This is a genomic window from Pseudomonas sp. AL03 (assembly GCF_029960815.1).
Classification (GTDB): Bacteria; Pseudomonadota; Gammaproteobacteria; order Pseudomonadales; family Pseudomonadaceae; genus Aquipseudomonas.
Genome location: NZ_JASBRE010000018.1, coordinates 1 through 56,273 on the forward strand (window position 1 = coordinate 1; position 56,273 = coordinate 56,273).

Genomic DNA, 56,273 nt, shown 5'->3' on the forward strand with positions numbered 1-56,273 from the left:
AAGAACTGCAAGCGACGATGATCTACGTGACCCACGACCAGGTCGAAGCCATGACCATGGCCGACAAGGTGGTCGTACTCAATGGCGGCAAAGTCGAACAAGTCGGCTCGCCGCTGGACCTGTATCACCAGCCCGCCAACCTGTTTGTCGCCGGTTTCCTTGGTACGCCGAAAATGGGCTTCCTCAAGGGCAACGTCACCCGCGTCGAAAGCCAGAGCTGCGAGGTACTGCTGGACGCCGGCACCCGCGTCACGTTGCCGTTGAGCGGTGCCAACCTGAGCGTCGGTGGCGCGGTCACCCTGGGCATTCGCCCGGAACATCTGAACCTCGCGCAAACCGGCGACTGCACCTTGCAGGTCACGGCGGACGTCAGCGAACGGCTGGGCAGCGACACCTTCTGCCACGTGGTGACCTCGTCCGACGAAGCCTTGACCATGCGCGTTCGCGGCGATCTGGCCAGCCGTTATGGCGAGACGCTGAGCCTGCACCTGGACGCCGAACACTGCCATTTATTCGATGCCGACGGCGTGGCGCTGACCCGCCCGTTGCGCGTTGCCGCCTGATTGTCGCGGCCTGATTTCAGAGAGCATGTGATGAAACTCAATAAACAGAACCTCAACCGCCTCGACCCTGAGGTAGCCCTGCCCGCCTACGCCCTGAGCGACACCCGCCAAGGCATCGCGCACATCGGCGTCGGCGGTTTCCACCGGGCGCATCAGGCGTATTACACCGATGCGTTGATGAATACCGGCGAAGGCCTGGACTGGGCCATCTGCGGTGTCGGCCTGCGCGCCGAAGACCGCCGCGCCCAAAGCGATCTCAAAGAACAGGATTACCTCTTCACCCTGTTCGAGCTGGGCGATACCGACGACACAGAAGTCCGGGTGATCGGCGCGATTCGCGACATGCTGCTGGCCGAAGACGGCGCGGCAGCGCTGATCGACAAACTCGCCAGCCCCGAGATCCGTATCGTTTCGCTGACCATCACCGAGGGCGGCTACTGCATCGACGACAGCAACGGCGAGTTCATGGCCCAGCTGCCGCAGATCCAGCACGACCTGGCACACCCGGACGCACCGAAAACCGTGTTCGGTTTTCTCTGCGCCGCGTTGGCCAAACGCCGAGCAGACGGCACGCCTGCGTTCACCTTGATGTCCTGCGATAACCTGCCGCACAACGGCGCAGTCACCCGTAAAGCGTTGCTTGCGTTTGCCGCCCTGCGCGATGCCGATCTGCGGGACTGGATCGCCAGCAATGTCAGTTTTCCGAACGCGATGGTCGACCGCATCACGCCGATGACCAGCACCGAACATCGCCTGCAACTGGCCGACAAACATGCGCTCGACGATGCCTGGCCGGTGGTCTGCGAACCCTTCGTGCAATGGGTGCTGGAAGACAAGTTCGTCAACGGCCGTCCGGCCTGGGAAAAGGTCGGCGTGCAGTTCACCGACGACGTCACGCCTTACGAAGAGATGAAGATCAAACTGCTTAACGGCAGTCACTTGGCACTCACTTATCTGGGTTTTTTGAAGGGTTACCGCTTCGTTCACGAAACCATGAACGACCCGCTGTTCGTGCGCTACATGCGTGCCTACATGGACCTGGACGTGACCCCACAACTGTCACCCGTGCCGGGGATTGACCTGACCGAGTACAAGAACACCCTGGTGGCGCGTTTCTCCAATCAGGCGATTGCCGATCAGCTGGAGCGTGTGTGTTCGGACGGTTCGTCGAAGTTTCCGAAGTTCACCGTGCCGACGATCAATCGATTGATTGTTGATGGGCAGGAGACCAAACGTGCGGCCTTGGTGGTAGCGGCTTGGGCCCTGTATTTGAAGGGCGTGGACGAGAATGGCGATACCTACGCGATTCCTGATCCGCGCGCGGCGTTTTGTCAGGCGCTGGTGGCGGATGACGCGTTGATCACTCAGCGGATGCTGGAAGTCGAGGAGATCTTTGGCACGGCGATTCCTCATTCACCCGAGTTTGTGGCGGCGTTTGAGTGGTGCTGTAACAGCTTGCGGGATGTGGGTGTGACGCGGACGTTGGAAAAAATCCTCGCCGCTTGATCGTTCCCACGCTCTGCGTGGGAATGCAGCCCGGGACGCTCCGCGTCCCATTCAGAAACGGACGCAGAGCGTCCATTGCGGCATTCCCACGCAGAGCGTGGGAACGATCTGTGCGGGGCACACATGACAAACCAACAACTATTCCTCGGCATCGACTGCGGCACCCAAGGCACCAAAGCCATCGTCCTCGACGCCATCAGCGGTCAGGTGCTGGGCCAGGGTGCCGCCGCCCATACCTTGATCACCGGCGCCAACGGCCGCCGCGAGCAAGACACTTCCCAATGGCTGGAAGCCTTCGCGCTTGCCACGCGCCGTGCATTGCTCGCGGCGAAGGTCGACGGCCAGGACATCCTCGGCCTCGGCGTCTCCGGCCAGCAACATGGGCTGGTGCTGCTCGACGACCAAGGCCAGGTGCTGCGTCCGGCCAAGCTTTGGTGTGACACCGAATCCACCCCGGAAAACGACCGTCTGCTTGCCCATCTGGGTGGCGAAAAAGGTTCGCTGGAACGCCTCGGCGTGGTCATCGCGCCGGGCTACACCGTGTCCAAACTGCTCTGGACCAAAGAACAGCACCCGCAGATTTTCGCTCGCATCGCGCGCACCCTGCTGCCCCATGACTACCTCAACTATTGGCTCACCGGCCGCAGTTGCAGTGAGTACGGCGACGCCTCGGGCACCGGGTATTTCAACGTACGCACCCGCCAGTGGGACTTGCAACTGCTGCGCGACATTGATTCCACCGGGCGTCTGCAAGCCGCGCTGCCGGAGTTGATCGATGCCCATCAAGCGCTCGGTACGATCCTGCCCAGCATCGCTGAACACCTGGGCATCAACCCGCAGGCGCTGGTCTCCAGCGGCGGTGGCGACAACATGATGGGCGCCATCGGCACGGGCAACATCAAACCCGGCGCAATCACCATGAGCCTCGGTTCTTCGGGGACGGTGTACGCCTATGCTGATCAACCGACCGTCAGTCCGGACGCTTCAGTCGCAACGTTCTGCTCCTCCAGTGGTGGCTGGCTGCCGCTGATCTGCACCATGAACCTGACCAATGCCACCGGTGTGATTCGCGAGTTGTTCGAGCTGGATATCGCGCCGTTCAACGCCCTCGTTGAGCAAGCGCCAATCGGTGCCGAAGGCGTGTGCATGCAGCCGTTCCTCAACGGCGAGCGTGTCCCCGCCCTGCCCCATGCCACCGGTAGCTTACTGGGATTGACGATGACCAACCTGACCCAGGCCAACCTGTGCCGCGCTGTGGTGGAAGGCACCACCTTCGGGTTGCGTTATGGACTGGACCTGCTGCGCCAGAATGGCTTACAAAGCCTGCGCATCTGCCTGATTGGCGGCGGCTCGAAAAGCCCGGTGTGGCGGCAGATCGTCGCTGACATCATGAACACTCCGGTGATCTGCACCGAACAAAGCGAAGCCGCAGCCCTCGGCGCGGCGATTCAGGCGGCGTGGTGCACGTCCTGGGCAAACGGGCATGAACACAGCCTGGCGGATCTTTGCGAGCGTTGCGTGAAGCTCGATCCGGCCAGCGAAACCTTGCCGATCGCCGACAATGTGGCGACCTGTCAGCAGGCCTACGAACGCTATCAACAGCATGTCGCAACCCTTTAAAGAGTGAATAACTATGTACCTGGTGTGTGGCGAAGCGCTGTTCGATTTCTTCAGTGAAGACGACGCCAGCGGCCTGGCTTCAAAGGTGAATTTCAAGGCGATTGCCGGTGGTTCGCCGTTCAACGTGGCGGTCGGTTTGCGCCGTTTGGGGGTGGAGGCTGCGCTGTTTGCCGGCCTGTCCACCGACTACCTCGGCCGGCGCTTGCAGCAGGTGTTGCAGGATGAAGGTGTGCGCCCGGATTACCTGGTGGATTTCGCTGCGCCTACGACCCTGGCGATGGTTGCCGTCGGTGCCAATGGTTCACCTCATTACAGCTTCCGGGGCGAAGGCTGCGCTGATCGTCAGCTAAAAACCGAGCATCTACCGGAACTGGGACCTGACGTGCGCGGCCTGCACATTGGCTCGTTTTCGCTGGTTGTTCAGCCGATTGCTGACACGCTGCTGGCACTGGTACGCCGGGAAAGCGGCAAACGTTTGATCAGTCTTGATCCGAACGTACGGCTCAACCCTGAGCCGAATATCGACCTGTGGCGTTCGCGTGTTGCCACCTTGGTTGAGCTGGCTGACCTGATCAAAGTCAGCGATGAGGATTTGAGCCTGTTGTACCCCGAGCAGGATCCGCAACGGGTGATTGAAGGCTGGCTGCGGCATCGCTGTCAGTTGGTGTTTCTGACCCGTGGTGGCGAGGGGGCGACGGTGTTCAGCAAGGGCCATGGTTCGTGGTCGGTGTCGGCGTGTTCGGTGAAGATTGCCGATACCGTGGGGGCTGGCGATACGTTTCAGGCGGCGCTGATTACCTGGCTGACCGAGCAGCAGCTGGACTCGGTTGAGGGCGTGCAATCGCTCGGCCGCGAGCAGATCGACGGGATGCTGAAGTTTGCAGTGCAGGCCGCGGCGCTGACCTGCAGCAAGACCGGGCCGGATTTGCCGTATCGTCATCAGCTAATCTGACTGATCATTCCCCTCCCAGACAAGCCGGCTCCACAGGAGCCTGGCTTGTTCGTTGAGGTATAGCGTCAGACCGGCGCCTTCCACCCCATCATCCGCTGCTGAGCAACCTTCAGCAAATCGCACCCATCCTGCGTCAGCAGATAAAGCGCATGCGTAATGTGCGGAATGTCTTGAACATCACCGTTCCTGAAACACTGGCAATGGAGCGTTTCAAGTAACTGGCTGGAGGCTCGGATGCGCTGTAAAGCGGCTTCGAGTATGTCTTGGGGATCGGCCTCTGTATCGATGACCATTGGGTTTGAGTCGGTAACGCTGCTTTTGATTGAGCGATAGCGATCGGGAAACGGATTTAGCGTTGGCATAGTAATTACTCGAGTATTAATTAGTAATCGCCAGCACCGTGACCAAACGATGGAGGCGGCTGTGTACAGGCTTGGTCAACCGCTAACACTCAAAACGGCTCGCCCGAAAGCGTCCTGCACACAGCCACCATTGCAACGCACTACGAGACGTAGAAGTCCGCAGCGCGAATGATGGCACATATATGTGCAGTGTTAATCAGGTGACCAAACCTGTTCGCTGATTTTGCAGCGACGCCAAACAGTAAACGCTGGTGGCTTGCCGGCGAAAGACGACAAAGCGCCCGAGCGTGTAGGACCGGGCCGAAGCTCCCTCAGTTTTTTTACCTGTATGAATTCTCTGTCAGAAACATCATCGCGACAGACGGCATTCAGCGGGGTTAACCATCGCTTAACCCCGCGGTCCAAACCTTTACTGGACCGCACGCCTTCAGACTCTTCTGACGCCCAGTGCGGCAGGTTCGGCGCCTCACACGCCGAGCTGACTTTACGCCTGCACCGGAGACCCTTCATGAACATGCACACTTTGCTGATGACCACCGCCCTCGCCTGCACCGCGTTCGCCGGACTGGCTCAGGCCAATGACACTTCAACTTCCCAGGCCGTGCCCTATCACTATGGCATGCCGCTTCACGTGGGTAAGGTCGTTGCCATGACTGAACCGAATACGCTGGAGTGCAAAGTGATAACGGCGGAGATGAAGTACATCGACACCTCGGGCAAACCTGCAGAAATCACCTACCTGAAGTTTTCCGACGCTTGCAGTTATCAAAACTGACTGAAAGGTCTGATTCAACACGTTGCGGTATTCCTTTAAGGGGTTCTGGCGCTATGCTCTGCGCCTACCCCCACTGCCGCAAGGATTCGCCATGCAGTTATCGTTTCGTACCTTGTCGACCTTCACGTCCTTTCTGTGTTTTTTGCTGGCCCTGGTCTGGGGTTTGATACCAGACGGGTTGCTGTCAACCTGGAGCATCGAATACTCGTTGGCGGTGGGCGTAGTCGCGCGGCGCAGCGCGGTGCTGTTCGCGGCGTTGGGCGTGATGTTTTATCTGGTTCGAAACGAGCCGCCTTCGATTACCCGCCATGCGTTGAGCAATGGCTTCATGGTCGGCTGTTGGGGGTTGGCAGTACTGGGCTTCGGCGAATGGCTCAATGGCCATGCCGGTCCGGGCATATTGCTTGCAGTGGTGGTCGAGCTGGCGCTGGGCCTGGCGTTTTTCCAGGCCAAGCGCGTGTCGGTAGAACTCGAAACCGTGGGTTAAAGCGCTTTCCTGTCTGGATGCAGGGGCCGGGCATCGGCCTGACGCTGCATGTCAGAACGCAGTCCAGCAATCAGGTCATTGATTTCTCGACAACCATTTAGCTGTTTGGCATTTATTCCTGTCTTCATTAGATCGAGGTGATCGGTTTCACGATCGGAATACACCTTAACGGTCATCGACAGGTCCGGCGACAGCGTGCATTGACAACGTTTCGGCAGAAAACTGCTTTCAATGATATTGCGAAGTTCCAAGGCAGAAAGAAACATGGCGACCCTCTCCTTAATGTGAGACTGCCAATCAACTATCGACACTGACTCAATGAAATCCCCGGTCAGCTCAAGACCAACTACAGCATAAAACATGCCCAGGATTTCGCCCTGCAGCTCATCGGTAAATCAAAGATTTAGCGAAACCACCGCTAAATGGCCTCATGCAGTCTGCAAGAAAGGCCGGTTGTGCCCCTGCAATTTGCACACATCTCTGAGTTTGCATTCGCAGCTGACGGCAGTAAGAATGCGGCCAGACATTCAGTATCCGCCGCCCCCACACACACGCAAGGAGGCACGATGGGTTCGTTGACCTTAATCACTACCGTTGGGCTGATTGTTGCTGAACTATCGACCCGATGAGCACGCTGCTGGCCTGCCCGGAGGGCACGAGCAAAAAGAACTTCGTGCCCGTGGTCGGTGACGGGTTCATGCTCCGCTACAACAGCAAACTGCCGATCGTGCTCTACGTGCCTAAAGACGTCGAAGTCCGCTACCCGATAGGGTCGGCGTCGAGCAAGGTCGAGAAAGCATCCAGGAATAACTCGCCACAGGAGCACTATTTTGATTACCTGCCACGTCAAATATGTGATCGACCCGTATCAACTCAGTGAATTCGAAGCCTACGCCAAGGCCTGGCTCGGCATCGTCGAGCGGTTGGGCGGTACGCACCACGGGTACTTCCTGCCTTCGGAGGGCGCGAGCAATATCGCCTACTGCCTGTTCAGTTTTCCTTCGCTGGCGGACTACGAAAGCTACCGGCATATCGCGATGACTGACGCCGAAAGCACCGCGCTCGTGGCTTCGCTGGTCGATAAACAGTTTATCGTCAGTTATGAGCGGACCTTCCTGCGCCCACTGCTGGCCTGACATCCCTTATACCGGGGCGCCGCTCAATGCGGCGCGTTCGGCCACATGCCGCAAACTATCAAAATTGATGTTCGCCCCCGAGTCGATGGCGACCAGGGTCTGACCTCGGCTACCGGTTTGCGCCACATATTTTTTGATTCCGGCCACGGCCAATGCACCAGAAGGTTCGGTGATCGAGCGGGTATCGTCGTAGATGTTCTTGATGGCGGCGCAGAGTTCATCGTTGCTCACTGTGATCACTTCATCGACGCAGAACCGGCAGACTTCGTAGCCATAAGCGCCGATCTGCGCCACTGCCACGCCATCGGCGAACGTTCCTACACTCGGCAGGACAACTCGCTCTCTGGCCTGCAATGCGGCATACAGACAGGCGGAATGTTCTGACTCGACGCCGATAATGCGGACTTCAGGTCGCAGGTATTTGACGTACGCCGCAACGCCAGCGATCAGGCCACCCCCCCCCACCGGGACGAAGATCGCATCCAGCGGCCCTTGATGCTGACGCAGGATTTCCATGGCAACGGTGCCCTGCCCGGCGATCACGTCCGGGTCGTCGAAGGGCGAGACAAAGGTGCGACCGGTTTGCCGCGCCAGGCTCAGCGCATATTCCAGCGCAAACGGAAAACTTTCGCCGTACAGCACCGCATCGGCGCCCCGACTGCGCACACCGAGCACCTTCAATTCCGGCGTCGTGCACGGCATCACAATCGTTGCGGCGATCCCCAATTCACGCGCCGCCAGCGCCACGCCCTGGGCATGATTGCCTGCCGAAGCCGTGACCACCCCGCGCGCCTTTTGCTCATCGCTCAGTTGCACCAGTTTGTTGTAGGCACCGCGGATCTTGAAGGAAAAGGTCGGCTGCAAGTCTTCGCGCTTGAGCAGGATCTGATTGCCGAGCGCCTCGGACAGTGCTGGCGCCGATTGCAACGGCGTACGCACCGCGAGTTCATACACTGGCGCGGCAAGGATCTTTTTCACGTAATGCTCAAGCAAGGCCTGCTGGGCGGGGATGCTGCTCATGGTTGTCTCCTGACTTTGATCGGAGCCCAAGAGACAGAAAGTAAAAACCCGCCTCTAGGGCGGGTTGGGTGCTGCAATCGTGAGCTAGCCCGCCAAATAAGGAATGGCGGTAATAATGCTTGGCTGGCAGCGCAATACGGTGGAAGTCATGGCTGGAAATTAGCCGGGCGCTGATGGCAAGTCAATGGCCAATTTTCCTCGGCCGCTGTAGGCTGACGATTCTGCTCATCGTCCCAAGGAAGGAAACCATGAAGTCTGTCGCCCTGCCCCTCATTGCCCTTATTGCCTTCGCGGGTTACACCGTTTCGGTGATGCTCCAGGCCGAGCAGTCGTTAATCGATTTCGGCATCAGCCTGATGTTGCGACCTGATACTGCGCAGGTGGTGATTGATTTGTACCTGCTGGCGACATTAGCCGGCGTGTGGATGTACAAGGATGCACGCAAGCGTGGGCAGTCAGCGTTGTCGGTGATGCCCTACTGGCTGATCACGGCGATTTTTGTGTCCGTTGGGCCGTTGTTGTACCTCGTCGTCCGTGGCTTGCAGGATCGGAGAAAGGCCGTCACTTTGCCAACCGCCTGAGCCCGAGCACCATCACTCCAGCTCCAATCATCATCGCGGTCAGAAACAGCGGATATGAAACCCACCACGGCACGCCCGCCGTCATCATGCTGAACTCGGACATGCCGCCAATACTTGCAATCAGGTTCAGCGGCAGAAACACCACATTGATCAACGTCAGTTTGCGCAGCAGATTGTTCATGCTGTTGTTCATCAGGTTGCCCCGGGCGTCGATGAGGCCAGAGAACACCGTGGAGTAAATTTCCGCCTGTTTGTAGCACTGGTTGTTTTCGATGATCAGGTCGTCGATCAGCCCAATGGCTTCGGCGCTGAAATGTTCCTTTGCGGCGTGATTGCGCAACCGGGTCAGGACTGCGCCGTTGCTGTGAATCGCGTTGATGTAATAAATCAGGCTTTCGCTGAGGTTGAACATCTGGATCAGGTGCTGGTTCTGCATCGACGCGTTGAACTTCTGCTGCAATTCCCGGGCAACCAGCTTGATCACCTTCAGGTGGCCCAAATAGTGATGGATGTTGTTGAACAGCAGGTCGAGCAACACATCCAGCGGCGTATTCAGAGGCTGGCGCATGCCGAGGCCACTGAGCGGCGAGTCGTCGGTGGCGATCACCAGCAAACGATGCTCGGAAAACAGCAAACCGCAGGACGACACTTCGAAGGCCAGGCTACCGGCACCGGAATAGTTTTCCGGGCGTTTCCAGATCAGGAACAGGTTGTCGGGGTGAAACTCGATGCGTGACACCTCGTCGGGGTCCAGGGCCGAGGCCAGGGCGTGTTCATCGACTTTGAAATGGCTGTGCAGCAAGTCCCGCTCGGCCGCATCGGGGTTGTTGAACAGCATCACTTCGGCGTCCAGCCGTTCGACCGCTTTCAGGGCGCCGTGAATCAGTTGAAAGCTCTTGATCATCCGCCGCTCACCACGTCTGGCCGCGGCGCTTGAGTTCCAGGCGACGAACGAACTCTTCCAACACCAGCGAATACAGATCGTCCTGCAAGTAAGCGTCTTCGATGCCGGCGTCCATGTTCGGGTTGTCGTTGACCTCGATCACCACCACTTTGTCGCCGGACTGCTTGAGATCGACACCGTAGAGGCCATCGCCGATCAGGTTCGCAGTCTTCACCGCCAGTTCCACCACCGCCCGCGGGGCTTCGTGAACGGCCAGGGTGCGGCATTCGCCGTTGATGTCCTGGCCCTTGGCCTTGTGGTTGTAGATCTGCCAATGGCCCTTGGACATAAAGTACTGGCAGGCAAAGATCGGTTTTCGGTTGAGTACGCCGATGCGCCAGTCGTATTCGGTGTAGAAGAACTCCTGGGCCAGCAACAGCACGGAATGTTCAAACAGTTCGGCCGTGGCTTCGAGCAAGGCTTGCTGGCTTTCGACCTTGATCACACCTCGTGAGAAACAGCCGTCGGGAATCTTCAATACCAACGGGAAACCGAGGCGCTCGCCCACCCGCTCAAAGTCTTCCGGTCGCTCTTTGTAGAGAATCTCGGTGGCGGGCATGCCCAGTTGATGGCTCTTGAGCAGATCGGTCAGGTACACCTTGTTGGTGCAACGCAAAATTGACGCCGGGTCGTCCATCACCACCAGCCCTTCGCTCTCTGCTTTCTTGGCAAAGCGGTAGGTGTGGTTGTCGACGCTTGTCGTCTCGCGGATCAGCAGCCCGTCGTATTCGGCGATACGCGCGTAGTCCTTGCGCTCAATCAGCTCGACGTCGATGCCCAACGTCTTGCCAACCCTGACGAAGTTGTCCAGCGCCTTGGCATTTGAAGGCGGCAACGCTTCCTGGGGATCGTGGAGGATTGCCAGGTCATAACGGGCCAAACGCCGGGAACGCGGTACGCGCCAGATCTTGCGGCTGAAACTGTCGAGTGCGTTAGCGAACTGGTCTTCCTGATCTTCGCGCAACTTATGTAAGGCGCCGGACTTTATGCCTTCGATGTGCCAACCATTCGTTCGACGAAACTCAACTAACAATATCGGGCACGGAAAGACCTCGAACAACTGTCGCGCCAGATCCTGCAACGGCTCGATATTAGTCTTGCCAAAGTACAGTGTCAGGGTAAAGCCTTCTGTATCGCTGTAAAGATGATGACTGAGGGCTTTTTCCAGGGTTTTATCCAGATCATCCAGGGCCAGGCCGTACAAGGATTTTCGAGTCAGTTCGCTGATGGTACGCACCGACGGAATCACCTTGTGCCCACGGGCTTCGGCCAGCAGCGAACAGTAGTAACCGTGCCCCAGGTACTTGTAGCTGCGGCACAGATTAATCACCTGGACCCGTTTGCCCTGCTCATTGGCGCGGGTTTGTTCGAGGTACTCCTGGGCGCTGACGATGTCTTCACTGGGGAAGTAGGAGGTCCAGTCTTCCTTGCGTTCGACGATGATAATCAATTGGCTGGAAGTTCTAACTCCATCATTTAAATACGTTGCTGCCGGCAAAGTTTGCTCGGATACTTCGCGCCAATGACCTTGTACCGCTGACATAGTGATTGATCCGTTGGAGAACAAGACCTTTCCTATTAAGCACGAACTTTTTAGAAAGTCGCGTTTCGTTACGCAACTTTTACGGTGGTCATATGAATCTGGTTTTTCGCTTGGCGGTCGTTGAAGACTTGCCCGCATTGCTGGAACTTGAACAGCAATGCTTCACCACGGATCGGCTCAACAGCCGCAGTTTTTTATGGATGATCACTCGAGCGCACGGGCAATTGCTGGTAGCCCAGCGTGGCGAGCATCTGGTGGGTTACGCGGTCGTGCTGTTTCACCGCGGCACCTCGTTGGCTCGGCTTTATTCAATTGCAATCGCGACCGAGGCGCGCGGCAGCGGGCTGGGCAGGCGATTGCTCGAACGCATCGAGGCCAGCGCCCTCGAGCACGACTGCGCCTACCTGCGGCTGGAAGTGCGCATCGACAATCCAGCGGCGATTGCCCTGTATGAGCGCAATGGTTACCGACGCTTTGCACTGATTCACGACTATTACCAGGACCATGCCGACGCGCTGCGGCTGGAAAAGCGCATCCTTGAGCATCGCGACTCACGCAATATCAAGGTGCCTTATTACCCGCAGACCACCGATTTCACCTGTGGCCCGGCCTGCCTGCTGATGGCTATGGGTGCACTGCAACAGGATCGAGTGCTGGAGCGCCGCGAAGAGTTGCAGATCTGGCGCGAGGCGACCACCGTGTTCATGACCTCCGGTCACGGTGGCTGCAGCCCTCAAGGCCTTGCATTGGCGGCATCACGACGGGGGTTTCGGGTGGGCCTGCAACTGAGCATGGCCGGGCCGTTGTTTCTCGATGGCGTGCGCGATGAGCATAAAAAAGACGTAATGCGTCTGGTGCACGAGGAGTTTACGCAGCAGTTGCAAGCCACTAACGTCGAACGGGTGATTGGGGGGCCACTGGATCTGCGCCGGCTGCTGGACACTGGCGGCCAGCCGTTGGTGCTGATCAGCTGTTATAGACTCACCCGCTCGAAGTCACCACATTGGGTGATCGTCACCGATTGCGATGAAGAGTTCGTGTACCTGCACGACCCGGATGTCGACCACAGCCAGCATCGTCAGCCCATGGACTGCCAGCATTTGCCGGTCAGTCATGGGGAGTTCGACAAGATGTGCAGCTTCGGCCGGGGCAAGCTTCGGGCTGCGGTCATCCTCTATGCCCGATCATGAGTTTCACAATCCCTGTAGCAGCTGGCGAAGCCTGCGTCCGGCTGCGAAGCGGCCGTAAATCAGCCAGCGCGGGTATTGAGCTGTACCGAGTTGACAGAATTGACGCCTCGGCTTGGGCGAGTCCATCCAATTACAGGGTATGGGTTTATTTGAGGCCGATCTTGTACAGTGCCCCGTCGTCTTCATCGGTCAACACATACAAATACCCGTCCGGCCCTTGCCGCACATCGCGAATGCGCTTGTTGAGTTCGCCGAGCAAACGCTCTTCGTGCACCACTTTGTCGCCGTCAAACTGCAAGCGGATCAACTCCTGACTCACCAGCGCGCCGATAAACACGTTGTGCTGCCAGGCCTTGAAGCGGTCAGCATCGTAGAACACCATGCCGCTGAGGCCGGGGGACTTTTCCCAGACATGGTGCGGTGCAACGGCGCCTTCGGCGGATTTGCCCTTGGCTTCCGGAATCGGCTGGCCGGAATAGTTGATACCGTGGGTTGCCATCGGCCAGCCGTAGTTCTTGCCACGCTCGATGATATTGATTTCGTCGCCACCCAGGGGACCGTGCTCGTTTTCCCAGAGGGTGCCGGTCCAGGGATTGAGCGCCGCGCCTTGCGGATTGCGCTGGCCGTAGGACCAGATTTCCGGGCGTACGCCGGCCTGACCGACAAAGGGGTTGTCATCTGGCACCTTGCCGTCCGGATAAATCCGCACGATCTTGCCTTGCAGCTTGTCGAGGTCCTGAGCAGTCGGCCGGTCGTTGTTCTCGCCAAGGGTGATGAACAGATAGCCGTCGCGGTCGAACACCAGGCGCGAACCAAAGTGGTTACCGACCGAAAGCTTGGGCTCCTGGCGAAAGATCACTTTGAAATCCTTGATGGCCGTCAGGTCGTCAGACAAACGTCCGCGACCGACCGCCGTCCCGGCCTTGTCGCCCTCACCGCCACCTTCGGCATAAGACAGATAGACCGTGCGGTCTTGCTTGAAGTCAGGCGACAACACCACATCCAGCAGACCGCCCTGCCCCTTGGCCCACACCGTTGGTACGCCACTGAGAGGAGTGGAAAGTTTACCGTCGGCGCTGACCACCCGCAGGTTGCCGGGCCGTTCGGTCACCAGCATCCCTTGACGATCGGGCAGAAACGCCAACGCCCAGGGATGTTCGAGCCCCTTGGTAATCGGCGTCACCTCAAGGGTGCCCTGTTCGCTTTTAAAATTCTGGGTCGGCGCCGCGAAAACGGGTGCCGTGGCGGTGATCAGTGCGCTGGCACACAGCGTGGCCAGAAAGGTCTTACGCAACATGCACGATTCCTTTTGTCGTTCGAATGGCTTGAAAGAACGCTGTCCTGTTGTTCAACGGTTGCTGGTGTCTGCGTCTCGATGAGGTGGATTGGGGATGAATGTCGGTGGGGTGGCGGGAGGCGGCCGGTCTTGGGGATATCGGTTGCCGACGCCACCATTGTCAAGCGTCGGGGGGCGTGGCACAGGCACTGTGTTCGGCCCACGGTTGGCCGGCGCGCTGGGTTGCGTGCCTTGCATGCTGTTGGGATTGGCCCGGCGGATCGGGCTGTTGTAAGGATTGCTGGTGTTGCCCGTCGGGCTCTGGGCCAACAGCAATGAAGAAGGTGGCGCTGCGGTGTCAGCCTGGGCCACATTGCTCAGCACGCCACTCAACGCCAACGCGGTGCAGCCGAGCACAAATCTGTTCATGGGGAGCCTCTCGACATCAGCGTGGATAGGGTCTTCGCTAGCACGCTACGCCCGAGGCTCGGATTTGTTAACTAAAACCTCCTTCACAAGATGTAACACGAGTTGACCCCACCGCCAATCCGCCCCCAGGACCGGGCCGCCACCCGCTGAAACTTTTGCACAGCGTCACCGGTCACCTGAACATCACTCGCGAGAAGACGACAATGGCACGGGCAATCTGGAAAGGCGCAATCAGTTTCGGTCTGGTGCATATCCCTGTCGCGCTGGTCTCGGCGACGTCTTCTCAAGGGGTGGATTTCGACTGGCTCGACAGCCGCAGCATGGATCCGGTGGGCTATAAGCGCGTCAACAAGGTCACCGGCAAGGAAGTCACCAAGGAACACATCGTTAAAGGTGTGCAGTACGAAAAGGGTCGGTATGTGGTCCTCAGCGAAGAGGAAATCAAGTCGGCGCACCCACTGTCCACTCAGACCATCGACATCTTTTCCTTTGTCGACAGCGAACAGATCCCACTGCAAAACATCGATACGCCGTATTACCTGGCGCCGGATAAACGCGGTGGCAAGGTGTATGCGTTGTTGCGCGAAACCCTCAGCAAAACCAATAAGGTCGCCCTCGCCCACGTGGTCTTGCATACCCGCCAGCATCTGGCGGCGCTGATGCCACTGGAGTCGGCGATGGTGCTGGTGATGCTGCGCTGGCCTGCCGAAGTGCGAAGTCTGGATACGCTAGAGTTGGGCAGTGAAGTCACCAAGCCCGAACTGGCCAAGGGCGAACTGGACATGGCCAAACGACTGGTTGAAGACATGAGAGCCGACTGGAAGCCCGAGGATTATCGCGACAGTTTTGAAGACAAGATCATGGCGCTGGTTGAGAGGAAGGCTAATGAAGGCAAGATCGAGGATGTGGAAACGGCGACGGGCGAAGAGGAGCGTAAAACTGCGGATGTTATTGATTTGACCGAGCTGCTTAAACGCAGCCTCGGTGGCAAGAGTGCGGGCAAAACCCCGAGTAAGCCGGCAGCCAAAGCAACAACAGCGAAGAAGGCTACCAAACGGTCTAGCGGTTGATTGAAGAGTTGCGGTGAGTTTTATGGCCTCTTCGCGGGCAAGCCATGCTCCTACGGGTTTTGTGTTGTTCACAACAAACGCTGTTGATCACACGCCCCCTGTAGGAGCATGGCTTGCCAGCGAAGGCGTCTTCAGATCAGAACGATAATCGCCAACAGGCCACCGAAAATCGCCCACTTCTCCAGGTAATAGAGCTTGCGGTTGCGCTTCTTCAGCGCCTTGCCGCGCAGGCGAATCTTGTAGATTTTGGCAAACAATCGGTTGATACCGCCAGTCTTGTCACCCACATCGTTAGGCGCGCCTGCCGCCGACATCACGTTTCGGCTGAACCAGCCATTGAACACCGCCGCCCAGCGATACTTCATCGGACGCTCAACGTCACAGAACAGAATAATGCGGTTCTGCTGGGTGGCGTTTTCGGCGTAATGAATGAAGGTCTCGTCGAACATGACCGCTTCACCGTCGCGCCAGTGGTAGTTCTCGCCATCGACGTTGATGTAGCAACCGGCATCGTTCGGTGTTTCCAGGCCCAGGTGATAACGGTAGGAACCGGCATAAGGATCGCGGTGACGGACCAGTTTCGAACCCGGTGGCAACTCGGCGAACATCGCGGCTTTGATCGAGCCGATGCTTTGCACCAGTTCGGTGGTACGCGGGCAGAGTTTCAGGGCCGAAGGATGGCTGTCGCCGTACCACTTCAGGTAGAAACGTTTCCAGCCAGTCTTGAAGAACGAGTTGAAGCCGACGTCGTCGTATTGATTCGAGCGCTTGATCTCTCCGGCCTTGAGCAGGTCCTGGCCCTCGGCGCGAATTTCTTCCCAATGGTCCTGCAGCGGACTCAAATCAGGGAAGTCGGCCGGGTTGAGATAAGGCTTGTTGGGGATTTTCGAGAACAGATAAAGGAAGCAGTTGATCGGCGCCAGAAACGTCGAGTGGTCGCTCAGTTGGCGGCCCAGCTTGTGGCGCACGCGTCCGCGCAAGTGGACGTACGCAATGGATACGACGTAAATAGCGGCAATGATCAGTTTCACAGAATTCGTCACACGTCAGAACGTCCCTTGCCGACCCATCGGCCCAAGGGCCTGCATTCTAGCCACAGTTTGTAACCAATAGTTAACCTTCAACGGTAAAAATCTGTCCGCTGATGCTGCCAAAGCGGCCGTGCGGCCCTAACACCCTATCGTTTAAAGAGCCAGACCAGTACAATCGCCGCCAAACATTACGCGCCCCCCTTGGTTGATGACGGGAATGAACCCCGTCTCAGCGCACGTCGACTCGGGCCAAGCGCTCCATATGCTGCTGTCCACTTATTGCCAGATGGACCTTCCGCTTCTGACCGGGATGCAATTCCTGTGGTTCGAATACCGGAAACGGGTACTGAATCGGTACTGCCGCAACCCTAGCTACTCTGAATGCTTCGCAGGAAAAACCTTTGATCTCTACAGCTAACATAACGATGCAGTTCGGCGCCAAGCCGCTATTCGAAAACGTTTCGGTCAAATTCGGCGCGGGCAACCGCTACGGTCTGATCGGCGCCAACGGTTGCGGCAAGTCGACCTTCATGAAAATCCTCGGCGGCGACCTCGAGCCATCCGGCGGCCAGGTCATGCTGGAGCCGAATGTACGCCTGGGTAAACTGCGCCAGGACCAGTTCGCCTACGAAGAATTCACCGTGCTCGACACCGTGATCATGGGCCACGAAGAGCTGTGGAAGGTCAAGGCCGAGCGCGACCGCATCTACTCGCTGCCGGAAATGACCGAAGAAGACGGCATGGCCGTGGCAGAACTGGAAACCGAGTTCGCTGAAATGGACGGCTACACCGCCGAATCCCGTGCTGGCGAACTGTTGCTGGGCCTGGGTATCGGCATCGAGCAGCACTTCGGCCCGATGAGCGAAGTGTCCCCAGGCTGGAAACTGCGCGTATTGCTGGCGCAGGCGCTGTTCTCCGATCCTGAAGTGCTGTTGCTCGACGAACCGACCAACCACCTGGACATCAACACCATCCGCTGGCTGGAAAACATTCTGACCCAGCGCTCCAGCCTGATGATCATCATCTCTCACGACCGTCACTTCCTGAACAGCGTGTGCACCCACATGGCTGACCTGGATTACGGCGAACTGCGCCTGTTCCCGGGCAACTACGACGAATACATGACCGTGGCGACCCAATCCCGCGAGCAACTGCTGTCGGACAACGCCAAGAAGAAAGCGCAGATCTCGGAACTGCAATCGTTCGTCAGCCGTTTCTCGGCCAACGCCTCGAAAGCCAAGCAGGCCACTTCCCGCGCCAAGGCGATTGACAAGATCCAGCTGGCCGAGGTCAAGCCTTCGAGCCGTGTGAGCCCGTTCATCCGTTTCGAACAAACCAAGAAGCTGCACCGCCAGGCGGTCATCGTCGAGCGCATGGCCAAAGGCTTCGACGGCAAGCCGCTGTTCAAGGACTTCAGCTTCCAGGTTGAAGCTGGTGAGCGCGTGGCGATCATCGGCCCGAACGGTATCGGCAAAACCACCCTGCTGCGCACCCTGGTCAACGAACTGACCCCGGATGCCGGCACCGTGAAGTGGACCGACGCCGCGGAACTGGGCTACTACGCCCAGGACCACGCGCACGACTTCGAAGACGACTGCAACCTGTTCGACTGGATGGGCCAATGGACCCTGGGCGGCGAGCAACTGGTTCGCGGCACCCTCGGCCGGATGCTGTTCTCCAACGACGAGATTCTCAAGTCGGTCAAGGTCATCTCCGGTGGTGAGCAAGGTCGCATGCTGTTCGGCAAGCTGATCCTGCAAAAGCCGAACGTGCTGATCATGGACGAACCGACCAACCACTTGGATATGGAATCCATCGAAGCGTTGAACCTGGCGCTGGAGAACTACCCGGGCACGCTGATCTTCGTCAGCCACGACCGTGAGTTCGTATCGTCCCTGGCCACCCGCATCATCGAGTTGAGCGCCAGCGGCGTGATCGACTTCAGCGGCACCTATGACGACTACCTGCGTAGCCAAGGCGTTGTTTTCTAAGCGTCTGCTGCAACTGAAAAGCCCTGTCCTGGTGACGGGGCTTTTTTATGCGCGGATCGACCTTGAGAAAGTAGTTAGCCTGCTTCCTTTTATTTGCAGCCCCCGCCATGATGCAGTTCTCCCACCGCCGCCCGCGAACGAGCCCTCATGTCTGCGCAGCAACTGCCACCACAAAGCTCCACGGCGATCACCCTGCAGATCGTCTCCATCGTCTTCTATACCTTTATTGCCTTCCTCTGCATCGGCCTGCCGATTGCGGTGTTGCCGGGGTATGTCCACGAACAGCTGGGTTTCAGCGCAATCATCGCGGGGCTGACCATCGGCTCGCAATACCTGGCCACCCTGCTCAGCCGCCCGATGGCCGGGCGTATGTCGGACAGCATCGGCACCAAGCGAGCGATTGTTTACGGGTTATCGGGGATTGTGTTGAGCGGCGTGCTGACGTTGATTTCAACGCTGCTGCAAAGCGTTCCATTGCTGAGCCTGTTGATCCTGATCGCTGGCCGCTTGTTGCTGGGGATTGCTCAAGGTTTGATCGGGGTCGGCACCATCAGTTGGTGCATGGGTCAGGTGGGCGCTGAACATACCGCGCGATCAATCTCCTGGAACGGCATCGCCTCCTACGGCGCCATCGCCATTGGTGCGCCGCTGGGGGTGGTGATGGTGGGTGAGCTGGGATTCGCCAGTCTTGGGATCGCGCTGTCGGTGCTGGCGCTGGCGGCGTTGTTGCTGATCCGCAACAAGCCTTCGGTGCCGGTGATACGCGGCGAGCGCCTGCCGTTCTGGGCAGTGTTCGGGCGTATTGCACCGTTCGGCGCGAGCCTGAGCCTCGCGTCCATTGGCTACGGCACCTTGACCACCTTCATTACCCTGTATTACGTCAGCCGCGGCTGGGTCGGCGCGGCCTATTGCCTGACGGTGTTCGGCGTCTGTTTCATTCTGGCGCGGCTGTTGTTCATCTCCAGCATCAGCCGTTTCGGTGGATTTACCTCAGCCATTGCCTGCATGAGCATTGAAACAGTGGGCTTGGTGCTGCTGTGGCTCGCGCCTTCGACCGGTTATGCGCTGATCGGCGCAGGCCTGACCGGGTTCGGTCTGTCGCTGGTCTATCCGGCGTTGGGGGTCGAAGCGATCAAGCAAGTGCCCAACTCCAGTCGCGGGGCGGGACTGAGTGCTTACGCGGTGTTTTTCGATCTGGCGCTGGCGATTGCCGGGCCGTTGATGGGCGCGGTGGCGTTGAACCTGGGGTATACGTGGATTTTCTTCAGCGCGGCGTTGCTGTCGGTAGCAGGATTGGGCCTGACACTGTTGTTGAAACGCCGTGCGATGAGCGCCTGATTACTGATCAGCAGTCTGCATCCCGGCCCTGCTCGGTTTGCCCAGAGCGTGGGAGAAGAAACGTCCGGCTTCGGACACCAGGGTGCGGTGAATGTCTTTGCGGTCGACGCCATCGGCATCGGTGCACAGCGCCGGCATGGCAATGATCTGCTCTTCGTTGCAAGGCGCCATGAACACGAAGTGCCCTGCCCCGGCCAGCAACTTGAAGTCCGGTGCTATCGGCAGTTTGCGCGCCAGGGCGGCGGCATTCTTGTCGAACGCCACCAGTTTGTCGCCGTCGCCGCTGTATAGCAGCACCGGCACATGTACGTCGGCCAGGGTATGGCGGCCAAACTTCAGGCTCAGCGGCGCCATTAGCAGCAAGGCGCGAACCCGAGGGTCAGCCACCGGTTGCAAGTCATCACGGTCGACAATCAATTCACCTTGGGTGTTGCAGGCATCGCGGTCGTCCGGGCGCTCCTGGCAATAGCGGCGCAGGCGGTCCAGGTCTGGCGTCGCGCCGGACAGAATCAGCGCCGTCTCCCCACCCGCCGAATAGCCGATCACACCGACCTGATTGGCATTGACGAAGGGCGCGAGCATACGATCGCCGAGCGTCGCGGTAATGGCTTCAGAAATCTGGATGGGCCGACCGTAAAGGTTACTCAAAGTACCGAGGCGGCTGTGGTCTTTGGAGTTGTCACCGGGGTGGATCACCGCCACCACCACAAAACCTTTGCGGGCCAGCGACGTGGCGAGGTCGTGCAAGGCCAGCGGGGTTCCTGTGTTGCCGTGGGACAGCATCAGCAGCGGGAAACGGCCGATGGCGACTGGGGTGTCCTCGCCTGCTTCGACCGTGTAGCCCTCTATTTTGCTGGAGTGCTCCTTGTCGATGGAGGGATAGAAGGCGATGGCGCGCATCGGCTGCAAGTCCAGAGGGTCGAGAAAGCTCATCTCATGGAAGCCGGCGCTCCAGTGAGGATGCGGCGCAGGCGCGGCGTGCACTGAATTCAAGCTGCTGAGCAGGCAAATCAGTAACGTTGCACAAAGACGCGCCATGGGATGCCCCACCTTGTTACTTGACCGGAGACGGTAACCCTCGACTGCATAACCCGGGCCAGGAGATGAAACAGCCAGAAACAAAAACTCCGCTTCTGGCACTTGCGTGATCAGAATACAGAGTTTTCTGGGTATTGCCCGAGCTGTTTGATTTTCTTTACATCAGCCTTACGCCGCGGCGAACAACTGCTCGCTGATTTGCGTGTGAGCGTCGCTCATGGCTTTGGTGCGGACATCGTCACCGTAAGCAAGGCCATGGGCACGGACGAACTCGATGTCCGTGATACCGAGGAAGCCGAACAGCAGTTTCAAGTAATCTTCGTGAGCAACACCCGTCGCTTGACCGGCATGCAGACCACCGGCAGTCGATACGATCACGACTTTCTTGCCGCCGCACAGGCCTTCAGGGCCGGCTTCGGTGTAACGGAAGGTCTGACCGGCAACGGCGATGCGGTCGATCCAGGCTTTGAGTTGTGTCGGGATAGTGAAGTTGTACATCGGGGCTGCAATCACCACGGCATCGGCGGCGAGGAATTCGGCCAGCGTCGAGGCGCTCAGCTCGGCTTCGTGCTGCTGGGCGGCGTTGCGCAATTCAGCGGTAGTACCGGCGGCAACCAGGGTGGTGGCGGAAAAATGGCTGATCGCATCGGCGGCCAGGTCGCGGTAGGTCACCACGGCAGCCGGCGCGGCCGTTTGCCAGGCTTTAACGACTTCGCTGCTCAGCTGACGGGAAGCCGAGTTGTCACCAAGAATGCTCGAATCGATATGCAGCAGTTTCATGTGGGATCTCCAGGTAAGGATCGCTACGCGGCGATCTGATGGAGTGAATCCTACAGGCGAAACCAATAGATGATTAGACCGCAACAATGCGATAGTTCGTCCCACTGATAGAACAATCGAGTTCAACTATGCAAGACCTCAATGATCTTTACTACTTCGCCAAGGTGGTTGAAGCCGGTGGCTTCGCTGCGGCCGGACGTTTGCTCGGGATTCCCAAGTCGCGATTATCACGGCGCATCGCCGAGCTGGAAGAACGTCTGGGTGCGCGCCTGCTGCAACGCACCACTCGACAACTGAAGCTGACTGCCGTGGGTGAACGTTATCTGCGGCACTGTCAGGCGATGCTGCTGGAAGCCGAGATGGCGGATGAAGCCGTTGCCAGCATGTCCAGCGAACCTCGCGGGCGTTTGCGGGTGTCCTGCCCCGTCGGGCTGGCCCACCAAATTCTGCGGACAGTGATTAGCGATTTCCTTGAAAAGTTTCCTCAGGTTCAACTGGAAGTCATGCTGCTCAATCGCCGCGTCGACCTGGTGACCGAGGGCGTCGATGTCGCGCTGCGGGTGCGTGAGTTGGGCGATGAGGATCCGCTGCTGGTCACTCGACGTTTGCGCCAGGCACAGATGGCGATGGTCGCCAGCCCCGCGTTCTTGCACGGACGTGAAATCAACCACCCCGAAGACCTGAAAAACCTGCCCGTGCTCGGCGCCCTGGAAGCCGACCGCATGGTGCATATACGCATGCTCAACCAACAGGGTAAAAGCTTTGAGTTGAGCCTCGAAGCGCGATTGGGCATCGATGACTTTATCGTGCGCAAGGCCTGCACCCTCGCCGGCCAGGGTTTTACCATGCTGCCGATGATGTATTGCGAGCAGGAACTGGAAAACGGCTCGCTGGTGCAGTTGCTGCCCGATTGGTCGTTGCCTGGCGGCTGGCTGCAAGCGGTCTACCCTCATCGGCGCGGGGTGATGCCGGCCGTACGCGCCTGGCTCGACCATTTGATCGAATCATTCAATGCCTGTGGGGACCAACTGATATGAAGGCTGGACGTATGAGCGAAGAGGACGTCGTGCAATTCTGTCTCGCACTGCCGGGTGCGCGGGAAGATTACAAGTGGGGTGGCGTGCGGGTGTTTTCGATTGCGGGGAACAAGATGTTCGCCTTGCAGAATCTGCGGGGCGACTCCCTGGCCTTCAAGGTCGACAAGGACGTGTTTCTCGGTCATTGCGACCGCCCGGGAATCCGCCCGGCGCCGTATCTGGCGCGAGCTCAGTGGATCATCATGGAAACGCCCTACCCGTTGGGCCCTGAAGAGCTGCAAGGCTTGTTGCAGCGTTCCCATCAATTGGTGGTGAGCAAGTTGCCCAAGCGTACCCAGGTCGGACTGCTGCTTTAAAACAGCGCCAGCAGATTGGCCCCCAGGAACAATTGATCGATCCAGAACACTTGGTGCAGCAGCACGATCACCCAGAAGATCAGCTGAAACGACACTTTGCGCGTCTTGTGCCGAAACAGCTGCTGTGCCAGCAAGGCGCCCGGCCAGCCGCCGGCGAGTTCCACCGCATGCAGCACGTTTTCCGGCGTGCGCCAATGGTCGGCACGCGCCTTGCGCTTGTCGCTCCAGTACAGAAAGAACGCCAGCACGCTGACGATCCCGTACGCCGCCAGGGGAATTACCGAAACCCCGCGCAGCCACAACGACATCGCGCCGAACAGCGGCAGCGCGCACAGCACCGCGAACACCAGCAGTTTCAGCCGTGGTTGCTGGATCTCTCCTCCAGGCTTGCGTCCGGGCTTGTTGCGCGAGCTGCCATCATTCATGGCTTAACCGCGGTCCAGTCGATCCAGCCGAACTGCCAGGTGGCCAGGATGACCAGGCCGAACGCGATGCGATACCAGGCAAACGCCGCATAGCTGTGGCTGCCGATGAACACGAGCAAGGCTCTGACGGCAATCATCGCGAAGATGAACGCCGTCACGAAACCGATCGCGAACACCGGAAAATCAGCCGGAACGAACAGGTCGCGATACTTGTAGCCTGAGTACACCGCCGCGCCGACCATGGTCGGCATCGCCAGGAAGAAAGAAAACTCGGTGGCGGTCTTGCGCGACAAGCCGAACAGCAAACCGCCAATGATCGTCGAGCCGGAGCGCGAGGTCCCGGGAATCATTGCCAGGCACTGGGCAAAACCAACTTTCAGCGCGTCTTTCCAGGTGATTTCGTCGACGGTGTGGGCATGCACTTCATGCTGACGCTTCTCAGCCCACAGCATGACGATACCGCCCACGACCAACGCCGTGGCCACGGTGATCGGGTTGAACAGATACTCGTGGATCAGATCAGCGAAAATCACCCCCAATACCACGGCTGGCAGGAAGGCGATCAGCAGGTTCGCGGTAAAGCGTCGAGCGCTCGGCTGCGTCGGCAAACCGATAACCACATCGAATATCTTGCGGCGAAACTCCCACACCACCGCCAGAATCGCCCCCAGCTGAATAATGATGTTGAACGCAATGGCCCTCTCGCCACCGAAGTTGAGCAAGTCCGCCACGATGATTTGGTGACCGGTACTGGAAATGGGCAAAAACTCCGTCAGCCCTTCTACAACGCCTAAAATCAATGCCTGCAAGGCGGTCCAAAGATCCATCAATCCCCCAAAGGCGATGCGCAAAAGCATGCCCCGTTAATAGGTGTCAGAGCGTTAACTGCGATCAGCGTAGCTGAAGTGCCGCGCGCGCAGGATCCAGACAAAACCGTAAAAATTCCGTGAAAAATCAACTTGGATTCAGGTTTTTCCGTGCGGGGCCGAAATCCTATCAGACAAGTCTGATTAACGCTGCCGCGTTATTGGACTTGGGTCGGATATGACCGATAGGCAAAGTGTGGTTGGATGCTGGCGATCATTTATTACAAGAAAAAAAACCGGAGTGGCAGCGTTATGAACAGCTTGCGCAGTATGTCGATCAGCCGACGTTTGTGGCTCATCTTGATCGTGGCCGTGATGATGCTAATGACGTTGGGCGTTTTGATGCTCAAGCAGATTCACGATGACCTGTACCACGCCAAGGCTCAGAAAACCCAGCATGTGGTGCAAACCGCCAGTGGCATTCTGACCTATTACCACGACCTCGAAACCGCCGGCACGCTCACCCGCGATGCTGCGCAGAAGCAGGCACTGACAGCCGTTCGCGGTCTGCGCTATGACCAGAATGACTACTTCTGGATCAATGACCTGACGCCGGTGATGATCATGCACCCGGCCAACCCGAAGCTCGATGGCCAGAACCTCTCGGCAATCCGCGACCCGGATGGTTTTGCTTTGTTTAACGAAATGGTCGCCGTCGCCAAGAGCAAGGGTGCCGGCACGATCGACTATCGCTGGCCTAAACCGGGGGCCAGTGCGCCGGTAGAAAAAACGTCCTACGTCAAACTGTTCGAGCCTTGGGGTTGGGTGATCGGTTCGGGCGTGTACATCGATGACATGCAAGCCGAATTCTATGCCCAGGTCTGGAAGGCCTCGTTCGTGGGGCTGGTGATTGCCCTGATCATGGCGCTGCTGGTGATCCTGATTGCCCGCAGCATCGTGCGTCCACTGCAGGAAACCGTGAACGCCATGGCTAACATCGCCAGCGGCGAGAGCGACCTGACCCGCAGCCTCGACACCCATGGCCAGGATGAAGTCACGCAACTGGCACGGCACTTCAACGCCTTCACCGCCAAGCTGCGACTGGTGATCAAAGAACTGCAAGTGTCCGCCAGTGCCCTGGGCCAGTCGTCCAGCGAACTGGGCAACGACGCTGCCCAGGCCCAGCAACGCAGCCAGCAACAGTCCCAGCAAATGGAACTGGTGGCCACTGCCATCAATGAAGTGACGTATGGCGTGCACGATGTTGCGAAAAACGCCGAGCACGCCGCCAGCGAAATGCGCGATGCCGAGTCTCAGGCGCAGCAAGGTCAGGTCAATATCGATGGCAGTCTGCAACAGATCGACAAATTGTCGTCCACCATCGATCAGGCGGTGGAAGTGATTCGTACCCTGGCCGCCGAAAGCACGCAGATTGGCAGCGTCCTCGAAGTGATCCGCTCCATCGCCGAGCAAACCAACCTGCTGGCCCTCAACGCGGCCATCGAAGCCGCCCGGGCTGGCGAGCAAGGTCGCGGTTTTGCGGTGGTGGCCGATGAAGTGCGACTGCTGGCCCAGCGCACCCAGAAATCCACAGCGGAGATCCAGTCGATGATCGAGCGCCTGCAAAGTCATTCCGAAGCGGCGGTCAAAGTGATCGGCGACAGCAGCCGTGCATCACAGTTGACCATCGAGCAGGCCGGTCTGGCCGGTGCAAGCCTGAATGCCATTGGCCAGGCGTTGCGCAACCTCAACGGGCTGAACGCCTCCATCGCCAGCGCGACCTTGCAACAGGCGCATGTGGTCGAGGACATCAACCAGAACGTCACCCAGGCAGCCGGTTTGTCCCACAGCACGGCGCTGGCGGCCGAACAGTCGAGCGTGGCCAGCGTTCACCTGAAGGAATTGAGTGAGCAGTTGAACGGTCTGCTCAAGCAGTTCCGGGTGTAACCGCCTTTGTGGCAGTTGCCTAGCTCGGCAGCTGCTACAAAGGACAGCGCACGCCGGTTCTACTCGGTAGCGTCTGCCGTTACAATCCGCCCCCCCTCTTAAACTTCCCCCAAGGAACCGCCATGTCCGGGCTTGAACTGTTTGCCGCCACCCTCGGTGTCATTGCCGTTTGGTTGACGGTCAAACAGAACCCCTGGTGCTGGCCGATCGGCCTGGTCATGGTGCTGCTTTATAGCTGGATCTTTTTTGAGGTGAAGCTGTACTCGGACATGCTGCTGCAGGTGATTTACGCCGCGTTGCAGCTCTATGGCTGGTGGCAGTGGACGCGTGCGGGGGATGCGCAGCAGGGTCGGCAAGTCAGCCTGCTCGACGGTAAATCGGTCGCTTTCGGCCTGGTCATTGGAGCGGTCGGCAGTTTGTTGTTGGGTGCTGCTATGGCGAACTGGACCGATGCCGCCCAACCCTGGCTCGATGCCGCGCTGACGGGGTTCAGCCTGGTGGCGCAATTATGGATGGCGCAAAAACGCGTGCAGTGCTGGCCGCTGTGGATCGTCCTGGACTGTATTTTCGTCGGCCTGTTCCTGTACAAGGGAATGTACCTGACTGCTGCCCTGTATGGTCTGTTCACCCTGCTGGCCATTAAAGGCTGGCGCACATGGCGCAGCGATCCGCTGCTGTGCCCATGAAGGTGTTGGTGCTGGCAGGGCCGGAATCCAGCGGCAAAAGCTGGCTTTCAAGCGAGATTTACGGCAATTTTGGCGGCATATTGGTCGGTGAGTACGTTCGGCATTTCATCGAAAGTGAAGCCCGCGTAACCTGCTATGAAGACATTACATCCATAGCGCATGGCCAACTGAATTGGGAAGATGAAGCACGCGCCAAACAACCGTCACTGTTGATTCTCGATACGCACCTCTTAAGCAATATCCTTTGGAGTCGCACTTTGTTTGGCGCTTGCCCGACGTGGATCGAGCAAGCATTGCTGGCACGGCACTACGACCTGCATTTGCTGCTGAGCCCTGAAACCGTGGCCTGGCATGACGACGGGCAGCGTTGCCAACCGCAACTGGCAGAACGCCAGGCGTTTTTCCAGGCCAGCCGCCAATGGCTTGACCTGCACCGCCAGCCTTGCCAGGTGCTGCAAGGTGATTGGAAACAGCGCAAGGACGTGGCCTTCGAAGCTGTGACGCGCTTGCTCAAGGCCTGACAGGGGTACCCCGCCCTGCCGCAAATGTCCATTCCTGAAACACCCTCCCCTGCGAAAACCCGCGAGCTAAAGCGGCCCGAGCACTCCAGCAAAAAAATGTTAAGCCACTGATACAACCTGCCTTCAACGCCCCTAGCGAGCAATGCCGCCAGCATGGACGACGGTTTTGCGCGGCTCTGTATCAGTGGCGTTACAAAAATTTTTTGACTACCTCGACAATTAACGCCAATCAACTGTTTTTAAAAGAAAAACAAAAACCGGCACACCTTCTGCTCTCTTCCTCGTAACGCTGATAAGGGCCAGCGTTCCACTTACAGAAGGAATTGCCGCTGTGGGGAAATTTGATAAAAAAATCTATAGCCTCCTGCTGATCGGATGCGCACTGGGCTCAAGTGTTTGCCTGCCTGTACAGGCTGATAACGGCATTATCATTATCAAACGTGATGTCCAACCGCGCATGGCAACCCGTCCGCCGGTAATGCCCGACCCTAACCCCACGACCGCCAATGCCAACCCGTCCAAACACATCCTCAGCCAAACGAACGAGTTGAGCGACGGTGACTTTGCCAACGTCGCCAGTGGTGCAGGCATCTCCCGCCTGGTCGCTCAAGGTTCCAACAACCTGGGCGGCAATATCACCAACCAGACCCAGCTTTCCAACCTCCCCGCTGGACGTTCGGGAAATTCGGGTAACGGTATTGCCAACATGGTCAATTCAAACATCCAGCAAGGCCTGGGTGCTCTGAAAGTCATAACGGGAGACCGTTAAGATGAATCGTACGCTGCTGATTATCGCCATGTTTTGCAGTGCAACGACCTTTGCCCAACCTCCCGTCATCAATAACGCCGAAATCGACAGTTCGGGCATGCAGTACCACGGCAACCTCACGGTCAACCAGGCTGCGGGCGATCAACAGCAACAGGCCAACGCCCGGGCCATCGCCATTGGCCATGGAGCCAGCGCGACCACACAGATTCGCCAACGGTTGCGGACGCGGGTCGACCCCAGGATCGATGCCCATTCCAGCATTCAAGGCGATTCCTTCAGCCACGGCAACGGCGTACTGGGCGTCAACCAGAGCGCGGGCGCCAGCAACCAGCAAGCCAACGCACTGCGTATCAGCGTCAGTGCTCAGCCGCAAAGTATCGACGACAGCGTCCTCAGGCAACAGAACGTGACGCTGATCACCAACTCCGATCCAACTGACTCTGCACCAGGCTATCGCCAGGTCGCTACCAGCGATCAGGCCTTCACCGGTAGCCGTGGGGTGATCCAGTTGAATCAGAGCGCCGGGGTGGGAAACCGAACTGCCAACACCCTGAGCGTACGGGTCACGGATTGACCCAAACAGGTAGGTACAACACTTAACCTAAAATAAGTACGGAGAATCACCATGAAACCTTCGATGGCAATAAAGCCTCTGGTTTTTGCAATCGCCGCGGTATTGGCTGTTGCTGCACAAGCTGGTCAGAACGATCGACGTGGTGGCAACCACACCCCTCGTCCAATATGGATCCAAACCGACGCGACTGCCAATGCGAGCGATAGGCAGAACAGTACCGGCAACCGCATCTACAACGAAGGGACTCAGAACTCAGCCGAGATGAGCAGCTCTGGCTCAGGTTCGAGCGGCAACGTCGGCATCAACGTGGCAGCAGGCGCGGGCAACCAACAAGACAACGCGGCCGCCATCGCAAACGCTGGCTCCGACTCCAGTCTCGATAACAGCTTCGTGTTCGGCCATGCCAACGCCAGCGCTAGAGTCCAGCAACACAGCAACAACAACAAGGTCTACAACCACGGCACCACAAACTCTGCCGTTATGAGCGGATCGGCCGATGGCAGCAACGGCAATATGGGGATCAACATTGCTGGCGGCGACCTTAACCAACAGAAAAACACCATGGCAATTGCCAACTCCAACTCCCCGCTGGGTAGCGCAAGAGCCACCGCCTCTGCCAATCAAAACGGTCCTGGCCTGACAGTGAATAACAACGCCGATCGGACGTACCGTGTGGATACGATTACGGTTACCAACACGGCCAGCGGTAGTTTCTCTAAAGATAAGTCATTCGAGGTTAGCGGCAGTGAAAGCGCTTCTTCGAGCTGGGCCGCGGCCGGTTCCAACAGCTCTAATAGCAGCGGTTCCCTAAGCATTGATGTAAGCGGTTCTTCCGCCAGCAATGCGAGTGGTTCCAACAGCAGCGCTGCGAGCGGTTCCAACAGCAGTTCTGCGAGCGGTTCCAACAGCAGTTCTGCGAGCGGTTCTTCGAGTGCATCCTTGAGCGCTTCCTTGGGCGCTACTTTGGACATTGATAAGGCGGCTTCCAGTTCCACTACCGTCAACAATGGCTTTGGCGATCGCACCCGCAGCAGGAGTTCCGAGTCATCGCTTAGCGCATCGCTTGACGCAACGCTTGACGTAGCGGTAGACAAATCGTTCGAAAAATCGCGCGAATCCTCGTTCGACATTTCTCGCGACTCCTCGTACGACAAATCGCATGAATCCTCGTACGACAAATCGCGCAATTCCTCGTTCGAAAAATCGTTCGATAAGTCGTTCGAGAAATCGAACGCCTCCTCGTTCGAAAAATCGGCCAGTCAATCGTCCGAATCCGAGTTCGCAAAAGCGGGAAGCTTCAGTGAGAGCAGTTCATTTGATTTGAGCAACACCTATTCCTATCAAGTGCTGACTCCAACTGGCTGGGCTAACCCTGTGACCAACACTGCAACCCTGAGCGGTTCGGTGAATGGTGGCAGTGGCAACCTGGGCGTCAACGTGGCTGCCGGTGTGGGTAACCAACAAAGCAACTCGCTGGCCATTGCCAACCAATCGTTCTAATTGCTGTCTCTGGAGGCCCCCTTATGGGGGCCTTTTTTCAACACAACCAGAAGGCATCCCACTATGCGCATTATCGCCTTGGCATTTTTGCTTTGTGTGACCAGTGTGAGCGAGGCTGCACAAATACCGCTTTCCGTCCTGCCGGGTGGCGCGGTGGTGTTCAAGCCGATCCAAAGCGTGCGTGAGCGCAAGTTTTCCGACCTGGTGCAACAGAAAACCGACTTCAGTTGCGGCGCAGCTGCGCTGGCGACCGTATTGCGCCAGGCCTATTGGCTGGACGTAAACGAAGAACAAATCATCGAAGGCATGCTGTCACACTCCGACCAGGATCTTGTCCGCGTCCAGGGCTTCTCCATGCTCGACATGAAGCGTTACGTGGAAAGTATCGGCATGCGGGCCCGTGGCTACCGGGTAGCGCCGGAAACGTTGAGCGAAATCAGAATTCCGGTTGTGGTCCTCTTGGATATCCGTGGCTACAAACATTTTGTGGTCATGCAAAGAGTCGATAAGGGCTGGGTCTATATCGGAGATCCGGTACTCGGTCATAAACGTTACAAAGTCGACGACTTTGTCAAAGGCTGGAACGGCATCATCTTTGCCGTCATCGGCCAAGGCTACGACAAAACCAATGCGTTGCTCGACCCACCCCTGCCACTGACCGCCAAGAACCGCATCAACACCTTCAGCCCGGTGCAAGACGCAGAGTTGATGGATTTCGGATTCATCCAAAGCGACTTCTTCTAATAACAAGGGAGCACGACGCTCCGGGAGCATTCCAATGAAGACTCCAATCTGGCTGGCCGTGGTTTGCCTGGCCGCCAGCCTGCCGACCCCTGCACAGACGTTCAAACCCATTGAGCTGAATGATCAGGAATTGGCGACCCTGCGAGGCCGCTATGTCATGCCGGGACGGATCATCAGTTTCGGCATTGTCATGACCAGCACTTGGCAAAATGCCAACGGTGAAGTGATCGGGGCAACTTCCTCGATGCACATTCAACAATCGACCATCAAGCCACAGTTCTATGTGTCGATAATCAACGAAAAAGGTAATGGCTCAGCGCGTTCGCAAGGCACCGGTACCGTCACTGGCGGCAGCGGCCTCAACAGCACCGAAGGCGTCACTCAAGTCGTGCGTGTTGCCGGCGACCATAACGCTGCCTACAACAACGTTGATATCAACGTCACAAAGGCTAACCAAGCGCCAGCAACGCAACAGCAGGGCCAGGCATTGGCCGCAGGCTCGACGATGGTCGGCGCCAATGGCGCGGGCTCGCTGAGCATTTCCTCGACCGGTGCTGGTGTGCAACTCAACATCGTGGCCAACAACAACCAGGGCAGTACCGTACAACGCCTGGCCCAGGGTGGGCTGATGCAGAACACGACGTTGCTCGGCGGTGGCAACCAGGTCAGCAACCTCACGTCCTTCAATGTCGTGCTGCGTGACAACGTGCCGACAGCCGGGTCGCTGAACGGCAACCTGGACCAGCTCAAAGGCCTTCGCACTCTCGGATTCTGATCTACGCTCAGTCTCATCAGATGTAATCAGAAGGGACGGCTAACCCATGCACCGATCGTTAACGTTCAGAGCTATCGTTTGTTTGAGTAGCCTGGCCCCGGTCACACTGCTATACGCAGCACCGGACCCCCAGGTCGAAATACTAAAACAAGAACTCATGGAGTTGAAACAGCGTTACGAAGCACAACAGAACGCGCTGATGGTACTCGAGCAACGCGTTCGCCAAGTCGAAGAAACACCTGCGACACCTGCTCCCAAACGCCTGACCAAATCCCCCGCCGAAACGACCAAGGGTGGCCAGACGGTGGCCGCCGGTGCGCCGGGAACCACAGGCAGTTCATACGGCCAATCGCTCAAGGATGATTCGGAGCCTGCGCAAAGCGTTTCCAACCTGTATGACGAAGCCAGCGGCTTCTTCGGTGGCGGCAAGTTCAGCCTCGAAACCGGCCTGACCTACACGCACTACGATACCCGTGCGCTGACGCTCAATGGCTTCCTGGCACTGGACTCGATTTTCCTCGGTAACATCAACCTCGACCGTATCAAGGCGGATAACTGGACCCTGGACCTGACCGCCCGCTACAACGTGGCACAACGCTGGCAGTTCGATATTAACGTCCCCGTGGTTTATCGCGAATCAACGTATTCCTCCGGTGGCGCCGGTGGCGCGGGCCCGGTGACGTCGGACGCAACCGTTACCCGCGACCCGACCATCGGCGATGTGAACGTTGGCGTTGCTTACAAGTTTCTGGATGAGTCGGCCAACCTGCCCGACGCGGTCGTTACACTGCGCGTCAAGGCGCCGACCGGTAAAGACCCTTACGGCATCAAGCTGGTCAATGACCCAAACAACGATAACCTCTCGGTACCCGAGGACTTGCCTACCGGCAATGGTGTCTGGTCGATCACCCCGGGTATCTCGCTGGTCAAGACCTTCGACCCGGCCGTGCTGTTCGGCAGCCTGGCCTACACCTACAACATGGAAGACTCTTTCAGCGACATCAGCCCTCAGATCAACTCCAAGGTGCCCGGGGACGTGAAACTGGGCAATTCCTGGCAGGTTGGCGCCGGCATTGCATTCGCCTTGAACGAGAAGATGAGTATGTCGTTCTCGTTCACCGATCAGTTCGCCCGCAAGAGCAAGATCAAGCCGGACGGTGGTGATTGGCAATCGATTTCCAACAGCGATTACAACTCGGCCAACTTCAACATCGGCATGACCCTGGCAGCAACCGATAACCTGACGATCGTTCCCAACCTGGCCATCGGCCTGACCGACGACTCGCCAGACTTTTCCTTCAGCCTGAAATTCCCGTACTACTTCTAATCCGGACCCCACGAAAAAGCCCGCTTTTTCGGCGGGTTTTTTTGTTGATCCTGTAGGAGCGAGGCTTGCCCGCGAAGAACGATAGCGCGGTGATTCAGTTAAACCGCGTAGCGTTCTTCGCGGGCAAGTCGGATCGCCGCACCGCTCGCTCCTACGGGTCTGCAATCGCTCAACGTATCTGATGCTTGTGCAACAAACGGTAGAAGGTAGGCCTGGATATCCCCAGCACCCTGGCGGCGATGCTCAAATTATCGCTGTGGCGGTTAAGTACATCGCATAAGGCCTGGCGCTCTGCCCGGTGCTTGTAGTCTTCCAGCGTGCCCATCGGCGCGGCAAGGGCCTGATGGCTGATCAGCCCCAGGTCTCGCGCTTCGATCTGCCGGCCTTCGGCCAGTACCAACCCGCGACGTACCCGGTTGGCCAGCTCGCGAACATTGCCCGGCCAGTCATGCTTGCCCATGGCAATCAAGGCGTCTTCACTGAAGCTGCGCGGACGGCGGCCGGTTTCATGGCTGTAGAAATGGGAAAAATGGTTGGCCAGCATCGACAGATCGCCATTGCGCTCACGCAGGGGCGCGGTCGCGACCTGCAACACGTTCAGGCGATAATACAGATCTTCGCGAAAGCGTTTCTTCTCGATCGCGGCCTCAAGATCGACATGGGTCGCGGCCAACACCCGCACATCCACGGGAATCGGCTGACTGCCGCCCACCCGCTCGATGTGTTTTTCCTGGAGGAAACGCAACAGGTTCGCCTGCAGCTCCAGGGGCAGATCACCGATCTCGTCGAGAAACAGCGTGCCGCCGTTGGCCGCTTCGATCCGTCCGACCTTGCGTTGATGGGCGCCAGTAAAGGCACCCTTCTCGTGGCCGAACAGTTCGGACTGGATCAGGTGCTCGGGAATAGCCCCGCAGTTGATCGCGACAAAGGGTTTACTGTGGCGCAGGGATTGTCGATGCAGCGTGCGGGCGACCAGTTCTTTACCTGTCCCGCTTTCGCCGCGAATCAACACCGGCGACTCGGTGGGCGCCAGTTTGCTTAATAGCTTGCGCAGTTCGCGTATAGGCTTGCTGTCGCCCAGCAGTTCGTGCTCGGGCTGATCGATATGAACCGTGCCCTGCCCGCGCAGGCGCGCCATGCCAAAGGCCCGACCCAGTGTGACCTGGACCCTGGAGACATCGAACGGCAACGTATGAAAATCGAAAAACCACTCGCAGACAAAGTCCCCGACGTTCTGTAGCCGCAGGACTTCCTGGTTGAGCACGGCGATCCACTCGGTACCGCTGCGGCTGATCACCTCTTTGACGGCATCCGGGTGATCGAGATGACAGGGCTGCAAACGTAACAAACCCACGTCACAGGCCCGGTCGGCGGCGTTTTCCAGCGAACAGCTGTCAACGTCCCAACCTACGGAGCGTAATCCCGGTAACAGACGATGGCAGTCGTCGCAGGGATCCACCACTAATAAACGTCGTAAGGCAGGCGCTTCGTTCATGAAAGTTCCTTGGCGCCAAACTTTAGGAATTTTTATTAAAAACAGTCATTTGGCGGATCTGGCTGTAACATTAGCAAGAATTTGACGGGAGCTTGTACCGTTTGACTATAGGCCTGCTGCGTATTGAGTTATAAGAAGCGGTTTTTCCAGCTACCTGACGAGTGTTTCCTTACATTGCGCTTTCAAAGCGAGCCTCATTCCCGAGGACAAGAAAGAAAATTGAAATTTCTTTTGATTGTGTGTGACCCAAGCCCTGGTTGCGGGCATCAGTACAAGTAACCAGCCGAACGGTAAGCCCAACCGACGGCACATCACTTGATTGGGCACACAGAGAGAAAATCCCATGACCGCCCCGCTCCGTATCAACGAAGCTCTTTTGATTGCCGACCGCGCGTTCAAGCCATTTCAATGCGTGGCCTGGGCCCCACAAGACGGCAATGGCGAACTCAGCCTGACCGTTATCGATCGCACCAACACCCGCATCAGTCGCACACAGATCCCAAGCAGTGCGTATTCCGATCCTGCACAACTTGAAAGCTTGCTCGAACAGGCACGCGCCGAGTTAAGTCAGGACGGTTATCAACTGCAATCGTGGTCGATGCCACACTAAGCATGTTGCGGGTTACTTATCGGTAACCCGCACCTCCCCGATTATTTTTCGAAGTTGCACGCAGTGAACTACTTGGCAGGCTTGCCAGTGGTTCGAAAAGACACTGTTCTGGCACACAGCGACCCTCCGTTTATTAGTTCTGACAGTTGTGCATCTAATCATTCAAGGATTGAATGATTTCCTTATACAGTCGCCCCCCCACCTCCTGGATCAGGACGACTCGCAAGGAGCTGCGTGCATGTCACTCCAGACAGCGGTTGCCTCACCTGCAGCACTGAACGACGCCGGAACGCTCGATACAACCTTTGCCGGCACCGGCAAAACCCAAGTGTATTTTGCTGGCAGCCTCTCAAGCATGGCCAACGGCGTGGCGATTGATTCACGTGGCAGGTTGTTGGTCGCGGCGAAGGTCGAAACGCGGGGCGGCAACCGCTTTGGTCTGGCTCGCCTGCTTGAGGACGGCTCGGCAGATCTGGCGTTCGGCAGTAAAGGCAGCGTCATCGGGCAATTTGAACACGGCTTCGAGGCCATGGCCGGCAGCGTCCAGGTTTTGCCCGATGGGCACATTCTGGTCGCCGGCCTGCACTACGAAGATGCTCGCCGGACACTGCCCGCCCTCGCCCTGTTTGATCAGCATGGCCAGCCGGTCCAATGTTTTGGCGACAATGGCCGCTGCGTCGTGCGTCTGCCAGGCGGTCTTTCCCGGGGTGTGCGTAACGCCTGGCTACCACCCGGCGTACCGGGAGCAGAAGCCTGTGATGTGTGCGTGCAGGAGGACGGTCGAATCCTGCTGCAGGCCAATCATCACTTCGAACTGGCCGATCATGTTGGCATCCTGATACGACTCAACACCGATGGCTCGCTGGACGATACCTTCAACGGTCGTGGCTTCGTGATTGTCAGGCACTTGCTGATGAACACCTGGCTCAGCAGCCTGAGGGTGCAACAAGACGGTCGAATCCTGGTGGGCGGGTCGATCAACTTCCCTGAAGAGGGTCTGCTGGCCCGCTATCACACCGACGGCAGGCTCGACAATTGTTTCGCCGTGGATGGTTTTATGACCTTCAAGGCACGGGGGTATAGCGCTCAGGTCAGCCAGGTCGTCCAACAGGAAAATGGCGATGTGCAGTGTTTTGGCAGCAGCCGCGACCCGATGCACTGCCTGGCACTGAGAGTAAACAGCAACGGTCGCCCGGACATTCATTGCAATGGAGGCCACGCCCAGTTGCTGCAGATCGGCCACAGTGGCTGCCAGTGGACTGCCGCGCAGGCATTGCCGGACGGTTGTGTGCTGACGGTCGGGGCAACGATCGGCGCTGTCGAGGCGGATTTCATTCTGGCCCGGCATCTGCCTGACGGGCAACTCGATCACAGCTTCGGCAATGGCGCCGGTTGGGTTTGCACTCACCTGAGCCGCAGCCTGGATACCGCGACTTCAGTGATCATCCAGACCGATGGAAACATTGTCGTAGGTGGCTATTCACAGGATGGCAATTATCGGGCGGTCGTCGCCCGCTATCGGGGGTAGGCCTGCATAGTTTTCCTACACTTGATCTTCTCTTCCGCTTACGGCAAGTTGCGCGCTTCTTAATGCAAGGAGTAGCCGATGCCCGGTTCAATGGCTCAGGCGTTCGCGCACAATTTTCTCGGGCATTCACCCCGCTGGTACAAGGCAAGCATTGTTGGCTTCCTGATTCTCAACGCACTGGTGTTGTGGACCGTAGGCCCAGTGGCGGCCGGTTGGCTGCTGGTGCTGGAATTCATCTTCACCCTGGCCATGGCGCTCAAGTGTTATCCGTTGATGCCCGGCGGCTTGCTGCTGGTCGAAGCGCTGCTGCTGAAGATGACCACGCCCCAGGCACTCTACGACGAACTGGTGCACAACTTTCCGGTGATCCTGCTGCTGATGTTCATGGTCGCCGGCATCTACTTCATGAAAGACCTGCTGTTGTTTCTGTTCTCACGGCTGCTGCTCGGGGTTCGCTCCAAGGCGCTGCTGGCGTTGATGTTCTGCTTCCTGTCGGCGTTTCTGTCGGCGTTTCTTGATGCCTTGACGGTAACCGCTGTGATCATCAGTGCGTCCGTCGGGTTTTACTCGGTATATCACCGCGTTGCCTCGGGCAATGATCCGCGTCAGGACAGCGAGTTTGGCGATGACCAGCACCTGCCCAAACTCCATCACGCCGACCTCGAACAATTCCGTGCCTTTCTGCGCAGTCTGCTGATGCACGGCGCCGTGGGTACCGCGCTGGGCGGTGTTTGCACATTGGTCGGTGAGCCGCAGAACCTGTTGATCGGCCACGAGATGGGCTGGCACTTCGCTGAGTTCTTTCTGAAAGTCGCCCCGGTTTCATTGCCGGTCCTGGTGGCAGGTCTGGTGACCTGCGTCCTGCTGGAGAAGTTGCGCTGGTTCGGTTACGGCACGCTGTTACCGGACAACGTGCGTGTGGTACTGGCCAATTACGCCGCCGAAGACAATGCCGAACGCACCTCACGCCAACGTGCAGCGCTCATCGTGCAGGCATTGGCAGCGCTGATTCTGATTGCGGGGCTGGCGTTCCACATTGCCGAGGTCGGCCTGATCGGCTTGATGGTGATCGTGCTGATCACCGCGTTCACTGGCATCACCGACGAGCACCGAATCGGCAACGCGTTCAAAGATGCCATGCCGTTCACAGCGCTGTTGGTGGTGTTTTTCGCGGTGGTGGCGGTGATTCACGATCAGCAACTGTTCACGCCTTTGATCCAGTGGGTGCTGGCCCTGCCGGCGGATCAACAGCCGGGCATGCTGTTTATTGCCAACGGTTTGCTGTCGGCCATCAGCGACAACGTGTTCGTGGCGACCATTTACATCACCGAAGTGAAACAGGCCTTCCTCTCCGGCCACATGAGCCGTGAGCATTTCGAGACGCTGGCGATTGCGATCAACACCGGCACCAACCTGCCGAGCGTGGCGACACCCAATGGTCAGGCTGCGTTTCTGTTCCTGCTGACCTCGGCGATTGCACCGCTGATTCGCCTGTCGTACGGGCGGATGGTGTGGATGGCGTTGCCGTACACCGTGGTGATGGGTGTGTTGGGGTGGTATGCAGTGAGTTTCTGGCTTTGAGTCAGCAGGTTTGACGCCTTCGCGGGCAAGTCGGATCGCCGCACCGCTCGCCCCTACAGGGGTGAATCTGTAGGAGCGAGCGGTGCGGCGATCCGACTTGCCCGCGAAGAACGATAACGCGGTTAACCTGCGTTGAGGATATAGCGCTCGATTGCCTGCGCCGCGCCGTCCTCGGTATTGGCGCCAGTCACCACATCGGCCTGGCGCTTCACCGCCTCTTCCGACTGCCCCATGGCGATCGACAAGCCTGCGCGATGAAACATCGCCGGGTCGTTACCGCCGTCGCCCAGCGCCGCGGTCTGCTCCAGCGGCACACCGAGAAATTTGGCCAGTGTCGCCAGCGCTGCGCCCTTATTCGCCTGCATCGCGGTCACGTCCAGGTACACCGGCTGTGAACGCGAGACCTGCGCCTGGCTCTCAACCTTGGGCAGCAGCTGCGCTTCCAGTTCGATCAACAACTGAGTGTTATTGCTGGTGGCGACGATCTTGTCGATACGCTCAAGAAAAGGCTCGAAGCTCTCGACCACCACCGGCGGATAGCCCAGCCCGTGCTGTTCGCGAGGGACCATCGGCCCGTTCGGATCCTTCAACAGCCAGTCGCCCCCGCTGAACACCCAGACTTCAACGTCTTGTTGATCGGAAAACAGCGCCAATGCCGTCAGCGCAGCCGTCGCCGGCAAGTAATGCGCGACCAGTAAACTGCCGTCCGGATTGACGATGGTGCCACCGTTGAAGGCGGCTGTCGGCAGGTCGACGCCCAAGGCTTCGATCTGCTGCAACATGGCTTTCGGCGGACGGCCAGTGGCCAGGCTGAACAGCACGCCGGCCTCGCGCAAGGAACGAACCGCTTCAATGGTGCGCTGGCTGAGGCTGTGATCGGGCAGTAGCAAGGTGCCGTCCATGTCGCTGAGCAGAAAACGGATGGGATGTTGCGTTGCATCACTCATCCGAGGCTGTGCCAAACGCGACCGTCGCGGGTCAGCAATTCTTCCCCAGCCTTCGGCCCGTCTTCGCCAGCGGCATACCTCTGTACGCTCGCGTCCTGCTGCCAGGCATCGAGGAACGGCTGCACGGCGCGCCAGCCATTCTCGATGTTGTCGGCGCGCTGGAACAGCGTCTGATCGCCCGTCAGGCAATCGTAGATCAGCGTTTCGTAGCCGGTGGACGGCTGCATTTCAAAGAAATCCTTGTAGGCAAAGCCCAGTTCGATATTGGCCATCTTCAAGGCCGGACCGGGTCGTTTGGCCAGCAGATCGAACCACATGCCTTCGTTGGGCTGAATCTGGATCCGCAGGTAGGTCGGTTGCAGCTCATCGACCTCGGTATCGCGGAACTGCGCATACGGCGCCGGTTTGAAGCAGATGACAATCTCGGTATCGCGCACGCTCATGCGCTTGCCGGTGCGCAGGTAGAACGGCACGCCGACCCAGCGCCAGTTGTCGATCATGACTTTCAGCGCGACATAGGTTTCGGTGTTGCTGTCGGGCGCCACGTTGTTTTCCTGGCGATAACCCGGCAACACCTTGCCGTCGACCTCGCCGGCTGCGTATTGGCCGCGCACCGAGTTGGCCAGCGCTTCCTCCACCGACCAGGGGCGAATCGCACCGACCACCTTGGCTTTCTCGCCGCGTACGGCATCAGCGCCGAAGGCGGCCGGCGGCTCCATCGCGACCATCGCCAGCAATTGGAACAGGTGATTGGGCACCATGTCCCGCAAGGCGCCGGTGTGTTCATAAAAACTGCCGCGGGTTTCCACGCCGACGGTTTCGGCGGCGGTGATTTGTACGTGGTCGATGTAGTGATTGTTCCAGAACGCTTCGAACAGGCTATTGGAGAACCGGCTGATCAGAATGTTCTGCACGGTTTCCTTGCCCAGATAGTGATCGATTCGGTAGATCTGGTTTTCCGTCATCACCTTCAGCAAGCAAGCGTTCAAGGCTTCGGCGGTGTGCAGATCGGAACCGAAAGGTTTTTCGATCACCACCCGTCTGAACGCTTCAGGGGTTTCCGCAAGCAACCCGGCGGCACCGAGACGGCGCACCACCTCGCTGAAAAAGCGTGGCGCGGTGGCCAGGTAGAAGACGGCGTTGCCGGTGCCGCTGGCGGCGATTTTCGCCGCCAGTGCTTGATAGGTGCTGTCGTCCAGGAAGTCACCCTGGACGTAGCTGATGCCTTTGGCCAGTTTGGCCCACAAGTCCGGGTCAAGGGCTTGATCGCCCTTGCCGACCTTGGCGGCCACTTCGGCTCGAATGAAATCTTCGAGTTTTTTCGCAAAGGCTTCGTCGGTGATGGCGTTGTGGTCAACGCCGATGATCCGCAGTCCATCCCCAAGCAGACCGTCACGACTCAGGTTGTACAGCGCCGGCATCAGCAGACGCTTGACCAGGTCACCATGGGCACCGAACAGGAACAGCGTGGTCGGTGGTGCGGGTTCTGCCTTGGATTTATTGCGGATCAAGCGGGTCATTTTTTCGCAGTCTCCACGTGGCCGCCGAAGCCGAAGCGCTGGGCCGAGAGAATCTTGTCGCCAAAGGTGCCTTGCCCGCGCGAACGGTAGCGCGAGAACAGCGAGTTCGACAGCACCGGTACGGGCACCGATTGCTCCATGGCGGCTTCGATGGTCCAGCGACCTTCACCGCTGTCAGCCACGGCGCCTGTGTAACCGTCGAGTTTCGGATCGCTGGCCAACGCGTCGGCGGTCAGGTCGAGCAACCAGGACGACACGACGCTGCCACGGCGCCAGACTTCGGCGATGTCGGCCACGTTCAGGTCAAAACGCTGATCTTCCGGCAGGTTAGTGCTGGCCTTGGTCTTGAGAATGTCGAAGCCTTCGGCGAAGGCCTGCATCATTCCGTATTCGATGCCGTTGTGGATCATTTTCACGAAATGGCCAGAACCGGCCGGGCCGGCGTGGATGTAACCGCGCTCGGCACGATCGTCTTCGGACTTGCGGTCCTTCGTCCGCGGGATGTCGCCCAGGCCCGGTGCAAGGCTCTCGAACAGCGGATCAAGGCGTTTAACCACCTCGGCTTCGCCGCCGATCATCATGCAGTAACCACGCTCCAGGCCCCAGACGCCGCCGGAGGTGCCGACGTCGATGTAGTGCAGGCCTTTCTCCGATAGGGTTTTCGCCCGGCGGATGTCGTCCTTATAGAAGGTGTTGCCGCCGTCGATAATGGTATCGCCGGCTTCAAGCAAGGTGCTCAGGGTGTCGATGGTGTCTTCGGTCGGTGCGCCGGCCGGCAGCATGACCCACACCGCACGTGGTTTGGCCAGGCCAGCGACCAGCGCCGGCAGGTCGATGACGCCAGAGGCGCCTTCTGCGGCCAGGGTGTCGACAAAGGCGGTATTGCGGTCGTAAACAACGGTGGTATGCCCGTTGAGCATCAGGCGCCGCGCAATATTGCCGCCCATGCGGCCCAGTCCAATAATCCCGAGTTGCATGTACTGATGCTCCCTACTACAAATAATGTGTGTCAAAGGTTATAGCCCAACGCGACTAATGTGGGTTAGTCCAGAGCGTTGGCACATAGTTTCCGGGCATTGTGCCCGATCCAGACCGATAACGTCGGTAATCGCGCTGACGACACAACGACCGTGAAAAATAAAAAAGTTCCCTTCTGAGGCAAAAGAAATCAAAATTGGCGCCGATAGTAATTCAGCACCCGATCTCGGGGCGGTTTTACAGTTGAGGCAGCCATTTGCGAGGTGAGCAATGGGCACAGTACATGCAGCACGGCCAGCACAAACCCTTTACGTCACGATCCGTCGTGATGAATTGCGCCAATTGAAAGACGAGCGCGACCAGTTGAGGCAGGAGCTCGCGCAATTGCGCTTGTTGACACAAGGCACTCAGACCCAGCCCTTACCTGTCGCCCACCATGCCCCTCACGCCTGATCCCCTCGCTTGAGTCGGAAACAGCCCTCTGCTGTTTCCGACAACGCTTCGACGCCTCGCCAATCCTGGCATCTCACAAAGTTTTCACATCGGCCTGTTGATACTCCGGCTCATTATGGCCGCTCGGTATCCGTGCGGCATCCGTTCGTCGGCGACATGGAAGGCCTCGGCGGTCGAAGTGATTACTAGGCTGGAGCGCCAATGGCTTTGTTTAAACGCAGCAATACGTCTGCGAAAGGTTTCGACTGGACAGGATTTCTCTGGCTGTTCCTGTTCTTCTGGTATTTTTCGGGCATTACCCAACTGCTGATCCAACTGACGGGCACCTCTGGTTTTACCGGGTTTCGCCAGGCCTTTGTGATGAGCGCCATCTGGCTCGCGCCGATGCTGCTGTTCCCCAAACAAACACGTGTCATGGCCGCGCTGATCGGCGTGGTGCTGTGGGCCTGCTCGATGGCCAGCCTGGGTTATTTCTTCATCTATCAGCAGGAATTTTCCCAAAGCGTCATCTTCATTATGTTCGAATCGAACATCTCTGAAGCGGGCGAGTACATGACTCAGTACTTTGCCTGGTGGATGGTGGCGGCGTTCCTCGCTCACACCGCTTTCGCTTACGTCCTCTGGACTCGCTTGCGCCCGGTGTACATGCCTCGCGGTCGGGCACTGGTGGCTGCAACGGCCATTGTGGTCGCTGTCGTCGGTTATCCGCTGATCAAGCAAACCGCGCGTACCGGCAGCCTCGCCGGCGGTTTCGAAAAATTCGAAACGCGCATCGAGCCCGCCGTGCCTTGGCAGATGGCCGTGGCCTATCACCGCTACCTCGATACCCTGGCCGGTATGCAAGACATGCTCCATAGCGCCAGCAAGATTCCACCCCTGCACAATCTTAAAGATACGACGGCCAATCAGCCGGCGACCCTGGTGCTGGTGATCGGCGAGTCCACCAACCGTCAGCGCATGAGCCTGTATGGCTACCCTCGGGAAACCACCCCGGAGCTGGACAAGCTCAAGGAACAACTGGCGGTCTTCGATAACGTCATCACCCCGCGCCCTTACACCATCGAGGCGCTGCAGCAGGTGCTGACCTTCGCCGACGAAGAAAACCCGGATCTGTACCTGTCGACCCCATCGCTGGTGAGCATGATGAAGCAGGCGGGCTACAAGACTTTCTGGATCACCAACCAGCAGACCATGACCAAGCGCAACACCATGCTGACGACCTTCTCCCAACAGGCCGACGAGCAGGTGTACCTGAACAACAACCGCAACCAGAATGCCGCCCAGTACGATGGCGACGTGATCGAGCCGTTCAACAAGGCATTGGCCGACGCTGCGCCGCGCAAGCTGATCGTCGTGCATTTGCTCGGCACGCACATGAGCTACCAATACCGTTATCCGTCGTCCTTCGATAAGTTCAAGGACCGCAAAGGCGTTCCGGACGGTGTGCGCGACGATCAGGTGCCGACGTACAACAGCTATGACAACGCGGTGCTGTACAACGATTTTGTGGTCTCGAGCCTGATCAAGGACTACGCCAAGTCTGATCCGAATGGGTTCCTGCTGTACCTCTCCGACCATGGTGAGGACGTATTCGATTCGCCTGGTCATAGCACACTGGGTCGCAACGAGAGCAAACCGACGGCGCCGATGTACACCATCCCGTTCATGGCCTGGGCGTCACCGAAATGGCGCGAAAACCATGACTGGAGTTTTGCCGGTGATCTGGGGCGGCCTTACAGCAGCTCGCATCTGATCCATACCTGGGCTGATCTGGCAGGCTTGAGTTTTGATGAACTGGATCGCAGCAAGAGCCTGGTCAGCGACAGTTTCAAGCCCCGGCCATTGATGATCGGCAATCCTTATGAGCGCGAGCAAAAGGCACTGATCGACTTCAGCCTGATGAAACCCAAGGCCACGCCTGCCAATCCGGCAGTCGTTCAGAAGTAATCTTTTCAGGGGCCAGCTCCGGCCCCTTTTTCCTACGCCATTGCGCGACAACTCTGCCCGAAACCTCGCAAAGATAATAATTATTCTCATTTAGTGCTAAATCCCGCCTCTCCCCTTCGTCTTTGAACAAACGGAATTTTTCCCTCGAAGACAAGGAGTCGGCTGCGATGTTCGCGCCTATCACCCGTTCCATGACCTTTACCCTGGGCCTGTGCAGTGCCGCCCTGTGTCCCGATCTGCTGGCCGAAACCAGCCCTGATCAAGAGCCCGGCCGCACCCTCGAACTCGGCGCGACCCAAGTGACCGCCCAAGGTTTGGGCAGCACCACCGAAAACACCGAGTCGTACACTACCGGCGCCATGAGCACTGCAACGCGCTTGGACCTGTCGATCAAGGAAACGCCGCAATCGGTTTCCGTGGTCACGCGCCAGCAAATGGACGATTTCAAACTCGGTACGCTGTCCGAAGCCATGAGCCAGACCACCGGCGTGGTGGTTCAACACAACGATTCGGACCGGGTCAGCTATTCGTCCCGGGGTTACACGATCAACAATTTCCAGATCGATGGCATGCTGAATACCTTCAGCTACATGAAGTCCGATTCCGACACCATCATCTACGACCGCATCGAAGTGGTTCGCGGCGCGACCGGCCTGACCACGGGCGCGGGCGACCCTTCGGCCACCATCAACATGGTGCGCAAACGGCCGACGGCGCAGTGGCAAGCCCAATCCGGCGTCAGCGGCGGCCGTTATGACGACTACTACAGTTATCTGGACGTCGGCGGCCCACTGGCTTTCGACGGACGCCTGCGCGGACGCAGCGTGCTGGCCTATCGCGACAGCCATTCGTTCCGCGACAAGTACCAGCAACAACGGGAAGTCGGTTACGGGATTCTCGAAGCCGACCTGACCGATGACACTGTGTTGGCTGTGGGTTACGACTATCAGAACAAACATGTGCAGGGCACATCCTGGGGCACCGTACCGTACTGGAACTCTGACGGCGGCAAAGCCAACCTGGGACGCTCGACCAACATGGCCACGTCCTGGAGTTCCTGGCCGCTGAAGGACAAAACCGCGTTCGCCAATCTGGACCATCAACTGGGAGGCGGTTGGCACCTCAAGGCTGCCTACACTCACCGGGAAAGTGACACCGACGGCAAGATCTACTACGGCGGTGGCGGCTTCCCGAATGCCGATCGCAGCGGCATGAGCGCCAACGTCAGCCACATGATCGGCACGCAAAAAATGAAGGCCTATGACTTCAACGTGTCGGGACCTTACTCGCTGTTCGGGCGTGAGCACGAAATGATGATCGGCTATGGCGAAGCCGAACGCAGCGAAGAAAACCCTTACACGGTAGACGGCGCACGGCCGTCGGATTACGAAAACGTCCCCGATTGGAAGTACATGGGTGGCATCCCCAAATTCCCCGACACCGTCACCAGCCTGCAAGGTTCCAATGAAAGTACCCGGCAAAAAGCCGGTTACCTGGCCACTCGCTTGACCCTGACCGACGACCTGCACGCGGTACTCGGCAGTCGTTATGGCAGCTGGGAAATGTCGAAGAAGACCAACAAATACGACAACAACCTGCAACTGACCGATGTCGAAATCACTCGCCAACTGCACAACGACATGTGGACCCCTTACGCCGGGCTGCTCTACGACATCACGCCTGAGTACACGGCTTACGTCAGCTACACCGATATTTTCAAACCGCAAGAAGACCGTGACAGCCATCATAAATACTTGGAACCGGTGGTCGGCAGCAACTATGAGCTGGGGCTCAAGGGCAGCCTCCTGGAAGAGCGCCTCAACCTCGCCACCGCATTGTTCTGGAGCAAGCAGGATAACGTCGCCGAACTCGACGATTCGGTGCCACCGGACCCGGTCACCGGGGAGGAATTCTTCAAATCGGGCGGCAAAGGCAACAAGGTTCAGGGTTTCGAAGCCGAAGTCTCCGGCGAGGTCACGGCGGGCTGGAACATGACAGCCGGTTACACCTACACCCACTCGGCCAATGGCGAAAAGCAGCGCAACAACATCAACCAGCCGTTGAATATGTTGCGTTTCTCCACGGCCTATCGCCTGCCCGGCGACTGGCAGGCACTGACCGTGGGTGGTGCGGTGAACTGGCAAAGCGACGTCTACCGCGCCGCCAGGCGCCCGGTCGGACGTGGCGCCGGTGGCGAGGTGATCACCGCCAGCGCGAACATCCGCCAGGAGGCTTACACCGTGGTCAAGTTGATGTCGCGTTATGAGTTCGACAAGCACCTGTCGGCCTCGCTGAACGTCGATAACCTGTTCGACAAGAAGTATTACGACAACGTCGGGTTTTACAACGGCGTCTTTTGGGGCGACCCGCGCACGGTGACCCTGAGCCTGGATTGGAAGCTCTAAGCGTTGTTAACTCTCGCTTAACCGAATCGTCGAAAACTGTGCCTTCGACACTGGCTCATGGACGAAAGGCACCCGACAATCGTAGTGGGAGGCACACCATGAAACGTACACCCCTGATCATCGCCGGCCTGATGACGTTCGTCTCGGCAAGCGCATTGGCCGAAGGCGGCGCCGAACGCATGCGGTATTACTTCGACACCCTGCGGTACAACCAACAGCAGGCGCTGGGTAACACCACCGAAGGCAAAAGTTCTGAACTCCGGGTTCCGGACGATCAAACCGCACAGGTGACCGAGTCCTACAGACCGAAATAAACAAAGGGCGTCCTGATGGACGCCCTTTTTTTTATGCCCGCAAGTGATTAAAGCGCCTTGGTCCAGAACAGCATCCGACCGTGCGCCGGGTCGAACATGCCCGCGGCAAAACCGAACTTGCCATAGGACGCTTGGGCGATTGCATTACCTTCCAACACCTCCAGCGTGATTTTGCAGCAGCCGCGTTGGCGAGCGATGTCCTCGACCTTTTGCAGCATTTTCTGGCTCAACCCCAAGCCGCGAAACTTCTTCACCACCATCACATCGTGCACATTGACCAACGGTCGACAGGCGAAGGTCGAGAAACCTTCAAAGCAATTGACCAGCCCCGCCGGCTCGCCACCGACGAAGGCCAGCACGCTGAACGCATAGGGACGCTTGGCCAGTTCCGCCGGCAGTTGTTCCAGCCTGTCGGCGGGCAATGAGTGGCCCCCGCCCATCGGGTCTTCGGCGTAAGCATTCAGCACCAGACCAATAGCCTCGGCATGCACCGCATTGGTGTAGCTGGCCTGAAGCACAAGAATTTCTGCGGATTCCATTTCCACCCTCGATTACACATGAAGTAGCCCCAGCACGCAGCTCGTACTGGAAAGCCGAACGACAATATCGCGAGCGCTGCTCATGCTGCAATCTTTACGATCAAGCGCCCCAGATCAGCGTTTCGGTCCACCCCAGCTCGGCAAAATCCTCGGCCCTCAAGCCTGACTCTCCGGCACAGAAAAACTCGTCCAGTTGCGGCGGTTTGACCGAGGTACCGCTGAGCATGGCGTGAACCTGCCCGCGATGATGAATCTGGTGCTCGAACAAATGGGAGAGCATACGTACGCGGCTCTCATATTGCGGCGTGTCCCGGGCGATGGTCACGATCTTCCCGAGGTCGGCATCGCGCATTTGCTCGCAGTAGGCGATCAGTCGCCGGTCTACCAGCGCTTGTTCGCGCTCGAGGTCGACCGCGTGCGTAAACGGCTCGTCCTGGTTGAAAAACACGTAGCAATCGGGATGCGGATCATCGCCGCGCAACTCCCGCTCCAGCGCATCCACGTAAAACCAGTCACAGGTCAGGATGTGATTGAGGGTAGCGCGCAGACTGGGAAAGAAGCTGACCCGCGGTGCCGCCAGCTCGGCCGGGTTCAACTGGCTCCAGATCTTGGCGAGTCGATGATTGGCCCAGGCGTTCTGGTAGGCCATGGTCAGCAAATGGTGCGACAGAGGCTGATTCATGTTCGCGGCTCCTTGGGTTCAAGCTTCGGCGAAACGTTGCAGCTGCATTTCCTGTAATCGGCTGAGGGTGCGGCGGAATGGAAACTCCAGATAACCCTCGGTGTACAACGATTCCATGGGCACCTGCGCTTCAAGGCACAGCGGCACCTTGCGGTCATAGCACTCGTCCACCAGGGCGATGAAACGCCGTACACCGTCGTCATGCACCGACAATTGCGGCAACTCGCGATCACCCGCCACCACCCGCTCGACGCCGTCTTCAGTGCCCCGGGCGATGCGCCCTTCGCGCTTTTGCGCGCTGAGGTTGGGCACGTCACTCAACAGAATAGCGCTGAAGGTGTCGCACAGGGCGATGAAATCCATGGCGGCAAAAGGCTGTTCACAGAGATCGGCGTAACGACTCCAGAGCACGGTTTCGCTGGCCTGCACGACATTGAGTGAGCGATAGCCTACCTTGATCGGGTCACTGGCCACCGACTGGCCGACGGTCAGTGCCTTGAACACTTCACCCAGCGCACTGGGCTGTCCCGATGCGGCCACCCAGTAACGTTGCAAACCTATGCCGGGGTGGAGACGATGATCTTCGCCACCGTCCACCGCAATCACCTGCATATGTTTCTTGATGGCCTCGATGGCGGGCACGAACCGGTCGCGGTTGAAGCCCTCGGCGTACAGTTGATCCGGGGGCTGATTGGAGGTGCAAACTACAACCACGCCCTGCTCGAACATCACCTGAAACAAACGGCCAAGAATGATGGCGTCGCCGATGTCGTTGACGAACAGTTCGTCAAAGCACAGCACCCGAACTTCCTCGCTCAGTTCGCGAGCCAGTGCCTTCAAAGGGTCGGCGGTGCCGGTCAGCTGAAACGAGCGTTGATGCACCCAGCCCATAAAGTGGTGAAAGTGTTGGCGACGGGCCGGGACCTTCAGGCTTTGGTAAAACTGGTCCATCAACCAGGTTTTACCGCGTCCGACCGGCCCCCAGAGGTACACGCCGGTGATCGGCGCGCGCCCTTCATGCAGCGCTTCGTAGCATTTTTGCAGCGCCCAGACGGCATGTTCCTGAGCTTCGTCCTGGACGAAGCCCTTCTGTTCGATGGCGTGCTGCCAGGCGCTTAAGGGAGAGTCGACATTCATGCGCGGCAGTATGCCACGCGGCTTGGTTAGAGGGAGATGTCTAGCCGGGCGATCTTGCCCTGCTCGTTCAGGCGAAACATGTAGCGCAATTCCAGAGGGCTGCCAGGAAACGTCCCGGAGATCAGGTTGTGCACCAACACTTTGCCGGTGCGCAGTTGCACGTCGAGCACTTCAACCCGTGGCTGGTAACGCTGGGCGGTGTCTTGCATCCACTGCGCGATGGCGTGAGTGCCGACCTGGTGCTGGCCTTCATCGAACACATTGGCATCCTCAGCGAAAAAACTAGCGACCCGCGAGGTGTCGCGGGCATTGGCCGCAGCAATATAGGCGGCGATGGCGGGTGCCAGTGAAGCGTCTGGATTGGGCATGTTTACGGCTCCTTGTTTGTTGATTCTGGCCCCATGCTAAAACAGGCCTGTGTCAGTTCTTGTCAGGAGTGAAACGCCCGGCTTCATCCAGTTGCATCTGCTTGCGCCAGGTCCGCAACAGGTCGCTGCGCCGCCCCGGATACCGCTCGCCCTGCGCACTGGCGGCCGAGATCCGGTCGGTGCGAAAGGTGCGATAGGCGCTGCGCAACTCACACCAGGCGACGATGATTCGCGCCTCGTTCAGAAACCCCAGGGCCAGCGGCCAGATCAGCCGCTGACTCGGCACCTGATGGGCGTCCGCGTAGTCGATGTGCAGCTTGGCCTGATCGCGGATGGCCTGGCGAAACACCGTCAGTGGCACCGCGTTGGGCGCAAAGCCATAACCGCGCGGGCCCGGCAGGACTGTCGGGTTGCGTAACGCGTCGAGCGCTTCAGGCGCCAATACCGCGGCAATCTTGGCCAGCGCATCCGCCGCGGCCTTGCTCAATACCTCATCCCCGCGCTGATCCACATAGCGCAAGCCCAACACGATGGCTTCGGTTTCATCGGCGTTGAGCATCAATGGCGGCAGAAACAAACCGCTGCGCAGCACGTAGCCGATTCCCGCTTCACCGTAAATCGGTGCGCCGAGTGCGGTGAGTTCAGCGATGTCGCGGTACAGCGTGCGCTCGGAAATCTCCAATTCGCCGGCAAGCGTCGCCGCGGTCACCGGACGACTTTTGCCGCGCAGCACTTGCAACAAGGTCAGTAAACGAGTGGTACGCGACACGATCGGCAGGCTCTGTCCGGAAAAGTTGTCGAAGCTTAGCAGAGCATCCTGTCAGAAAGTGGCAGGAGCGATGGGCCGGGGGTCGGCCCTTCTCTGAAGCTGGCGGCAATTTCATCGACACCGCCAACGGTTATCAGGCTGGCCAGTCGGAAGCAGGGCTGAAACCCTGGATCTGCCAATCATCCCGGTCGCCTGAAAAAGCATCGTCGGATCGCCGGCCGGACCAAGCCCGCGCCCACAGGTACTGCGCTGTACTTGTGGGAGTGGCGGTGCGGCGATCCGACTTGCCCGCGATGGTGTCGGAGGAGTCACCGCAGGTCGGTGTTACCGGTCGACCTTATGTTTAGCCGCATACAAACACAGCATTTCCATCGCCAACGTCGCCGCCGCCAGTGAGGTAATGTCCGCACTGTCGTAGGCCGGCGCCACTTCCACGACGTCCATCCCCACCAGATTAATCCCGCGCAAGCCACCCAGGATTTCCAGCGCCTGCACCGTGCTCAAGCCGCCGCACACCGGCGTTCCGGTGCCCGGAGCGAATGCCGGGTCGAGGCAATCAATGTCGAACGTCAGGTACACCGGGTGATCGCCGACCCTCGCCCGAATCGCTTCGACAATTGCATCAACACCACGTCGATGCACTTGCCGCGCATCCAGCACTTGAAAGCCCTGGTGATCGTCATTCGTGGTGCGCAACCCGATCTGAACCGAACGCGACGGATCCACCAGCCCTTCCTTCGCCGCGTGCCAGAACATCGTGCCGTGATCGACGCGCTTGCCGTCTTCGTCCGGCCAGGTGTCGCTGTGGGCGTCGAAGTGGATCAACGACAGCGGACCATGTTTACGCGCATGGGCCTTGAGCAGCGGATACGTGATGAAGTGATCCCCGCCGAACGTCAGCATCGCGCTACCGGCGTTGAGAATGTGTTCGGCATGGGCTTCGATGCTTTCGGGCACCGACTGCGGTGTGCCGTAATCGAAGTCGCAATCACCGTAGTCGATGACCGCCAGATGGTCGAACGGGTCGAAGGTCCATGGCCAGTGGCGTTCCCAGGCAATCCCGGTGGACGCGGCACGAATGCCGCGTGGTCCGAAACGCGCTCCGGGGCGGTTGCTGGTGGCGGTGTCGAACGGGACACCGCTGACCGCTACATCAACGCCACGCAAGTCGCGACTGTAGCGACGACGCATGAAACTGGTGATTCCGGCGTAGGTACTTTCTGCGGCAGTGCCATAGAGGCTGTCGCGGGTCATGGCCTGATCGTTTTGCATCGGGACGTCCATCAGGTATTCCTTTTTAGTGGCGGCTACGGAAAGTGGTCCACAAGCGCGTGCGTTGACGCATGTCCTTGAGGCTCATGCTGCGGTCGGCGTACAACCGGTCACGCACGTCAGCCAGCGGGTAAATGTCCGGGTCGGTGCGCACCGCCTCATCCACCAGCGGTGTTGCGGCCTGGTTGGCCGTCGCGAAGAAAAGTGTGTTGGTCAGTGCCGCGACGGATTCCGGGCGCAGCATGAACTCGATAAAGGCGTGGGCCGCTTCAGGGTGAGGCGCATCCTTGGGGATCGCCAGGTTGTCCTGCCAGACCAGCGTGCCCTCTTTCGGAATCCGGTACGCCACTTCGAACGGCTTGTTGGCCTTGCGCGCCTGATCAGCGGCCATGCTGGCGTCACCGTTATAGGTCAACGCCAGGCATACGCTGCCATTGGCCAGATCGCTGATCTGCCGACCGGTGGCGACGTACAACACATTGGGTTGCAGCTGATGCAGCAGCGCTTCGGCGGCTGACAGATCCGCCTTGTCGGTGCTGTAAGGATTTTTACCCAGGTAATGCAGCGCGAGGCCGACCACTTCCTGGGGTGAATCGAGAATGGCAATGCCGCAGTCTTTCAGTTTGCTGGCGTATTCCGGCTTGAACAGCAGGTCCAGGCTGTTGAGCGGCACATTCGGCAAACGCTGCTTCACGGCTTCGACGTTCATCCCCAATCCCAGGGTGCCCCAGGTGTAGGGCACGCCATAGCGGTTGCCAGGATCGACGGCGGCGAGTTTTTCCAGCAAGTCCGGATCGAGGTTGGCGTACCCCTTGAGGCCTTCGTGAGGGATCTCTTTCAACGCACCGGCTGCCAGTCCGCGGGCCAGCACACTGGAAGACGGCACGACCACGTCGTAACCGCTGCCTCCGGTGAGCAACTTGGTTTCGAGTACCTCCGAAGAATCGAAGGTGTCGTACCGCACATGGATGCCAGTTTCCTGTTCGAAACGCTGCAAGGTCTCGGGAGCGACGTAATCAGCCCAACTGTAGAGGTTGACTACTTTTTCCTCGGCCTGGGCCGATACGGCCATGGCGAGAAACAGTGCGGGCAAACACAGCTTGAACGTGGGAGCCATGACGAAACACCTGACCAGAGGAAGTGGATGCAGAATGCGTCGTCAGATACATTGGAAAAATACCAAGGTAGTTATCCTGACTTTATCTCGGAGTAATGTTTGATGCTCGGCCAACTCCATGATCTCGATCTGCAACTGCTGCGGCTGTTCGTCAACGTGGTGGAGTGCGGCGGCTTCAGCGCGGCTCAGGGTGAATTGGGTCTGAGCCAGTCGAGCATCAGCCAGCAAATGGCCAAACTGGAAACCCGGCTCGGCTATCGTCTGTGCAGTCGCGGCAAGGGTGGTTTCAAAATCACGCCCAAGGGCGAACAACTGCTCAACGCGACTCGCAGCCTGTTCGAGTCCATCGAAGCCTTCCGCCATCAATCCAATGGTGTGGCCGGGCGCTTGATCGGCGAGGTTCGTCTGGGGCTGTCCGAAGCGCTCGATCAATCCGTGTTGCAACGGGTGGCCGATGCGATCCGGCGCTTTCGTGAACGGGACGAATCGGTGCGCATCGAATTGATCAGCGCCATGCCTGGTGAAATGGAACGGTTGCTGTTGCAACAACGACTGGACCTGGCGATCGGCTATTTCTCACAAGTGCAAAGCGCCTTTGACTACCGCGAACTGTTTACCGAAACCCAGCACCTGTATTGCGCCGCCGGACATCCGCTGTTCACCGACGATGCGCCTGACGATCACGCGCTACAGGCGTGTGATCGAGTCGATCACCCTTACCGTTTCCTGCGCAGCGACGAACCCTTCCAGGGGAAGATGTGTTCGGCGCGTTCGGAGCAAGTCGAAGGCACCCTCGCCTTCATTCTTTCCGGTAAACACGTTGGCTATTTGCCCAATCACTTTGCCCGCAGCTGGGAAGACAAAGGATTGCTGCGGGCCGTGCGCCGAGGCGATATGAGTTTTGACGTGGCATTCCATCTGGCCCGCCATCGCGCGCAGGTGCCGGGGGATGCGCAAAGGGCATTTGAAGAGGATTTGCTGGCGGCATTTGCGGCACCCGTTTGATAATGATCGTTCCCATGCTCTGAACTGAACCCGTCTCGCCTGCAGCTGTCGCACCCTTGAACCGCTAGAAAATGCTCGAGGCCGAGCCACGGGTGGTTCGGCCTTTTCTTTAAGAGAGCATGTCCATGCGCAGTGTCCACGCCGTTTTGCTTTCCCTTCTTTTGCTCTCCCTTAGCGCCTGCGCCCTGCTGCCCAATCGCGACCCGCTGAACATCAACGTGGTCGGCTTCGAGCCGTTGCAAAGCCAGGACATGGAAGTACGCTTTGCCGTGAAAATACGCGTGCAAAATCCCAATGAGACCGCGATCGACTACAACGGCGTGGCCCTGGACCTGGAGGTCAATGGCCAGCCACTCGCCTCCGGCGTCAGCGATCAAGCGGGCTCGATTGCACGCTTTTCCGAAACCGTGCTGACGGTGCCGGTGAGCGTTTCGGCGTTCTCGGTGCTGCGTCAGACCTTGGGCCTGAGCCAGACACAAACCCTGAACAACCTGCCCTACGTGCTGCGAGGCAAACTGGCCGGTGGCTTGTTCGGCACCCTGCGTTTCGTGGAAAGTGGCAAACTCAGCCTGCCAGCGTCGACGACCGGCACCTGGTAATTGCGACTCAAGGAGCGACAAAGAACATGGAAGTCACACCCACGCTCGACACCGAACGCTTGATCCTGCACCCGCTGGAGTTGGCCGATGCCGAAGCCATCCAGCAACAGTTCCCGCACTGGGAAGTGGTGCGTTACCTGAACGCCCTCGTCCCTTGGCCGTACCCTGCTGACGGCGCACTGACCTATCTGCGTGACAATGCCCTGCCAGCGATTGCGCGCGGTGATGAGTGGCATTGGTCGATCCGCTTAAAGTCCGCGCCCGATCAGTTAATTGGCACTGTCAGCCTGATGAATGAACAGGACAACAACCGCGGCTTCTGGCTAGGGCCAAAATGGCAAGGCCAGGGCTTGATGACCGAAGCCAGTGCGGCCGTCACCGAGTATTGGTTCAAAGCCCTCGGCCGGTCAGTGCTGCGGGTACCGAAAGCGGCGCCCAACATCGGCTCGCGCAAACTCTCGGAACGCACCGGCATGCGCTTGATCCGCAGCGATGAGGGCGACTTCGTCAGCGGGCGATTCCCCAGAGACCTCTGGGAAATCACCCGTGAAGAGTGGTTAACTCAACCTAGAGATCCAGGGGTTATGCGTTGAAGCGGACACCCGGTTTGGCGCGCTCATCCACCGACAACTCAAACACATCCGGGCGCGCGTAGTGCCCCACCACGTCGCAGTCGTAACGGGCGCGGATCAGGTCATCGGTGTCGATTTCTGCGCTGAGCAAACCGGTGCCATCGCGCAACGGCCCCGCCAGAATGTCGCCCATCGGCCCGACGATCACGCTGCCGCCGGCAATCAATGGCCGGTCCGCCGGCCAGTTGGCGATCTCAACGCCCAAGGCGTGCGGTGAATCCTGAACCTGACAGGCGCTGACCACAAAGCAACGTCCTTCATGGGCGATATGGCGCATGCTGACCTGCCACATTTCCCGCTCGTCCACCGTTGGCGCGCACCAGACCTCCACGCCTTTGGCGTACATCGCGGTGCGCAGCACTGCGAAGGCTGCGCGAGGTGTATGGCGATCAGTTGTTCGTGCGCACCGGCCGAGGCCTCGCGCCCACACTCAAGGCCAACCAGTTGAAACCGGTGGTCAGCGATGCCCTGAACAAATGCCGGCAGAGCCTGGCGATGGTCGATCCGGCCGCCCACCATGACGACGGGCGCTCAGTCACCGGGGGTATGTCAGATGATTTCGAAATTGCTTATGGTCGCCGGCTGATCGAGGAAATCGCCCGCGTCGCGCCGAAGCTGCGGCTGATCTTCCGTCAGACCCACAGCCAGATCGTCGCCCAGGCGTTGATGGAACGCAGTATCGATCTGGCGATTACTGCAGGCGGATTTGCCGAGCGCTTGCTCAGCCGTCAGGTGCTGGGAGAAGGAGGCTATCTGTGCCTGGCAAACCCGATGAGCCTGGCCCAGGGACAGCAAACCATCAGTCTTGAGGAGTTCGTCGCCCGCGAGCACATCCTGGTGTCGTCGGGTGGTTTTATCGGGATCACCGATGAGGGGCTGGCGGCGCTGGGGTTGAGTCGGCGGGTATGGGCGTCGACCACACACTTTGCGGCGTTGCCGCATTTGCTCAAGGGCAGTCAGGCCGTGGCGACCATTCCGGCCCATGCGGCCCAAAGCATCGCGGCGCTCAGCGGCCTGGCGCTGCTGCCCTGCCCCCTGGCGTTGCCGCGTTACCCGATCGAACTGGGCTGGCGCACCAGTACGCAGCTCGATCCGCTGGTGTTGAAAGTGCGTGAGGCCATTGTCGCGAGTTTCGCATGTTCTATTTGGCAGCCATGAGGCGATTGATCTCGCTGCGCACCATGTTCGCGAATTCCGGGGGCGACATGCCGTCAAGTTCGGCACGGACCCACTCGGACCATTTGCCTTTGCGCTTGGCGCGCTCACCGAACAACCTT

At 58.7% G+C, this 56,273-nt stretch carries 57 protein-coding genes and 3 pseudogenes (1 of these 60 running past the window's edge); 35 read left to right on the forward strand and 25 right to left on the reverse strand.

Annotated features, from left to right (window positions below; all coding sequences use genetic code 11):
- The 4 genes from QK293_RS17815 to QK293_RS17830 all read left to right on the forward strand — a co-directional run.
- Positions 1-563 (forward strand): TOBE domain-containing protein (locus QK293_RS17815; protein ID WP_282379339.1); only part of this gene is annotated, 563 nt, incomplete at its 5' end.
- A gap of 30 nt (positions 564-593) precedes the next feature.
- A complete protein-coding gene (locus QK293_RS17820; protein ID WP_282379340.1) occupies positions 594-2,069 on the forward strand; it encodes a mannitol dehydrogenase family protein in 1,476 nt (491 codons plus the stop codon).
- A 123-nt stretch (positions 2,070-2,192) separates the two neighbouring features.
- Positions 2,193-3,689 (forward strand): xylulokinase, encoded by a 1,497-nt coding sequence (gene xylB / locus QK293_RS17825; protein WP_282379341.1) that lies wholly within the window; start codon positions 2,193-2,195, stop codon positions 3,687-3,689.
- Between the two features lie 13 nt (positions 3,690-3,702).
- Positions 3,703-4,641 (forward strand): carbohydrate kinase, encoded by a 939-nt coding sequence (locus QK293_RS17830; protein WP_282379342.1) that lies wholly within the window; start codon positions 3,703-3,705, stop codon positions 4,639-4,641.
- Between the two features lie 65 nt (positions 4,642-4,706).
- Here the strand turns inward: QK293_RS17830 and QK293_RS17835 are convergent, their stop codons facing one another.
- On the reverse strand, positions 4,707-5,003 hold the full coding sequence (locus QK293_RS17835) for a hypothetical protein (protein WP_282379343.1): 297 nt from the start codon (positions 5,001-5,003) through the stop codon (positions 4,707-4,709).
- Positions 5,004-5,511: 508 nt separating this feature from the next.
- Between QK293_RS17835 and QK293_RS17840 the strand changes: the two genes are divergently transcribed.
- Complete coding sequence (locus QK293_RS17840; protein WP_282379344.1) at positions 5,512-5,778, forward strand: DUF2790 domain-containing protein; 267 nt, start codon at positions 5,512-5,514, stop codon at positions 5,776-5,778.
- Between the two features lie 91 nt (positions 5,779-5,869).
- Entirely contained in the window at positions 5,870-6,265 is a 396-nt protein-coding gene (locus tag QK293_RS17845) for a hypothetical protein (protein ID WP_282379345.1), read from the forward strand.
- On the opposite strand, the gene QK293_RS17850 is transcribed toward QK293_RS17845, so the two are convergent.
- The gene (locus QK293_RS17850) at positions 6,262-6,531 is read right to left on the reverse strand and encodes a DUF1652 domain-containing protein (RefSeq protein ID WP_282379346.1); all 270 of its coding nucleotides are present in this window, start codon (positions 6,529-6,531) and stop codon (positions 6,262-6,264) included. The two genes, QK293_RS17845 and QK293_RS17850, sit on opposite strands and share 4 nt — an antisense overlap.
- Before the next feature lie 356 nt (positions 6,532-6,887).
- Here QK293_RS17850 and QK293_RS17855 point away from each other — a divergent pair.
- A pseudogene (locus QK293_RS17855) lies at positions 6,888-7,064 on the forward strand (ecotin family protein); the annotation flags it as partial.
- Positions 7,065-7,095: 31 nt separating this feature from the next.
- Positions 7,096-7,401, forward strand: coding sequence for an NIPSNAP family protein (locus QK293_RS17860; RefSeq protein ID WP_282379347.1), 306 nt, complete (start codon positions 7,096-7,098; stop codon positions 7,399-7,401).
- Positions 7,402-7,407: 6 nt separating this feature from the next.
- Here QK293_RS17860 and ilvA read toward each other — a convergent pair whose 3' ends face one another.
- The gene (gene ilvA / locus QK293_RS17865; RefSeq protein ID WP_282379348.1) at positions 7,408-8,421 is read right to left on the reverse strand and encodes a threonine ammonia-lyase, biosynthetic; all 1,014 of its coding nucleotides are present in this window, start codon (positions 8,419-8,421) and stop codon (positions 7,408-7,410) included.
- Positions 8,422-8,669: 248 nt separating this feature from the next.
- Here ilvA and QK293_RS17870 point away from each other — a divergent pair, with 248 nt between their 5' ends.
- Positions 8,670-9,002 carry a DUF2834 domain-containing protein gene (locus tag QK293_RS17870; protein ID WP_282379349.1) on the forward strand — a complete coding sequence of 111 codons (333 nt, stop codon included), beginning with the start codon at positions 8,670-8,672 and terminating at the stop codon, positions 9,000-9,002.
- Here the strand turns inward: QK293_RS17870 and QK293_RS17875 are convergent.
- Together QK293_RS17875 and QK293_RS17880 are read right to left on the reverse strand one after the other, a co-directional pair.
- Complete coding sequence (locus QK293_RS17875) at positions 8,983-9,906, reverse strand: magnesium transporter CorA family protein (protein ID WP_282379350.1); 924 nt, start codon at positions 9,904-9,906, stop codon at positions 8,983-8,985. The genes QK293_RS17870 and QK293_RS17875 overlap by 20 nt on opposite strands.
- Before the next feature lie 7 nt (positions 9,907-9,913).
- The gene (locus QK293_RS17880; protein WP_282379351.1) at positions 9,914-11,488 is read right to left on the reverse strand and encodes a RimK family protein; all 1,575 of its coding nucleotides are present in this window, start codon (positions 11,486-11,488) and stop codon (positions 9,914-9,916) included.
- 92 nt (positions 11,489-11,580) lie between these two features.
- Here QK293_RS17880 and rimI point away from each other — a divergent pair, with 92 nt between their 5' ends.
- Entirely contained in the window at positions 11,581-12,678 is a 1,098-nt protein-coding gene (gene rimI / locus QK293_RS17885; RefSeq protein WP_282379352.1) for a ribosomal protein S18-alanine N-acetyltransferase, read from the forward strand.
- 145 nt (positions 12,679-12,823) lie between these two features.
- Here the strand turns inward: rimI and QK293_RS17890 are convergent, their stop codons facing one another.
- Together QK293_RS17890 and QK293_RS17895 are read right to left on the reverse strand one after the other, a co-directional pair.
- Positions 12,824-13,975 (reverse strand): PQQ-dependent sugar dehydrogenase, encoded by a 1,152-nt coding sequence (locus tag QK293_RS17890; protein WP_282379355.1) that lies wholly within the window; start codon positions 13,973-13,975, stop codon positions 12,824-12,826.
- 51 nt (positions 13,976-14,026) lie between these two features.
- Complete coding sequence (locus QK293_RS17895; RefSeq protein WP_282379357.1) at positions 14,027-14,383, reverse strand: hypothetical protein; 357 nt, start codon at positions 14,381-14,383, stop codon at positions 14,027-14,029.
- A 203-nt stretch (positions 14,384-14,586) separates the two neighbouring features.
- On the opposite strand from QK293_RS17895, the gene QK293_RS17900 reads away from it, so the two are divergent.
- Complete coding sequence (locus QK293_RS17900) at positions 14,587-15,453, forward strand: Ku protein (protein WP_282379359.1); 867 nt, start codon at positions 14,587-14,589, stop codon at positions 15,451-15,453.
- A 131-nt stretch (positions 15,454-15,584) separates the two neighbouring features.
- Here the strand turns inward: QK293_RS17900 and lpxO are convergent, their stop codons facing one another.
- Positions 15,585-16,484 carry a lipid A hydroxylase LpxO gene (gene lpxO / locus QK293_RS17905; protein WP_282379362.1) on the reverse strand — a complete coding sequence of 300 codons (900 nt, stop codon included), beginning with the start codon at positions 16,482-16,484 and terminating at the stop codon, positions 15,585-15,587.
- Positions 16,485-16,885: 401 nt separating this feature from the next.
- Here lpxO and QK293_RS17910 point away from each other — a divergent pair, with 401 nt between their 5' ends.
- Entirely contained in the window at positions 16,886-18,475 is a 1,590-nt protein-coding gene (locus tag QK293_RS17910; RefSeq protein ID WP_282379364.1) for an ABC-F family ATPase, read from the forward strand.
- Between the two features lie 147 nt (positions 18,476-18,622).
- Positions 18,623-19,813: an MFS transporter gene (locus QK293_RS17915; RefSeq protein ID WP_282379366.1), complete on the forward strand. Its 1,191-nt coding sequence runs from the start codon at positions 18,623-18,625 to the stop codon at positions 19,811-19,813.
- On the opposite strand, the gene QK293_RS17920 is transcribed toward QK293_RS17915, so the two are convergent.
- Together QK293_RS17920 and QK293_RS17925 are read right to left on the reverse strand one after the other, a co-directional pair.
- Positions 19,814-20,851: a dienelactone hydrolase gene (locus QK293_RS17920; RefSeq protein ID WP_282379368.1), complete on the reverse strand. Its 1,038-nt coding sequence runs from the start codon at positions 20,849-20,851 to the stop codon at positions 19,814-19,816.
- Between the two features lie 168 nt (positions 20,852-21,019).
- A complete protein-coding gene (locus QK293_RS17925) occupies positions 21,020-21,631 on the reverse strand; it encodes an FMN-dependent NADH-azoreductase (protein ID WP_282379370.1) in 612 nt (203 codons plus the stop codon).
- A 128-nt stretch (positions 21,632-21,759) separates the two neighbouring features.
- Between QK293_RS17925 and QK293_RS17930 the strand changes: the two genes are divergently transcribed.
- Complete coding sequence (locus QK293_RS17930) at positions 21,760-22,668, forward strand: LysR substrate-binding domain-containing protein (RefSeq protein WP_282379372.1); 909 nt, start codon at positions 21,760-21,762, stop codon at positions 22,666-22,668.
- Complete coding sequence (locus QK293_RS17935; protein WP_282379374.1) at positions 22,665-23,024, forward strand: MmcQ/YjbR family DNA-binding protein; 360 nt, start codon at positions 22,665-22,667, stop codon at positions 23,022-23,024. Before QK293_RS17930 ends, QK293_RS17935 begins: the two co-directional genes overlap by 4 nt.
- Here QK293_RS17935 and QK293_RS17940 read toward each other — a convergent pair.
- Together QK293_RS17940 and QK293_RS17945 are read right to left on the reverse strand one after the other, a co-directional pair.
- A complete protein-coding gene (locus QK293_RS17940) occupies positions 23,021-23,449 on the reverse strand; it encodes a DUF1294 domain-containing protein (protein WP_282379376.1) in 429 nt (142 codons plus the stop codon). The genes QK293_RS17935 and QK293_RS17940 overlap by 4 nt on opposite strands.
- On the reverse strand, positions 23,446-24,276 hold the full coding sequence (locus tag QK293_RS17945) for an undecaprenyl-diphosphate phosphatase (protein WP_282379378.1): 831 nt from the start codon (positions 24,274-24,276) through the stop codon (positions 23,446-23,448). The genes QK293_RS17940 and QK293_RS17945 overlap by 4 nt, the downstream gene beginning before the upstream one ends.
- 291 nt (positions 24,277-24,567) lie before the next feature.
- Here QK293_RS17945 and QK293_RS17950 point away from each other — a divergent pair, with 291 nt between their 5' ends.
- The 9 genes from QK293_RS17950 (at position 24,568) to QK293_RS17990 (ending at position 33,098) form a co-directional block, all read left to right on the forward strand.
- A complete protein-coding gene (locus QK293_RS17950) occupies positions 24,568-26,202 on the forward strand; it encodes a methyl-accepting chemotaxis protein (RefSeq protein WP_282379381.1) in 1,635 nt (544 codons plus the stop codon).
- A 122-nt stretch (positions 26,203-26,324) separates the two neighbouring features.
- The gene (pnuC, locus tag QK293_RS17955; protein ID WP_282379383.1) at positions 26,325-26,888 is read left to right on the forward strand and encodes a nicotinamide riboside transporter PnuC; all 564 of its coding nucleotides are present in this window, start codon (positions 26,325-26,327) and stop codon (positions 26,886-26,888) included.
- Positions 26,885-27,409 carry an AAA family ATPase gene (locus QK293_RS17960; protein WP_282379571.1) on the forward strand — a complete coding sequence of 175 codons (525 nt, stop codon included), beginning with the start codon at positions 26,885-26,887 and terminating at the stop codon, positions 27,407-27,409. The genes pnuC and QK293_RS17960 overlap by 4 nt, the downstream gene beginning before the upstream one ends.
- A 331-nt stretch (positions 27,410-27,740) precedes the next feature.
- A complete protein-coding gene (locus QK293_RS17965) occupies positions 27,741-28,178 on the forward strand; it encodes a hypothetical protein (protein WP_282379385.1) in 438 nt (145 codons plus the stop codon).
- A 1-nt stretch (position 28,179) separates the two neighbouring features.
- On the forward strand, positions 28,180-28,752 hold the full coding sequence (locus QK293_RS17970; protein ID WP_282379386.1) for an adhesin: 573 nt from the start codon (positions 28,180-28,182) through the stop codon (positions 28,750-28,752).
- Positions 28,753-28,803: 51 nt separating this feature from the next.
- The gene (locus QK293_RS17975) at positions 28,804-30,252 is read left to right on the forward strand and encodes a heme utilization protein (RefSeq protein ID WP_282379387.1); all 1,449 of its coding nucleotides are present in this window, start codon (positions 28,804-28,806) and stop codon (positions 30,250-30,252) included.
- A 63-nt stretch (positions 30,253-30,315) separates the two neighbouring features.
- The gene (locus QK293_RS17980; RefSeq protein WP_282379388.1) at positions 30,316-30,996 is read left to right on the forward strand and encodes a C39 family peptidase; all 681 of its coding nucleotides are present in this window, start codon (positions 30,316-30,318) and stop codon (positions 30,994-30,996) included.
- A 34-nt stretch (positions 30,997-31,030) separates the two neighbouring features.
- Positions 31,031-31,771: a hypothetical protein gene (locus QK293_RS17985; RefSeq protein WP_282379390.1), complete on the forward strand. Its 741-nt coding sequence runs from the start codon at positions 31,031-31,033 to the stop codon at positions 31,769-31,771.
- 46 nt (positions 31,772-31,817) lie between these two features.
- A complete protein-coding gene (locus tag QK293_RS17990) occupies positions 31,818-33,098 on the forward strand; it encodes a hypothetical protein (RefSeq protein WP_282379392.1) in 1,281 nt (426 codons plus the stop codon).
- A 169-nt stretch (positions 33,099-33,267) separates the two neighbouring features.
- Here QK293_RS17990 and QK293_RS17995 read toward each other — a convergent pair whose 3' ends face one another.
- Positions 33,268-34,593, reverse strand: a complete 1,326-nt coding sequence (locus tag QK293_RS17995) for a sigma-54 dependent transcriptional regulator (protein WP_282379394.1) — start codon at positions 34,591-34,593, stop codon at positions 33,268-33,270.
- Positions 34,594-34,936: 343 nt separating this feature from the next.
- Here QK293_RS17995 and QK293_RS18000 point away from each other — a divergent pair, with 343 nt between their 5' ends.
- The 3 genes from QK293_RS18000 to nhaB all read left to right on the forward strand — a co-directional run bounded on the left by QK293_RS18000 (position 34,937) and on the right by nhaB (position 38,312).
- A complete protein-coding gene (locus QK293_RS18000) occupies positions 34,937-35,203 on the forward strand; it encodes a hypothetical protein (RefSeq protein WP_282379396.1) in 267 nt (88 codons plus the stop codon).
- Positions 35,204-35,441: 238 nt separating this feature from the next.
- Positions 35,442-36,731, forward strand: coding sequence for a hypothetical protein (locus tag QK293_RS18005; protein WP_282379398.1), 1,290 nt, complete (start codon positions 35,442-35,444; stop codon positions 36,729-36,731).
- A 78-nt stretch (positions 36,732-36,809) separates the two neighbouring features.
- Complete coding sequence (nhaB, locus tag QK293_RS18010) at positions 36,810-38,312, forward strand: sodium/proton antiporter NhaB (RefSeq protein WP_282379400.1); 1,503 nt, start codon at positions 36,810-36,812, stop codon at positions 38,310-38,312.
- 122 nt (positions 38,313-38,434) lie between these two features.
- Here the strand turns inward: nhaB and QK293_RS18015 are convergent, their stop codons facing one another.
- The 3 genes from QK293_RS18015 to gnd are packed head-to-tail and all read right to left on the reverse strand — an operon-like array spanning position 38,435 to position 41,756.
- Positions 38,435-39,259 (reverse strand): HAD family hydrolase, encoded by an 825-nt coding sequence (locus QK293_RS18015; RefSeq protein WP_282379402.1) that lies wholly within the window; start codon positions 39,257-39,259, stop codon positions 38,435-38,437.
- The gene (zwf, locus tag QK293_RS18020; protein WP_282379404.1) at positions 39,256-40,779 is read right to left on the reverse strand and encodes a glucose-6-phosphate dehydrogenase; all 1,524 of its coding nucleotides are present in this window, start codon (positions 40,777-40,779) and stop codon (positions 39,256-39,258) included. Before zwf ends, QK293_RS18015 begins: the two co-directional genes overlap by 4 nt.
- Positions 40,776-41,756, reverse strand: coding sequence for a phosphogluconate dehydrogenase (NAD(+)-dependent, decarboxylating) (gnd, locus tag QK293_RS18025; protein WP_282379406.1), 981 nt, complete (start codon positions 41,754-41,756; stop codon positions 40,776-40,778). The genes zwf and gnd overlap by 4 nt, the downstream gene beginning before the upstream one ends.
- 271 nt (positions 41,757-42,027) lie before the next feature.
- Between gnd and QK293_RS18030 the strand changes: the two genes are divergently transcribed.
- From QK293_RS18030 to QK293_RS18045, 4 genes are all read left to right on the forward strand, one after another.
- Entirely contained in the window at positions 42,028-42,210 is a 183-nt protein-coding gene (locus tag QK293_RS18030) for a DUF6026 family protein (RefSeq protein ID WP_282379408.1), read from the forward strand.
- 201 nt (positions 42,211-42,411) lie between these two features.
- Positions 42,412-44,157, forward strand: a complete 1,746-nt coding sequence (locus QK293_RS18035) for a phosphoethanolamine transferase CptA (RefSeq protein ID WP_282379410.1) — start codon at positions 42,412-42,414, stop codon at positions 44,155-44,157.
- Positions 44,158-44,324: 167 nt separating this feature from the next.
- Entirely contained in the window at positions 44,325-46,562 is a 2,238-nt protein-coding gene (locus tag QK293_RS18040) for a TonB-dependent siderophore receptor (RefSeq protein WP_282379412.1), read from the forward strand.
- 98 nt (positions 46,563-46,660) lie between these two features.
- Complete coding sequence (locus tag QK293_RS18045) at positions 46,661-46,876, forward strand: hypothetical protein (protein ID WP_282379414.1); 216 nt, start codon at positions 46,661-46,663, stop codon at positions 46,874-46,876.
- 47 nt (positions 46,877-46,923) lie between these two features.
- On the opposite strand, the gene QK293_RS18050 is transcribed toward QK293_RS18045, so the two are convergent.
- From QK293_RS18050 to QK293_RS18080, 7 genes are all read right to left on the reverse strand, one after another.
- Complete coding sequence (locus QK293_RS18050; RefSeq protein ID WP_282379416.1) at positions 46,924-47,415, reverse strand: GNAT family N-acetyltransferase; 492 nt, start codon at positions 47,413-47,415, stop codon at positions 46,924-46,926.
- A gap of 100 nt (positions 47,416-47,515) precedes the next feature.
- Positions 47,516-48,097, reverse strand: coding sequence for a DinB family protein (locus QK293_RS18055; RefSeq protein WP_282379418.1), 582 nt, complete (start codon positions 48,095-48,097; stop codon positions 47,516-47,518).
- Between the two features lie 18 nt (positions 48,098-48,115).
- Positions 48,116-49,234 (reverse strand): cell division protein ZapE, encoded by a 1,119-nt coding sequence (gene zapE / locus QK293_RS18060; protein WP_282379420.1) that lies wholly within the window; start codon positions 49,232-49,234, stop codon positions 48,116-48,118.
- Positions 49,235-49,260: 26 nt separating this feature from the next.
- A complete protein-coding gene (locus QK293_RS18065; protein ID WP_282379422.1) occupies positions 49,261-49,602 on the reverse strand; it encodes a nuclear transport factor 2 family protein in 342 nt (113 codons plus the stop codon).
- A gap of 52 nt (positions 49,603-49,654) precedes the next feature.
- Complete coding sequence (locus QK293_RS18070; protein WP_282379424.1) at positions 49,655-50,371, reverse strand: YafY family protein; 717 nt, start codon at positions 50,369-50,371, stop codon at positions 49,655-49,657.
- Between the two features lie 324 nt (positions 50,372-50,695).
- The gene (speB, locus tag QK293_RS18075; RefSeq protein WP_282379425.1) at positions 50,696-51,655 is read right to left on the reverse strand and encodes an agmatinase; all 960 of its coding nucleotides are present in this window, start codon (positions 51,653-51,655) and stop codon (positions 50,696-50,698) included.
- 13 nt (positions 51,656-51,668) lie between these two features.
- A complete protein-coding gene (locus QK293_RS18080) occupies positions 51,669-52,760 on the reverse strand; it encodes a polyamine ABC transporter substrate-binding protein (RefSeq protein ID WP_282379426.1) in 1,092 nt (363 codons plus the stop codon).
- Positions 52,761-52,862: 102 nt separating this feature from the next.
- Here QK293_RS18080 and QK293_RS18085 point away from each other — a divergent pair, with 102 nt between their 5' ends.
- From QK293_RS18085 to QK293_RS18095, 3 genes are all read left to right on the forward strand, one after another.
- The gene (locus QK293_RS18085) at positions 52,863-53,765 is read left to right on the forward strand and encodes a LysR family transcriptional regulator (RefSeq protein ID WP_282379427.1); all 903 of its coding nucleotides are present in this window, start codon (positions 52,863-52,865) and stop codon (positions 53,763-53,765) included.
- A 125-nt stretch (positions 53,766-53,890) separates the two neighbouring features.
- Positions 53,891-54,364, forward strand: a complete 474-nt coding sequence (locus tag QK293_RS18090; protein ID WP_282379429.1) for an LEA type 2 family protein — start codon at positions 53,891-53,893, stop codon at positions 54,362-54,364.
- A 26-nt stretch (positions 54,365-54,390) separates the two neighbouring features.
- Entirely contained in the window at positions 54,391-54,957 is a 567-nt protein-coding gene (locus QK293_RS18095) for a GNAT family N-acetyltransferase (protein ID WP_282379431.1), read from the forward strand.
- Here the strand turns inward: QK293_RS18095 and QK293_RS18100 are convergent.
- Positions 54,947-55,354: pseudogene (locus QK293_RS18100) on the reverse strand (nitrilase-related carbon-nitrogen hydrolase); the annotation flags it as partial. The gene QK293_RS18095 and the pseudogene QK293_RS18100 sit on opposite strands and share 11 nt — an antisense overlap.
- Here QK293_RS18100 and QK293_RS18105 point away from each other — a divergent pair.
- Positions 55,351-56,154 (forward strand): annotated as a pseudogene (locus QK293_RS18105) (LysR substrate-binding domain-containing protein); the annotation flags it as partial. The pseudogenes QK293_RS18100 and QK293_RS18105 overlap by 4 nt on opposite strands.
- On the opposite strand, the gene QK293_RS18110 reads toward QK293_RS18105, so the two are convergent.
- Positions 56,138-56,273, reverse strand: the 3' portion of a protein-coding gene (locus QK293_RS18110; protein ID WP_282379433.1) for a hypothetical protein. Its footprint extends 116 nt past the window's final position; only the last 136 of its 252 coding nucleotides appear in the window; its start codon lies beyond the right edge, outside the window — the gene reads right to left on this strand; it ends in the stop codon at positions 56,138-56,140. The pseudogene QK293_RS18105 and the gene QK293_RS18110 sit on opposite strands and share 17 nt — an antisense overlap.

Coding starts and splice junctions, on each gene's coding strand:
- QK293_RS17925 (WP_282379370.1), bottom strand. CDS start 21,631: ATGAAACTGCTGCATATCGATTCGAGCATTCTTGGTGACAACTCGGCT.
- QK293_RS17820 (WP_282379340.1), top strand. CDS start 594: ATGAAACTCAATAAACAGAACCTCAACCGCCTCGACCCTGAGGTAGCC.
- gnd (WP_282379406.1), bottom strand. CDS start 41,756: ATGCAACTCGGGATTATTGGACTGGGCCGCATGGGCGGCAATATTGCG.
- QK293_RS18005 (WP_282379398.1), top strand. CDS start 35,442: ATGTCACTCCAGACAGCGGTTGCCTCACCTGCAGCACTGAACGACGCC.
- QK293_RS18085 (WP_282379427.1), top strand. CDS start 52,863: ATGCTCGGCCAACTCCATGATCTCGATCTGCAACTGCTGCGGCTGTTC.
- QK293_RS18045 (WP_282379414.1), top strand. CDS start 46,661: ATGAAACGTACACCCCTGATCATCGCCGGCCTGATGACGTTCGTCTCG.
- QK293_RS17995 (WP_282379394.1), bottom strand. CDS start 34,593: ATGAACGAAGCGCCTGCCTTACGACGTTTATTAGTGGTGGATCCCTGC.
- QK293_RS17950 (WP_282379381.1), top strand. CDS start 24,568: ATGAACAGCTTGCGCAGTATGTCGATCAGCCGACGTTTGTGGCTCATC.
- speB (WP_282379425.1), bottom strand. CDS start 51,655: ATGGACGTCCCGATGCAAAACGATCAGGCCATGACCCGCGACAGCCTC.
- QK293_RS17975 (WP_282379387.1), top strand. CDS start 28,804: ATGAAACCTTCGATGGCAATAAAGCCTCTGGTTTTTGCAATCGCCGCG.
- QK293_RS17895 (WP_282379357.1), bottom strand. CDS start 14,383: ATGAACAGATTTGTGCTCGGCTGCACCGCGTTGGCGTTGAGTGGCGTG.
- QK293_RS17970 (WP_282379386.1), top strand. CDS start 28,180: ATGAATCGTACGCTGCTGATTATCGCCATGTTTTGCAGTGCAACGACC.
- rimI (WP_282379352.1), top strand. CDS start 11,581: ATGAATCTGGTTTTTCGCTTGGCGGTCGTTGAAGACTTGCCCGCATTG.
- QK293_RS17980 (WP_282379388.1), top strand. CDS start 30,316: ATGCGCATTATCGCCTTGGCATTTTTGCTTTGTGTGACCAGTGTGAGC.
- QK293_RS17840 (WP_282379344.1), top strand. CDS start 5,512: ATGAACATGCACACTTTGCTGATGACCACCGCCCTCGCCTGCACCGCG.
- QK293_RS17960 (WP_282379571.1), top strand. CDS start 26,885: ATGAAGGTGTTGGTGCTGGCAGGGCCGGAATCCAGCGGCAAAAGCTGG.
- QK293_RS17930 (WP_282379372.1), top strand. CDS start 21,760: ATGCAAGACCTCAATGATCTTTACTACTTCGCCAAGGTGGTTGAAGCC.
- QK293_RS17875 (WP_282379350.1), bottom strand. CDS start 9,906: ATGATCAAGAGCTTTCAACTGATTCACGGCGCCCTGAAAGCGGTCGAA.
- zapE (WP_282379420.1), bottom strand. CDS start 49,234: ATGAATGTCGACTCTCCCTTAAGCGCCTGGCAGCACGCCATCGAACAG.
- QK293_RS17845 (WP_282379345.1), top strand. CDS start 5,870: ATGCAGTTATCGTTTCGTACCTTGTCGACCTTCACGTCCTTTCTGTGT.
- QK293_RS17835 (WP_282379343.1), bottom strand. CDS start 5,003: ATGCCAACGCTAAATCCGTTTCCCGATCGCTATCGCTCAATCAAAAGC.
- QK293_RS17935 (WP_282379374.1), top strand. CDS start 22,665: ATGAAGGCTGGACGTATGAGCGAAGAGGACGTCGTGCAATTCTGTCTC.
- QK293_RS18050 (WP_282379416.1), bottom strand. CDS start 47,415: ATGGAATCCGCAGAAATTCTTGTGCTTCAGGCCAGCTACACCAATGCG.
- QK293_RS17920 (WP_282379368.1), bottom strand. CDS start 20,851: ATGGCGCGTCTTTGTGCAACGTTACTGATTTGCCTGCTCAGCAGCTTG.
- QK293_RS18030 (WP_282379408.1), top strand. CDS start 42,028: ATGGGCACAGTACATGCAGCACGGCCAGCACAAACCCTTTACGTCACG.
- QK293_RS18080 (WP_282379426.1), bottom strand. CDS start 52,760: ATGGCTCCCACGTTCAAGCTGTGTTTGCCCGCACTGTTTCTCGCCATG.
- QK293_RS18055 (WP_282379418.1), bottom strand. CDS start 48,097: ATGAATCAGCCTCTGTCGCACCATTTGCTGACCATGGCCTACCAGAAC.
- QK293_RS17850 (WP_282379346.1), bottom strand. CDS start 6,531: ATGTTTCTTTCTGCCTTGGAACTTCGCAATATCATTGAAAGCAGTTTT.
- QK293_RS17890 (WP_282379355.1), bottom strand. CDS start 13,975: ATGTTGCGTAAGACCTTTCTGGCCACGCTGTGTGCCAGCGCACTGATC.
- ilvA (WP_282379348.1), bottom strand. CDS start 8,421: ATGAGCAGCATCCCCGCCCAGCAGGCCTTGCTTGAGCATTACGTGAAA.
- QK293_RS18090 (WP_282379429.1), top strand. CDS start 53,891: ATGCGCAGTGTCCACGCCGTTTTGCTTTCCCTTCTTTTGCTCTCCCTT.
- pnuC (WP_282379383.1), top strand. CDS start 26,325: ATGTCCGGGCTTGAACTGTTTGCCGCCACCCTCGGTGTCATTGCCGTT.
- nhaB (WP_282379400.1), top strand. CDS start 36,810: ATGCCCGGTTCAATGGCTCAGGCGTTCGCGCACAATTTTCTCGGGCAT.
- QK293_RS18095 (WP_282379431.1), top strand. CDS start 54,391: ATGGAAGTCACACCCACGCTCGACACCGAACGCTTGATCCTGCACCCG.
- QK293_RS17940 (WP_282379376.1), bottom strand. CDS start 23,449: ATGAATGATGGCAGCTCGCGCAACAAGCCCGGACGCAAGCCTGGAGGA.
- xylB (WP_282379341.1), top strand. CDS start 2,193: ATGACAAACCAACAACTATTCCTCGGCATCGACTGCGGCACCCAAGGC.
- QK293_RS17900 (WP_282379359.1), top strand. CDS start 14,587: ATGGCACGGGCAATCTGGAAAGGCGCAATCAGTTTCGGTCTGGTGCAT.
- QK293_RS17990 (WP_282379392.1), top strand. CDS start 31,818: ATGCACCGATCGTTAACGTTCAGAGCTATCGTTTGTTTGAGTAGCCTG.
- QK293_RS17985 (WP_282379390.1), top strand. CDS start 31,031: ATGAAGACTCCAATCTGGCTGGCCGTGGTTTGCCTGGCCGCCAGCCTG.
- QK293_RS17880 (WP_282379351.1), bottom strand. CDS start 11,488: ATGTCAGCGGTACAAGGTCATTGGCGCGAAGTATCCGAGCAAACTTTG.
- QK293_RS18015 (WP_282379402.1), bottom strand. CDS start 39,259: ATGAGTGATGCAACGCAACATCCCATCCGTTTTCTGCTCAGCGACATG.
- QK293_RS17870 (WP_282379349.1), top strand. CDS start 8,670: ATGAAGTCTGTCGCCCTGCCCCTCATTGCCCTTATTGCCTTCGCGGGT.
- QK293_RS18065 (WP_282379422.1), bottom strand. CDS start 49,602: ATGCCCAATCCAGACGCTTCACTGGCACCCGCCATCGCCGCCTATATT.
- QK293_RS18000 (WP_282379396.1), top strand. CDS start 34,937: ATGACCGCCCCGCTCCGTATCAACGAAGCTCTTTTGATTGCCGACCGC.
- QK293_RS18040 (WP_282379412.1), top strand. CDS start 44,325: ATGTTCGCGCCTATCACCCGTTCCATGACCTTTACCCTGGGCCTGTGC.
- QK293_RS17830 (WP_282379342.1), top strand. CDS start 3,703: ATGTACCTGGTGTGTGGCGAAGCGCTGTTCGATTTCTTCAGTGAAGAC.
- QK293_RS17915 (WP_282379366.1), top strand. CDS start 18,623: ATGTCTGCGCAGCAACTGCCACCACAAAGCTCCACGGCGATCACCCTG.
- QK293_RS17945 (WP_282379378.1), bottom strand. CDS start 24,276: ATGGATCTTTGGACCGCCTTGCAGGCATTGATTTTAGGCGTTGTAGAA.
- zwf (WP_282379404.1), bottom strand. CDS start 40,779: ATGACCCGCTTGATCCGCAATAAATCCAAGGCAGAACCCGCACCACCG.
- QK293_RS18035 (WP_282379410.1), top strand. CDS start 42,412: ATGGCTTTGTTTAAACGCAGCAATACGTCTGCGAAAGGTTTCGACTGG.